General features: G+C 71.3%; 56 protein-coding genes and 1 pseudogene (1 of these 57 only partly in view). 30 read left to right on the top strand and 27 right to left on the bottom strand.

Annotated elements, in window-relative coordinates; all coding sequences use genetic code 11:
* The 3 genes from Apa02nite_RS37885 to Apa02nite_RS37875 form a co-directional block, all read right to left on the bottom strand.
* Nucleotides 1–626, bottom strand: partial view of a class I SAM-dependent methyltransferase gene (locus Apa02nite_RS37885; protein WP_203829345.1) — the 5' portion only. The gene continues 127 nt to the left of window position 1, outside the view; the window shows 626 of its 753 coding nt (coding positions 1–626); its start codon is at nt 624–626; its stop codon lies beyond the left edge, outside the window.
* 58 nt (nt 627–684) lie between these two features.
* Complete coding sequence (locus tag Apa02nite_RS37880; protein WP_239164822.1) at nt 685–1,938, bottom strand: DUF1996 domain-containing protein; 1,254 nt, start codon at nt 1,936–1,938, stop codon at nt 685–687.
* A 282-nt stretch (nt 1,939–2,220) separates the two neighbouring features.
* Nucleotides 2,221–2,925, bottom strand: coding sequence for a type 1 glutamine amidotransferase domain-containing protein (locus Apa02nite_RS37875; RefSeq protein WP_203829344.1), 705 nt, complete (start codon nt 2,923–2,925; stop codon nt 2,221–2,223).
* Between the two features lie 138 nt (nt 2,926–3,063).
* Between Apa02nite_RS37875 and Apa02nite_RS37870 the strand changes: the two genes are divergently transcribed.
* Nucleotides 3,064–3,615, top strand: coding sequence for a CGNR zinc finger domain-containing protein (locus Apa02nite_RS37870; RefSeq protein WP_203829343.1), 552 nt, complete (start codon nt 3,064–3,066; stop codon nt 3,613–3,615).
* 22 nt (nt 3,616–3,637) lie between these two features.
* Here the strand turns inward: Apa02nite_RS37870 and Apa02nite_RS37865 are convergent, their stop codons facing one another.
* From Apa02nite_RS37865 to Apa02nite_RS37855, 3 genes are all read right to left on the bottom strand, one after another.
* Complete coding sequence (locus tag Apa02nite_RS37865) at nt 3,638–4,975, bottom strand: hypothetical protein (protein ID WP_203829342.1); 1,338 nt, start codon at nt 4,973–4,975, stop codon at nt 3,638–3,640.
* A gap of 100 nt (nt 4,976–5,075) precedes the next feature.
* Nucleotides 5,076–6,584, bottom strand: coding sequence for a hypothetical protein (locus Apa02nite_RS37860; RefSeq protein WP_203829341.1), 1,509 nt, complete (start codon nt 6,582–6,584; stop codon nt 5,076–5,078).
* A 31-nt stretch (nt 6,585–6,615) separates the two neighbouring features.
* On the bottom strand, nt 6,616–7,194 hold the full coding sequence (locus Apa02nite_RS37855; protein ID WP_067698937.1) for a TetR/AcrR family transcriptional regulator: 579 nt from the start codon (nt 7,192–7,194) through the stop codon (nt 6,616–6,618).
* A gap of 111 nt (nt 7,195–7,305) precedes the next feature.
* Between Apa02nite_RS37855 and Apa02nite_RS37850 the strand changes: the two genes are divergently transcribed.
* The gene (locus Apa02nite_RS37850) at nt 7,306–8,253 is read left to right on the top strand and encodes a hypothetical protein (RefSeq protein ID WP_203829340.1); all 948 of its coding nucleotides are present in this window, start codon (nt 7,306–7,308) and stop codon (nt 8,251–8,253) included.
* Here the strand turns inward: Apa02nite_RS37850 and Apa02nite_RS37845 are convergent.
* From Apa02nite_RS37845 to Apa02nite_RS37830, 4 genes are all read right to left on the bottom strand, one after another.
* The gene (locus Apa02nite_RS37845) at nt 8,244–9,296 is read right to left on the bottom strand and encodes an alpha/beta hydrolase (protein WP_203829339.1); all 1,053 of its coding nucleotides are present in this window, start codon (nt 9,294–9,296) and stop codon (nt 8,244–8,246) included. The two genes, Apa02nite_RS37850 and Apa02nite_RS37845, sit on opposite strands and share 10 nt — an antisense overlap.
* A complete protein-coding gene (locus Apa02nite_RS37840) occupies nt 9,293–10,012 on the bottom strand; it encodes a hypothetical protein (protein ID WP_203829338.1) in 720 nt (239 codons plus the stop codon). The genes Apa02nite_RS37845 and Apa02nite_RS37840 overlap by 4 nt, the downstream gene beginning before the upstream one ends.
* Entirely contained in the window at nt 10,009–11,730 is a 1,722-nt protein-coding gene (locus tag Apa02nite_RS37835) for a phosphatidylglycerol lysyltransferase domain-containing protein (protein ID WP_203829337.1), read from the bottom strand. Before Apa02nite_RS37835 ends, Apa02nite_RS37840 begins: the two co-directional genes overlap by 4 nt.
* A 395-nt stretch (nt 11,731–12,125) precedes the next feature.
* On the bottom strand, nt 12,126–12,794 hold the full coding sequence (locus Apa02nite_RS37830; RefSeq protein ID WP_067698929.1) for an NUDIX hydrolase: 669 nt from the start codon (nt 12,792–12,794) through the stop codon (nt 12,126–12,128).
* A 70-nt stretch (nt 12,795–12,864) separates the two neighbouring features.
* On the opposite strand from Apa02nite_RS37830, the gene Apa02nite_RS37825 reads away from it, so the two are divergent.
* The 4 genes from Apa02nite_RS37825 to Apa02nite_RS37810 all read left to right on the top strand — a co-directional run bounded on the left by Apa02nite_RS37825 (nt 12,865) and on the right by Apa02nite_RS37810 (nt 16,354).
* Nucleotides 12,865–13,887: an SPFH domain-containing protein gene (locus Apa02nite_RS37825; protein ID WP_067698927.1), complete on the top strand. Its 1,023-nt coding sequence runs from the start codon at nt 12,865–12,867 to the stop codon at nt 13,885–13,887.
* A complete protein-coding gene (locus Apa02nite_RS37820; RefSeq protein WP_203829336.1) occupies nt 13,884–14,765 on the top strand; it encodes an NAD(+)/NADH kinase in 882 nt (293 codons plus the stop codon). Before Apa02nite_RS37825 ends, Apa02nite_RS37820 begins: the two co-directional genes overlap by 4 nt.
* A gap of 33 nt (nt 14,766–14,798) precedes the next feature.
* The gene (locus Apa02nite_RS37815; protein WP_067698923.1) at nt 14,799–15,176 is read left to right on the top strand and encodes a hypothetical protein; all 378 of its coding nucleotides are present in this window, start codon (nt 14,799–14,801) and stop codon (nt 15,174–15,176) included.
* A gap of 101 nt (nt 15,177–15,277) precedes the next feature.
* A complete protein-coding gene (locus tag Apa02nite_RS37810) occupies nt 15,278–16,354 on the top strand; it encodes a D-alanyl-D-alanine carboxypeptidase family protein (RefSeq protein WP_239164821.1) in 1,077 nt (358 codons plus the stop codon).
* A 50-nt stretch (nt 16,355–16,404) separates the two neighbouring features.
* Here Apa02nite_RS37810 and Apa02nite_RS37805 read toward each other — a convergent pair whose 3' ends face one another.
* Nucleotides 16,405–17,655, bottom strand: a complete 1,251-nt coding sequence (locus Apa02nite_RS37805) for a polyamine ABC transporter substrate-binding protein (protein ID WP_203829335.1) — start codon at nt 17,653–17,655, stop codon at nt 16,405–16,407.
* Nucleotides 17,656–17,977: 322 nt separating this feature from the next.
* On the opposite strand from Apa02nite_RS37805, the gene Apa02nite_RS37800 reads away from it, so the two are divergent.
* Together Apa02nite_RS37800 and Apa02nite_RS37795 are read left to right on the top strand one after the other, a co-directional pair.
* Complete coding sequence (locus Apa02nite_RS37800; protein ID WP_203829334.1) at nt 17,978–18,337, top strand: response regulator; 360 nt, start codon at nt 17,978–17,980, stop codon at nt 18,335–18,337.
* Nucleotides 18,338–18,342: 5 nt separating this feature from the next.
* Nucleotides 18,343–19,794 (top strand): DUF7125 family protein, encoded by a 1,452-nt coding sequence (locus Apa02nite_RS37795; RefSeq protein ID WP_239164820.1) that lies wholly within the window; start codon nt 18,343–18,345, stop codon nt 19,792–19,794.
* A 13-nt stretch (nt 19,795–19,807) separates the two neighbouring features.
* Here Apa02nite_RS37795 and Apa02nite_RS37790 read toward each other — a convergent pair whose 3' ends face one another.
* Nucleotides 19,808–20,206 (bottom strand): GNAT family N-acetyltransferase, encoded by a 399-nt coding sequence (locus Apa02nite_RS37790; protein WP_203829332.1) that lies wholly within the window; start codon nt 20,204–20,206, stop codon nt 19,808–19,810.
* Nucleotides 20,206–21,588: an alpha-amylase family protein gene (locus Apa02nite_RS37785; protein ID WP_239164819.1), complete on the bottom strand. Its 1,383-nt coding sequence runs from the start codon at nt 21,586–21,588 to the stop codon at nt 20,206–20,208. The genes Apa02nite_RS37790 and Apa02nite_RS37785 overlap by 1 nt, the downstream gene beginning before the upstream one ends.
* Nucleotides 21,589–21,674: 86 nt before the next feature.
* On the opposite strand from Apa02nite_RS37785, the gene Apa02nite_RS37780 reads away from it, so the two are divergent.
* Both Apa02nite_RS37780 and Apa02nite_RS37775 read left to right on the top strand, forming a co-directional pair.
* A complete protein-coding gene (locus Apa02nite_RS37780) occupies nt 21,675–22,178 on the top strand; it encodes a phospholipase (protein WP_239164818.1) in 504 nt (167 codons plus the stop codon).
* A 77-nt stretch (nt 22,179–22,255) separates the two neighbouring features.
* Nucleotides 22,256–23,737: a protein kinase domain-containing protein gene (locus Apa02nite_RS37775; protein WP_239164817.1), complete on the top strand. Its 1,482-nt coding sequence runs from the start codon at nt 22,256–22,258 to the stop codon at nt 23,735–23,737.
* Between the two features lie 17 nt (nt 23,738–23,754).
* Here Apa02nite_RS37775 and Apa02nite_RS37770 read toward each other — a convergent pair whose 3' ends face one another.
* Complete coding sequence (locus Apa02nite_RS37770) at nt 23,755–24,018, bottom strand: hypothetical protein (RefSeq protein ID WP_203829328.1); 264 nt, start codon at nt 24,016–24,018, stop codon at nt 23,755–23,757.
* A 134-nt stretch (nt 24,019–24,152) separates the two neighbouring features.
* Between Apa02nite_RS37770 and Apa02nite_RS37765 the strand changes: the two genes are divergently transcribed.
* Nucleotides 24,153–24,950, top strand: a complete 798-nt coding sequence (locus Apa02nite_RS37765; protein WP_203829327.1) for an AAC(3) family N-acetyltransferase — start codon at nt 24,153–24,155, stop codon at nt 24,948–24,950.
* A gap of 1 nt (nt 24,951) precedes the next feature.
* Here Apa02nite_RS37765 and Apa02nite_RS37760 read toward each other — a convergent pair whose 3' ends face one another.
* The gene (locus Apa02nite_RS37760) at nt 24,952–25,986 is read right to left on the bottom strand and encodes an iron-siderophore ABC transporter substrate-binding protein (protein ID WP_203829326.1); all 1,035 of its coding nucleotides are present in this window, start codon (nt 25,984–25,986) and stop codon (nt 24,952–24,954) included.
* A gap of 191 nt (nt 25,987–26,177) precedes the next feature.
* On the opposite strand from Apa02nite_RS37760, the gene Apa02nite_RS37755 reads away from it, so the two are divergent.
* The 5 genes from Apa02nite_RS37755 to Apa02nite_RS37735 all read left to right on the top strand — a co-directional run bounded on the left by Apa02nite_RS37755 (nt 26,178) and on the right by Apa02nite_RS37735 (nt 32,704).
* Nucleotides 26,178–27,218, top strand: coding sequence for a FecCD family ABC transporter permease (locus Apa02nite_RS37755; RefSeq protein ID WP_203829325.1), 1,041 nt, complete (start codon nt 26,178–26,180; stop codon nt 27,216–27,218).
* Nucleotides 27,215–28,234: a FecCD family ABC transporter permease gene (locus tag Apa02nite_RS37750; RefSeq protein ID WP_203829324.1), complete on the top strand. Its 1,020-nt coding sequence runs from the start codon at nt 27,215–27,217 to the stop codon at nt 28,232–28,234. Before Apa02nite_RS37755 ends, Apa02nite_RS37750 begins: the two co-directional genes overlap by 4 nt.
* The gene (locus tag Apa02nite_RS37745; protein WP_203829323.1) at nt 28,231–29,055 is read left to right on the top strand and encodes an ABC transporter ATP-binding protein; all 825 of its coding nucleotides are present in this window, start codon (nt 28,231–28,233) and stop codon (nt 29,053–29,055) included. The genes Apa02nite_RS37750 and Apa02nite_RS37745 overlap by 4 nt, the downstream gene beginning before the upstream one ends.
* Nucleotides 29,052–30,683, top strand: a complete 1,632-nt coding sequence (locus Apa02nite_RS37740; protein WP_203829322.1) for an ABC transporter ATP-binding protein — start codon at nt 29,052–29,054, stop codon at nt 30,681–30,683. Before Apa02nite_RS37745 ends, Apa02nite_RS37740 begins: the two co-directional genes overlap by 4 nt.
* Nucleotides 30,684–30,874: 191 nt before the next feature.
* Complete coding sequence (locus Apa02nite_RS37735; RefSeq protein ID WP_239164816.1) at nt 30,875–32,704, top strand: ABC transporter ATP-binding protein; 1,830 nt, start codon at nt 30,875–30,877, stop codon at nt 32,702–32,704.
* 772 nt (nt 32,705–33,476) lie between these two features.
* Here the strand turns inward: Apa02nite_RS37735 and Apa02nite_RS37730 are convergent.
* The 5 genes from Apa02nite_RS37730 to Apa02nite_RS37710 form a co-directional block, all read right to left on the bottom strand.
* Nucleotides 33,477–33,980, bottom strand: coding sequence for a hypothetical protein (locus Apa02nite_RS37730; protein WP_203829320.1), 504 nt, complete (start codon nt 33,978–33,980; stop codon nt 33,477–33,479).
* Between the two features lie 713 nt (nt 33,981–34,693).
* Nucleotides 34,694–35,248, bottom strand: a complete 555-nt coding sequence (locus Apa02nite_RS37725; protein WP_203829319.1) for a TerD family protein — start codon at nt 35,246–35,248, stop codon at nt 34,694–34,696.
* 11 nt (nt 35,249–35,259) lie between these two features.
* Nucleotides 35,260–35,727 carry a hypothetical protein gene (locus Apa02nite_RS37720; protein WP_203829318.1) on the bottom strand — a complete coding sequence of 156 codons (468 nt, stop codon included), beginning with the start codon at nt 35,725–35,727 and terminating at the stop codon, nt 35,260–35,262.
* A 4-nt stretch (nt 35,728–35,731) separates the two neighbouring features.
* Nucleotides 35,732–36,913: a toxic anion resistance protein gene (locus Apa02nite_RS37715; protein WP_067698886.1), complete on the bottom strand. Its 1,182-nt coding sequence runs from the start codon at nt 36,911–36,913 to the stop codon at nt 35,732–35,734.
* Between the two features lie 4 nt (nt 36,914–36,917).
* Entirely contained in the window at nt 36,918–37,496 is a 579-nt protein-coding gene (locus Apa02nite_RS37710) for a TerD family protein (protein WP_203829317.1), read from the bottom strand.
* A 122-nt stretch (nt 37,497–37,618) separates the two neighbouring features.
* Between Apa02nite_RS37710 and Apa02nite_RS37705 the strand changes: the two genes are divergently transcribed.
* Genes Apa02nite_RS37705 through Apa02nite_RS37670 form a run of 8 tightly spaced genes read left to right on the top strand, consistent with a single transcriptional unit; the run spans nt 37,619 to nt 44,962 of the window.
* A complete protein-coding gene (locus Apa02nite_RS37705) occupies nt 37,619–38,758 on the top strand; it encodes a DUF475 domain-containing protein (RefSeq protein ID WP_203829316.1) in 1,140 nt (379 codons plus the stop codon).
* A gap of 12 nt (nt 38,759–38,770) precedes the next feature.
* Nucleotides 38,771–39,352, top strand: a complete 582-nt coding sequence (locus Apa02nite_RS37700) for a TerD family protein (RefSeq protein WP_203829315.1) — start codon at nt 38,771–38,773, stop codon at nt 39,350–39,352.
* Between the two features lie 26 nt (nt 39,353–39,378).
* Entirely contained in the window at nt 39,379–39,963 is a 585-nt protein-coding gene (locus tag Apa02nite_RS37695) for a TerD family protein (protein WP_203829314.1), read from the top strand.
* A 5-nt stretch (nt 39,964–39,968) separates the two neighbouring features.
* A complete protein-coding gene (locus Apa02nite_RS37690; protein WP_203829313.1) occupies nt 39,969–40,640 on the top strand; it encodes a TerD family protein in 672 nt (223 codons plus the stop codon).
* 44 nt (nt 40,641–40,684) lie between these two features.
* The gene (locus tag Apa02nite_RS37685) at nt 40,685–41,839 is read left to right on the top strand and encodes an HpcH/HpaI aldolase/citrate lyase family protein (RefSeq protein ID WP_203829312.1); all 1,155 of its coding nucleotides are present in this window, start codon (nt 40,685–40,687) and stop codon (nt 41,837–41,839) included.
* A complete protein-coding gene (locus Apa02nite_RS37680; RefSeq protein ID WP_203829311.1) occupies nt 41,836–43,032 on the top strand; it encodes a phosphoribosyltransferase family protein in 1,197 nt (398 codons plus the stop codon). Before Apa02nite_RS37685 ends, Apa02nite_RS37680 begins: the two co-directional genes overlap by 4 nt.
* The gene (locus Apa02nite_RS37675) at nt 43,032–44,126 is read left to right on the top strand and encodes a cysteine protease StiP family protein (protein ID WP_203829310.1); all 1,095 of its coding nucleotides are present in this window, start codon (nt 43,032–43,034) and stop codon (nt 44,124–44,126) included. Before Apa02nite_RS37680 ends, Apa02nite_RS37675 begins: the two co-directional genes overlap by 1 nt.
* Nucleotides 44,123–44,962 carry an HAD family hydrolase gene (locus Apa02nite_RS37670; RefSeq protein WP_203829309.1) on the top strand — a complete coding sequence of 280 codons (840 nt, stop codon included), beginning with the start codon at nt 44,123–44,125 and terminating at the stop codon, nt 44,960–44,962. Before Apa02nite_RS37675 ends, Apa02nite_RS37670 begins: the two co-directional genes overlap by 4 nt.
* An 80-nt stretch (nt 44,963–45,042) precedes the next feature.
* Here the strand turns inward: Apa02nite_RS37670 and Apa02nite_RS37665 are convergent, their stop codons facing one another.
* Nucleotides 45,043–46,368 (bottom strand): gluzincin family metallopeptidase, encoded by a 1,326-nt coding sequence (locus Apa02nite_RS37665; protein ID WP_203829308.1) that lies wholly within the window; start codon nt 46,366–46,368, stop codon nt 45,043–45,045.
* Between the two features lie 153 nt (nt 46,369–46,521).
* Nucleotides 46,522–47,193, bottom strand: a complete 672-nt coding sequence (locus Apa02nite_RS37660; RefSeq protein WP_203829307.1) for a helix-turn-helix domain-containing protein — start codon at nt 47,191–47,193, stop codon at nt 46,522–46,524.
* Between the two features lie 79 nt (nt 47,194–47,272).
* Here Apa02nite_RS37660 and Apa02nite_RS37655 point away from each other — a divergent pair, with 79 nt between their 5' ends.
* On the top strand, nt 47,273–48,214 hold the full coding sequence (locus tag Apa02nite_RS37655; protein WP_203829306.1) for an LLM class F420-dependent oxidoreductase: 942 nt from the start codon (nt 47,273–47,275) through the stop codon (nt 48,212–48,214).
* Between the two features lie 86 nt (nt 48,215–48,300).
* A complete protein-coding gene (locus Apa02nite_RS37650; RefSeq protein ID WP_203829305.1) occupies nt 48,301–48,969 on the top strand; it encodes an NAD(P)H-binding protein in 669 nt (222 codons plus the stop codon).
* A 55-nt stretch (nt 48,970–49,024) separates the two neighbouring features.
* Here Apa02nite_RS37650 and Apa02nite_RS37645 read toward each other — a convergent pair whose 3' ends face one another.
* A complete protein-coding gene (locus tag Apa02nite_RS37645; RefSeq protein WP_203829304.1) occupies nt 49,025–49,507 on the bottom strand; it encodes a nucleoside deaminase in 483 nt (160 codons plus the stop codon).
* 297 nt (nt 49,508–49,804) lie between these two features.
* Here Apa02nite_RS37645 and Apa02nite_RS37640 point away from each other — a divergent pair, with 297 nt between their 5' ends.
* Nucleotides 49,805–51,136: an MFS transporter gene (locus tag Apa02nite_RS37640; protein ID WP_232344604.1), complete on the top strand. Its 1,332-nt coding sequence runs from the start codon at nt 49,805–49,807 to the stop codon at nt 51,134–51,136.
* A 24-nt stretch (nt 51,137–51,160) separates the two neighbouring features.
* On the opposite strand, the gene Apa02nite_RS37635 is transcribed toward Apa02nite_RS37640, so the two are convergent.
* Nucleotides 51,161–51,631 carry a hypothetical protein gene (locus tag Apa02nite_RS37635; protein WP_203829303.1) on the bottom strand — a complete coding sequence of 157 codons (471 nt, stop codon included), beginning with the start codon at nt 51,629–51,631 and terminating at the stop codon, nt 51,161–51,163.
* A 90-nt stretch (nt 51,632–51,721) separates the two neighbouring features.
* On the opposite strand from Apa02nite_RS37635, the gene Apa02nite_RS37630 reads away from it, so the two are divergent.
* Nucleotides 51,722–52,381, top strand: a complete 660-nt coding sequence (locus Apa02nite_RS37630) for a TetR/AcrR family transcriptional regulator C-terminal domain-containing protein (RefSeq protein WP_203829302.1) — start codon at nt 51,722–51,724, stop codon at nt 52,379–52,381.
* Here Apa02nite_RS37630 and Apa02nite_RS37625 read toward each other — a convergent pair.
* Genes Apa02nite_RS37625 through Apa02nite_RS37615 form a run of 3 tightly spaced genes read right to left on the bottom strand, consistent with a single transcriptional unit; the run spans nt 52,378 to nt 54,209 of the window.
* The gene (locus tag Apa02nite_RS37625; RefSeq protein ID WP_067698854.1) at nt 52,378–52,674 is read right to left on the bottom strand and encodes a protealysin inhibitor emfourin; all 297 of its coding nucleotides are present in this window, start codon (nt 52,672–52,674) and stop codon (nt 52,378–52,380) included. The genes Apa02nite_RS37630 and Apa02nite_RS37625 overlap by 4 nt on opposite strands.
* The gene (locus tag Apa02nite_RS37620; protein ID WP_203829301.1) at nt 52,675–53,751 is read right to left on the bottom strand and encodes a M4 family metallopeptidase; all 1,077 of its coding nucleotides are present in this window, start codon (nt 53,749–53,751) and stop codon (nt 52,675–52,677) included.
* 17 nt (nt 53,752–53,768) lie between these two features.
* Nucleotides 53,769–54,209, bottom strand: coding sequence for a SixA phosphatase family protein (locus tag Apa02nite_RS37615; protein ID WP_203829300.1), 441 nt, complete (start codon nt 54,207–54,209; stop codon nt 53,769–53,771).
* A 191-nt stretch (nt 54,210–54,400) separates the two neighbouring features.
* Between Apa02nite_RS37615 and Apa02nite_RS37610 the strand changes: the two genes are divergently transcribed.
* Complete coding sequence (locus Apa02nite_RS37610; protein WP_203829299.1) at nt 54,401–55,318, top strand: STM4015 family protein; 918 nt, start codon at nt 54,401–54,403, stop codon at nt 55,316–55,318.
* Nucleotides 55,318–55,689, top strand: a pseudogene (locus Apa02nite_RS51420) (STM4014 family protein); the annotation flags it as partial. The gene Apa02nite_RS37610 and the pseudogene Apa02nite_RS51420, both read left to right, overlap by 1 nt.

Raw genomic sequence — 55,689 nt, 5'->3', positions numbered from 1 at the left:
GGCAGCACGATCACGTAGCTGCGCGAGGCGACCATGTCCAGCAGCTCGGCTCGGGTCAGCGTGTGCCGCCAGCGGATCTCGGTACGTTCGAGCTGCTCGAACGGCCCGCCCAGCTCCGGCGCCGTGTCCATCTCCTCGCGGGTGTGCTCGTGCATCACGTCGTCCAGCTCGGCCACCCACGGCTCGGTCAGGTCGCGGATGTTCCACACCAGGCCGAGCGTGCCGCCGGGCCGGAGCACCCGGGCGATCTCCGGGATCGCGGTTTCCGGCTTCACCCAGTGCCACGCCTGCGCCATCACCGCCGCGTCGGCCGAGGCGTCCGGCAGCGGGATGTGCTCGGCCGTGCCGCCGTGCACCGCCACACCCGGCACCGCGGCCGCCAGCTGCTCGCGCATCCCGGCGGACGGCTCGACCGCGACCACCTCGAACCCGGCCGCGACCAGCTGCTCGGTGAACTTCCCGGTGCCGGCGCCGAGGTCCACGACGTCTCGGGCGGTTTCCGGCACGAGCCACTCGACGGCCGCCCGCGGGTACGGCGGCCGGCCTCGCCGGTACGCGTCGGCGGCCGCCCCGAACGAGGCGGCGTGCTGCTGACGCGTCTGGTCACTTATCGACGGAATCTCCACGGGGGCAACCTACGTCGCCCCCGCAGAGATGATCAAGGAAACTGATCAATCGAGGTCATCAGGGCCGGCCGTCGGCTCCGCACTTCACGATGATCCGGATGCAGTCGTTGACCCGGCGGGCCATCTCGTCCACCGGCCACGCGTTGAAGAAGTCGCCGTGCATGGTGTAGCCCGGTCCGGACGCCAGCCGCAGCTTGCTCGGGTCACCGGTGATCGGGTACCGCATGACCTGCCGCAGCTTCGGCACCACCACCGGGTGGCTGGCCGGGCAGGCGTTGCCGACCGGGTACGCCATGTGGCTCTTGTGATCGGCCGAGTCCAGGTTCCGCCCGTCCCAGCAGTGCGGGAAGTCCAGGTACGACTCCAGCATCGCCCCGGTCGGGCAGTTGACGAAGTCGTGCGACGGGTTCACCTCGCCGGCGGCCAGGCACGACCAGCGGGCGATGGTGTTGTCCTCCGGACCGGTGGCCTTGGCGTTGCCGGCCACGATCCGCAGGCCGAGCGGCAGCGGCTGGGTCTGCGCGATCAGCGCGTCGCTGACCCCTTCACCGAGGTAGTAGAAGATCCCGGTGACCGGCTCGACCGGCACGTTGTCGCGGTACAGAGTGGGGATCCAGTACGACGACTTGTCGATCGACGGGTTGCAGTTGCTGTTCGCGTTGAGCAGCTGGTCGACAGTGGTGGACGCGTTCGTCACGGTGCTGCCGAAGAAGCTGTGCATGTGCGAGGCGCCCGGCAGGTTCGGGAAGACGATCGGGTCGTCCGGCAGCCGGTGGGTGAACGGGCAGTCGGCGAGGAACTCGGCGACCCGCACCGCGCCCGGCGGGATGGTCGGCGTGGTGCCGCCGCCCCCGCCGCCGGTGCCGAACACCTGGAACTCGGTGAGCGAGACACCCCACTGGGTGGCCCGGACCGTGGTGTTCAGGCGCACGTACCGGCCGGTGCCGTTGACGGTCAGGGTCTGCCGCCCGCCGGCGCCGGTGGTGGTGCTGTAGAGCGTGGTCCAGGAGCTGCCGGTGGCCGAGGCCTGCACGGTGAAGGACTTCGCGTAGGCGGATTCCCAGTCCAGGACCACCGAGGTGATCGTGGCGCTGGCGCCGAGGTCGACCTGCAGCCACTGCGGGTCGCTGAACGCGCTGGACCAGCGGGTGCCGCCGTTGCCGTCGACGGCGTTGGCGGCCGGGAACGCGGCCGACTCGGAGGACGAGGCGGTCGCGGTCTTGCCCTGCGACAACAGGGTGTCCGCGGCGCTGGCCGCGGTGGCGGCGACCAGCAGGTAGGTGACGAGCGCGGCAGCTGCCGCGGCTGCCATGAGGGGACGTTTGCGCATGGTCGAGCAGCCTTCCGTCCGGGAGCGAGGGGAGCGGGGCCGGCGCCGGCCTTGTTTCGAGGCGGTTTCACGGCGGGGACGGCCGAGTGAAAGCGCTCTCTTGCCCGCCACTGTGAACGGGCCGTTAATTGCTGTCAATGCCCCGAAACCGGTACCGGAAGCAAACTCGCAGGTCAGAGCGGCACCCTGCGCACGGTTCCGGAACTTTGGATAGCAAAAAAGCCGGCCCGGAGTGATCCGGACCGGCCTTCGGTGGTGCCTGGTTCAGCGGGCGGCGAGCGCCTTGAGCAGCGCCTCGGCCGACGGAGCACCCGACGCCGGGTTCTGCCCGGTGATCAGGTTGCCGTCGACGACCACGTACGGCCCCCACGCCGGGCCGGACTCGAACGCGGCGCCGGCCGCGCGCAGTCGCGCCTCGAGCAGCCACGGCGCCTTCGCGGCGAGCCCGGCCTGCCGCTCCTCCTCGTCGGTGAAAGCGGTCAGCTTGCGGCCCTTGAACAGCCAGCCGTCACTGTCACCGGCGGCCAGGAACGCGGCCGGCCCGTGGCACAGCGAGACGACGACCTTGTTCTGGTCGGGCAGCAGCGTGCCGAGGATCCGCGCCACGTCCGGGTCGACGGCGAGGTCCTGCATCGGGCCGTGACCACCCGGGATCAGCACCGCGTCGAACTCGTCCGGGTCCACGTCCTCGAGCCGAGCCGGGCTCTCCAGCAGCCCCTTGACCTCCGCGAGGTACGACCGGAAGTCAGCTGCGGCCGCCTCGTCGACACCGGCCGCCGGGTCGAGGCTGCGCTCGTCGACCACCGGCACCCGGCCACCCGGGGTGGCGATGGTGACCTCCTGGCCGGCTCCGATCAGGATCCGGTGCGGGGCGACGAACTCCTCGGCCCAGAAACCGGTCGGGTGCTGCGTCCCGTCCAGCTGGCTCCACACTCGGGCACCGGAGAGTACCAATAGAACCTTGCTCATTTCATTTTCCTCTCGGTTGCCGCACTTACGGCTCCGACGTTAGCTGCGAACCAACTTTGCAGCAAACGCCAGACGACTTGATCACGAAGCTGCGCTAGAGTTGCCTCCGTCGTGCGGTAACAGGTAACGGAAGGTGACATGTCCAGCGAGTGCGTGACCTCCGATCTCCTGCTCACCCTGGTCAATACCCGGCCGAGCGAGAACGGACGCGTCGACCAGCTCGACGATGTCCCCGGCTTGACCGCGTGGCTGGCCGGCGCAGGCCTGACCGTGTCGGATCCGGTCACCGGCGCCGACGTGGCGGCCGCGCGAGAGCTGCGAGACGCGCTCACCGACATCCTCCGGGTGCACTGCGGCTGCGGGGACGCGTCAGCCGCCGAGGCCGAGGCGTACCTGCGCGCCGTCGCGGTGCGCTACCCGGCCGTCCTGCGGGTCACCGTGGACGGTGTCACCGCGGAGGCGTCGCAGACCGGCATCCCCGGCGTGTTCGGCACCGTGCTGGCCGCGGCCGCCGACCTGGCCGCGCGCGGCGCGTGGCCCCGGCTGAAGCTGTGCAAGAACCCGTCCTGCCACGCCGGCTTCTTCGACAAGACCCGCAACCAGTCCGGCCAGTTCTGCGGCGCCGCCTGCAACTCGCAGATGTCGATGCGCGCCTACCGCAGCCGCCGGCGCACCGCACCCACGGCGTAGGACCCGCGGCGCGCCGGACGGCTCAGAAGGTGGTCTGCGAGAAGATGTCGTTGACCACCTTCTGCGCCGAGGACTTCTTCAGCGGCAGCGCCTGCGCGTCCACCCCGACCTGGTACTTCTTCTTGGTGGCCGGGTCGGTGAAGAAGTGGCTGAACTCCAGCTGGTACTTGCCCTTGGCGTTCTTCGCGGTCTGCCGGAACTGGGTGACGGCGTTCACCCGCTTCAGCCCGGCGGTCTCCAGGAACCACTCCTTGTCCATCTTCTGCCGGGTCGCGACCGAGCAGGCGGCCGGGCACGGGCGCAGGATGATGCCGGTCCGCTCGCCGCCGCTGGAGTCCTGCTCGTTGACGCAGACCCAGGCCAGGGTGTCCGGCAGGTCGATCTTGCCGCCGATGCAGCCCCAGGTCGGCGGGGTCCGGAACGCGAACGGCCAGCCCTTGAACGCCATCGTGTAGGACTTCTCCCCCGCCGCGAACGTCGCGCCGGCCACCTTGCGGACCGTCGCACCGGGCCGCAGCACGGGCTCCCCGGCGGCGGGTGCGGCGGTGGTCGGCGTGGACTCGGGCTCCTGCCCCGGGAACGTCGGCACCGCCGGGAACGACGGGTCCACCGGGAAGCTCGGCACGCCGTTGTCGGGCAGGTGGCCGATCGCCGGGGTCTTGCCGGTCGGCAGCGAGAAGTCCGGCCCGCCGGCGCCGCCCCGTCCGTTGACCACGCCGAACACTCCGACGATCACGGCGACGAGCGCGATCACGTTGATCGCGACGGCGGCGGCCATGCCCGGGTACCGCTGTGGCGCGGGACCCAGGGCGCCGCGCAGGAACGCGATCAGTGGGGCGCGGTACTCCAGATCGGCGGTCTGGCCGGGGCCGATGTTCACCACCAGGTCGGCCTTGCCGATCCGGGTCGGGATCAGATACGGCACGTGGGCGTGCACGTGATATTGCCCCGGGGCGACCGGGAGGACGGCCGGGCGCTTCCAGGCGACCGGGACGGGCTGGCCGTTGACGGTGAGCACCGGGGTGAAGAGGCCGAGCAGGAACGCGATCGGGGCGTACCGCATGGTGATCGCGATGGCGGTGGCGCCCGTCGCCGGATATCCGGGCTGCTGCTGCTGGTAATAGCCCGGATGGGCGGGCGGCTGCTGGTCGTAGTAACCCTGGTAGCCGCCGGGCTGGGCCTGCGGAACATCCGGGTGCGCCGGCGGAAAACCGGCAGGGGCCTGCGGAAACGCGGGCGGGGCTTGCGGAAACGCGGGCTGGGCCGGCGGGATGCCCGGCGGGACCTGCGGGAATCCGGGCTGCGGCGCCGGGTTTCCGCTCGGCTGCGGCTCACCCCATGGCGGATACGCCTGAGTCATCTGAATCGCTCCCCCTGATGGCCTACATGCTCGCCGGAGAGAACACCACAACCGGCCCCTCCGGTTCGATCCCGCCCGGCGAAAGTCGTCTTATCGACACCTAATCGGGCGTATCCGACTCCGCCGTGCGCCGTTGGAGATCGGCGCTGGCGGACCGCAAATGATCACGCAGCTCGTCGTCGCGCCAGACATGGTCCGGCTGACCGCTCTGGATCACCCGCTCGTCTCGCTCGGCCAGCTCCCGGAGCGCCGGGACGGCCGCCACCGCCCCGATCTCGGCCAGCACGGTCACCGCCTCCGCCGGGCGCGGCGAATCGGTGATCATCGCCAGCAGCGGCGGGATCAGGTCACCGACCGGCACACCGGCGCGCCACAGCGCCCGGGCCGCATCCGGCCCCGCCCACCAGGCTCCTTCGCGAAGCACCCGCCACAGCCCGGCCACCAGCGCCGCACCGGCACCAGGCACCAGCGCTCCCCCAGCACCGGGCGCCAGCTCCGCACCGGCACCAGGCACCAGCGCTCCCCCAGCACCGGGCGCCGACTCCGCACCGGCGCCGGGCAACGCCGCGGCCCGCTCCGGCACGGTCGGCCGGGCGCCGGCCCCGGCCGGGGCCGGCGCCGCGCCGGCGCGCGGATCGCCGAGGCGGAGCAGGACGTCCAGCGCGGTGGTCGACTCCTCGGCGATCAGAGCCAGCTGGTCGGCGGCCGCGGCCGCTGCCCGGCCCGCCTCGAACGCCGCGCCGGCCGCGGCCTCCCGCACCGCGGGGTCCGGATCACCGAGCAGCCGGACCAGCCGGTCCATCAGCGCGGCCGGGGCGGACCGCCATCTCCGGAACCGGGCCGCCAGGCACCGGGCGGCGCGCACGCGCGCGGAGGCGGCGGGCCGGGCGACCAGCGCGTCGATCAGGGCAGCCGCGCCGGCGGCGTCGAGCAGGTCGATCAGGTCGCGCTCGCGCCACGGGCTGTCCCACGGCTCGTCGACGTCCAGCTGGGCCGCGGCGAACGCGATCTCCTCGGCACTCAGCGCGACACCGGCCCGGGCGAGGAGGCCGGCCGCCGCGAGGGGCACCGGGAACGGCTCGGCCATCGCGGCGCGCAGCAGACCGGCGGGCGGGACCGGCTCGTACAGCGCCATCGCACAGAGCAGGGCGGCCCGGATCTGCGGCACGGTCTCGGCGGCCCAGCGCTCCCGGAGCGCGAACCCGTGTGCCGGGCCGCTGCGGGCGAGGGCGGACACCGCGGCCTCACGGACCGCCACGTCCGGATCGTGCAGGGCCGGGCGCAGCCGGTCGCTCACCGCGGCGACCGCCGCCCGGGTCCCGGCCGACGAGGTGCCGGGCGCGCAGAGCAGCCCGAGGGAGTCGAGCAGCTCGTCGCGGCCGTGCACGCCGGGGCGCATCGCGAGGTCGGCCAGGAACGGGATGGCCGCCACCGTCGCCGGATAGACGCTGCCCTGGTGGTGCAGGCTCGAGTAGAACGCGAACCGGCCCTCGCCGGCGGCCTCCGGATCCGGTGAGGCGATGGCCCGCAGGATCGCCGGCGCCTCGGTCGCCGGGCCGTGGGCGCCGTCGAGCCGCGCCCAGTCGATCACGTCCCACTCATCGGTCACGGCGCCAAGATAGGCCGCCCCTACGACATTTTCAGTCCCGTGGGCGGTAGCGCAGACCATCGATCAGCAGGGCCACCATCCGGCGGGTGTGCGCCGGGTCGCCCTCGGCGGGCAGCGACAGGTTCGCCACCGCCGGCAGCAGGTCGCCGGGGTCGATGTCGTCGCGGATCTCGCCGGCCGCCACCGCCGCGTCGAGCAGGGCGCCGAGCGCCGGGCGCAGGTGCTTGTCGAAGTAGCCGGGCAGCGACTCGAACGCCGGATCGCCGGAGTGCAGGGCCGCGGCCAGGCCGAGCTTGGTCGCGATGAACTCGACGTACCGGTCCAGCCAGAGGGCCAGTGCCTCGACCGGCGGGTGCGTGGCGGCCAGCTCCTGGGCCGAGGCCGCGCAGTCGTCGACCTCGTGCCGGAAGACCGCGGTGATCAGGTCGGACCGTTGCGGGAAGTGGCGGTAGACGGTGCCCAGGCCGACCCCGGCACGCTCGGCGATCTCGCGGACCGGCGCGTGCACCCCGGAGGTCGCGAACACCTCCTTGGCCGCCGCCCGCAGCGCGTCCTGGCTGCGCTGCGCGTCGGCGCGCACCCGCCGCCCGCCGGTCGTGTCCCCGCTCAATCCGCTCCCCTGCCGATCCGGAACAAAGTTCCAGGCGAATGCTAGCCCAGCGGCGGCCGGCGGAGATCACCCGCGCTGCGGATCGACCGGTACGGGGTTAGGGTCGCCCGCATGGCTGTGCTCGACTGGCTGCTCGACTCCGACCCCGCGATCCGCTGGCAGGTGCTCCGCGACCTGGTGCGGGCGCCGGAGGCGGAGGTCGCGGCGGAACGCGCCCGGATCGCCCGGGCAGGCTGGGGCGCACGCCTGCTCGACTGCCAGGGCGACGACGGCCAGTGGGACGGCGGGGCGTGTTTCCCGGGCGGCTGGTTCGACCGGGACGACACCGGCAAGGACCTCGGTCAGCCCTGGACGTCCACGCTGCACACTCTGCAGCTGCTGACCGGCCTCGGCGTCGACCCGGCCGACGAGCGGGTCCAGCGTGCCGTGGAGCGGGCCCGGGACAACGCCCGGTGGGAGTACAACGGCGAGCTGTTCTTCCTCGGCGAGGTGGAGCCCTGCGTCAACGGGCGGGTCGTCGAGATCGGCGCCTACTTCGGCCACGACGTCGAGGACGTGCTGAAACGGCTGCTCGGGGCGCAGCTCGAGGACGGCGGGTGGAACTGCTACTCCGAGAACGGGTCGGTGGTCTCCTCGTTCGCGAGCACCCTCTGCGTGCTGGACGGGCTGCTGGCGCACCAGAACGCGACCGGCGGCACCCCGGCGACGATCGAGGCCCGTCGGCGCGGCGAGGAGTACCTGCTGAGCCGACGACTGTTCCGGCGACGCAGCACCGGCGCGGTGGTCGTACCGGAATGGCTTGAATTTTCGTTTCCGACGCGATGGCGATATGACGTTCTGCGCGCCCTGGACTATTTCCGGGCCACCGGGGCCGAGCCGGACGAGCGCCTGGGCGAGGCCCTCGACCTGGTCCGGGCCAAGCAGCGGCCGGACGGCACCTGGCCGCTGGAGAACACCCATCCCGGTCAGGTCTGGTTCGCCCTCGACGAGGAGGTGGACGGCGCGCCCAGCCGCTGGAACACCCTGCGTGCGCTGCGAGTGCTGGACCACTACGCCTGAGCGGGCCGGGCCAGCTGGGCGGAGAGCCAGTCGAAGGCCGGGCCCTCCATCTGCCGCCACACCGCGTGGCTGTGCCCGCCGCGCGGGACGATCGCGGTGACCACGGTCAGCGGCGCCTTCGCCAGCCGCGCGATCTGGCGGGACCCGACGCGTGCGTTGCGGTCGTCCTCGGCCCAGCCGATCCACAGGGCGAGGTCCGGCTGCGGGTGGTGTGTCAGCCGCCAGGCGATGTTGTTGGTGGTCTTCTCGCTGCCGTCGCCGACCTTGATGCCCGGGTCGGCGAAGCCGGACAGGCTCGCGGCCGCGGAGTATTGCTGGGGATGCTTCAGCGCGAGGTTCATCGCGCAGAAACCGCCGGCCGAATAGCCGGTCACACCCCAGGCCGCGCGATCGCTGCGGATCCGCAGGTGTTCCAGGGCCCATTTCGGTACGTCCTGGGTCAGGTACGTCTCGGTCTGTGGCCCACCGGTCATGTTCGTGCACTCGGTGTCGAGCAGCAGATCCGGTGTCTGGTACGGCAGCAGCACCACCGTCGGCGCCATCCGCCCGGCGATGATCTCCCGGTCCAGGTTCGCGGCGATCTCCAGCCGGCGGATCCACGACTCGGGGGTGCCCGGATAGCCGTGCAACGCCTCGATCACCGGGAACCGCAGGTCGGGGCGGGTGAAGTACTCCGACGGCAGGTACACGCTCATCGGCATGCTCATCCCGCCGGCCGCACCGGCCACCTGGTACGTCACGATCTTCCCCTTGCCGGGCGGGCCCGGCACGGGTGGCACGCTCGCCGACGGGCCGGCGCCGGGCAGCACCGGCAGCGCGAGCGGCGCGTCCGGGTCGCCGACCAGGTCGCCCCAGTGCGGATACGTCTCGGTGAGCCGGTTCAGCTCCAGTGCGGCCGTCCCGGTGACACTGAGGACGACCACGGCGACCAGCGCGATCCGGGCCGGCACCCGGGTCCGGTCCCAGAGCAGGGCCAGCCCGGCGGTGACCGCCAGCACGACGGCGATCGCCAGGAGCACCGTCGCCGGTGAGTCGATGGTCACGACGGACTCCCCTGGTCGGTGAGGGACGGCAGCCGCTGCGGTGCGGCCAGCGGCGACGGCAGGTCACGGACGGCGGTCGCGAACGCCGCGGCGGTGTGTCCGGGAGTGACCACCGGGTGGCCCGGCCAGGACGCGGCCAGGGCGGCCCAGGTCGGGTCGGCGAGCAGGGCCACGCTCGCGGTGCTGCGGACGTCCCGGCTGAGGCTGTCGCCCAACGTACCGAGAGTCGCGGCCGTGGTGGCCCGGGTCGGCACCAGCAGCACGGTCACGACGCCCGGTGTCGCGGCGGCGGTCCGCTCCACCTGCGCCGCGTCGGCCCGGGTGGTCAGCGCCACCAGCACCGGGAACGAGCGGCCGGCCGGTTCGGCGTAGTCCGGCGGGACGATCAGCACCGGCGGGACGGCCGTCTCCCAGCGGGCCGCCTCGGGCGGTGACCAGTCGATCGCGCCGGCCGCGTGCAGCGCCGCGTCGAGGCGGCCGGCCGTGGTCGGGGTGACCACGGCCGCGCCGGTGTCGCCGCCGAGCGCCTGCCAGGACGGGTAGAAGCTCTCCGACCGGTTGGCGATCAGGCCCACGCACGCCACCACGAGCACCTCGACCGCGATCAGCCCGACGATCCGTACCGGAAGAAGTCGCCAGCCGCGCACGGTCGCGACCACCGCGACCACCGCGAGCAGCGCGGTCAGAAGGATCAGCGGGATGCCTACCAGGCTCATGCGGCCGGAGTGCCGCGCGCGGGCAGGAACGACTCCGCGCTCAGCGCCGCGATCGCGATCCGCGGCAGGTCCCGGGCCGACGGGAAGCAGAGGAACCGCGGCTCCCAGTCCGGCAGGTACTTGGCGTTCGCCCGGTACAGCGACTCGATCTGCCACAGCTTGGAGGCGGCCCGCAGGATCCGGCACCACAGCCGGATGACCGGGCCGGCACCGAGCTCCTCGGCCCGGGCGAACACCGAGCGCAGCACCGCGAAGTTCAGCGAGATCCGCTCGACGCCGAACCCGGGCGCGGCCTCGATCGCCGAGACCACCATCAGCTCGGTGAGCCCGTTCGGCGCGGTCCGGTCGCCACGCATCAGGTCGAGCGACATGCCGCGCCGCCCCCACGGCACGAAGTGCAGCACCCCGCGCAGCACGCCGTCCTCGTCGCGGCAGAGCGCGAGCAGGCAGTCCCCGTCGGCCGGGTCGCCGAGCCGGGACAGCGCCATCGAGAAACCGCGCTCCACCTTGCCGTCGCGCAGCGCGTTCGCACAGCTCATCGCCTCGGCCAGGGTCTCCGCGGGCAGGTCGCGCTGCCGCAGGATCGTGCAGGTGTACCCGGCCCGGCGGATCCGGGCGACGGCCTGCCGGACGCCGCGCATCGGCCGCCCGTTCAGCGAGAACCCGGCCACGTCGACGATCGCCTCGTCACCCAGCTCGATCACGTCCAGCCCGGCCTTCTGGTACGCCCGGCCACCCGCCGTCCCGCAGGCCAGCACGGCCGGCGTCCACCCGTGCTCGGCGCAGTCGGCCAGCCACTGCCCGATCGCCCGCGGCCACTCCGACGGCAGCCCGAGCGGGTCACCGGAGGCCAGGCTCACCCCGTTGACCACCCGGTACGCCACCGCGGCCTTGCCGGACGGCGCCCAGACCAACTGCTTGTCACTGCGCAGCGCGAAATAGCCGAGCGAGTCGCCGTCGCCGTGCCGGTCGAGCACCTCGCGCAGCCGGGTCTGGTCGGCGACCGGGCAGGACTGCTCCCCGGTGCTCGGGCGCAGCAGCAGGAGTGCCCCGGAGCCGAACGCCAGGAGCCCGAACGCCCCGGTGGTGACCGAGACGGTGAGCGCGCCGACCGGCGACTGGAAGTGGACCGGCCCGGTGACCCCGATCAGGCCCAGGCCGGCGTGCTCGGCCCAGCTCAGCACGCCGGAGTGGCCGTCGAGGCGGTTGACCCGTACGGCGATCTCGGCGACACCGAGCGCGAAACCGGCGCCGAGGAACGTCAGGCAGGCCCGCACCGCCCGCCACCGGTTGCGCCGGTCGCCGGCCGCGGTGAACTCGTCGCGCTCGGCGACCAGCAGCGCCGCGATCGCCCCCGCGAAGATCGTCGGCACCAGGCCGCCCTTGACCACGTGCAGCGCGACGCTGAGCAGCGACAGCACCAGCGCGAGCTGCCAGGCCTGGCGCTTGCCGCGACGCAGGCCGGCGCCGAGGTAGACCAGCAGGACGCCGACCACCGCGGCGGCCACCCGGGCGGTGATCATCCCGGCGGTCGGGATCATGTCGGCGAGCAGGGTGACGTGGTGGTGCCGGGGCGGGAGCACGGAGAAGACGGCGCCGGTCGCGCCGACGAACTGCACCGCCCGGGCCACGACGCGGCGGGAGGACGGGGGCCGGACCCAGCGAGCCGGGGCGACCTCCTCCTGCGACTCCACCGGATGCTCCGCGACCACCGACATCTGTTCCTCCCCCGTTGCCGAACGCATGCTCGATGCAGCATGGCGTGTCGATGCAACCGATCCTTCTCGTCCGGGGGCCGCCGGGCATCGGCCGTCGGTCGGGGCTCCCGGCGCGGCTCTACGACTTTCGGCCGATGCGGACGGCTGCTACACCTCGCCATCCCCCACACCGGACCCCGCCGCGCGGTCGCGCGGCCACCCGGCCGTGGCGCGCGCTCGGTCCTTGGCTGGTTCTCAGGGGTGCCTCCGGGCCCGGAGGCACCCCTGAGAACCAGCCAGAAGCTGGGGGGCGCGCTCCGGCTCGGAGCAGCAGCGGTCTCGCGGTGGCCGCACGGGCGGGACTCGGCTCGTAGCCTACGGACGGGCGCTCCTCATCCGTACCGAAAAAATGCTGGTCAAGGCCGCAAAAGTGGGGGATGCAGGAGGGTGGCGGGGCCGCGGCGGAACAGCTGCGCCGGGCGGCCGCGGTCGCGGGTGACACTGTGGCCGGTCGGCTCGACGAAACCCTCGGCCGTGGTCACCTTGCGGTGGAAGTTGCGGGGGTCGAGGCGGGTTCGCCAGACCGTCTCGTAGACGCCGCGCAGCTCGGCGACGGTGAACTCGGGCGGGCAGAACGCCGTGGCGAGGGGTGAATACTCCAATTTGGCGCGGGCGCGCTCGACGCCGTCGGCCAGGATCCGGTCGTGGTCGAAGGCCAGGCCCGGGTCGTCGGCCGGGCGCCACTCGGCGTGTGCCGCGTCGCTGCCGGCCACCGGGGCCGGCAGGTCGGGCAGCAGGGCCAGGTAGGCCACGGTCACCACCCGTCCGCGCGGGTCCCGGCCCGGGGTGCCGTATGTCGCGAGCTGTTCGAAGTGCCCGGCGGTCGGGTCCACTCCGGTCTCCTCGCGCAGCTCACGGGCCGCCGCCACGTCGAGGTCCTCGTCGTCGTGGACGAAGCCGCCGGGCAGCGCCCACTGCCCGAGGAACGGCTCGATGCCCCGGCGGACCAGCAGCACCTGCAGCGCGCCCCGCCGGATGGTGAGCAACACGAGATCAACTGTGACGGCCGCCATGTATAGCGTCATGTTGACGATAATAACCACGACCCTTTATCGTCACCATGACGAAAACGATCCACCCCGGAAGGACTCCTCGATGGCTGACATCAAGCGCCGACTGCACCTGCGACACCTGCGGTCGGCTCCGACCAGCTGGGTCAGCCACACCGTCCAGGGCAAGGCGAAGCGCTCCGGCACCGGACTGGCGTTCTGGTACCGGCCGCTCACCGCGGTGCTCTCCGAGGTGCCGGTGGACGACCGGGAGCTGCCGCTGCTGTTCCACGCCCGTACCGAGGACTTCGCCGACGTGACCGTGCAGGCCACCGTGACCTACCGGGTCAGCGACCCGGCGGCGGCCGCGTCCCGGCTGGACTTCTCGATCGACCCGTACCGGGGACGCTGGACCGGTCAGCCGCTCGACCAGGTGGCCACCCTGCTCGCCGAGCTGGCCCAGCAGCCCGCGCTCGACCTGATCGCCCGGCTCCCCCTGGCCGAGGCGCTGACCACCGGGATCGCGCCGGTGCGGCAGTCGGTCGCGGACGCGCTGGCCACCGACCCGCGGCTGGCCGAGACCGGGGTGACCGTGGTCAGCGCCCGGGTGGTGGCGATCCGGCCGGAGCCCGACCTGGAGCGCGCGCTGCAGACCCCGACCCGGGAGAAAGTGCAGCAGGACGCGGACCGGGCCACCTACGCCCGGCGGGCGCACGCCGTCCAGCAGGAACGCTCGATCGCCGAGAACGAGCTGCAGAGCAAGATCGAGCTGGCCAAGCAGGAGCAGCACCTGGTCGAGCAGAACGGCGCGAACGCCCGGCGCAGCGCCGAGCTGGACGCCGAGTCGGAGCTGGTCGCGGTGCGGAGCGCGGCCGAGCAGTCCCGGCTGGCGGCGGGCGCCGAGGCGGACGCGGTGCGACTGCGCGACGAGGCCCGCGCGGCCGGCACCCGGGTGGTCGGGCTGGCCGAGGCGGAGGCCGAGGCGGCGCGGCTGGCGGCGTACCGGGACCTGCCGCCCGAGGTGCTGCAGGCGCTCGCGCTCAAGGAGCTGGCACAGCACCTGCCGGCGATCAAGGAGCTGACGGTCACGCCGGACCTGCTGACCAAGCTGATCGGCCGGATCGGATGAGCTCTCTCAATCCCCGCGTAGTGGTCGTGTCGCGGCGCAGCGAGCTCGACGAGCTGCTCGCCCGGCACGGCACCCGCGGCGCCGCGGCCTACTTCCTGAAGCAGCGCGGGCGCGACCTCGACGAGGTCACCGCCCGGCACGAGGCGCAGCGGTCCGCGTTGACCGAGGTGGGCGCGGCGGTCCCGGCCGACTGGCGGCGCGGCCACGTCGAGCGTACGGACCTGCCCCGCTTCCTGTTCGCCCCCGAGGACGTCATCGTCGCGGTCGGACAGGACGGGCTGGTCGCGAACGTGGCGAAGTACCTGGACGGCCAGCCGGTGATCGGCGTGAACCCGGAGCCCGGGCGCAACCCCGGTGTGCTGGTGCGGCACCCCGCCGCCGCGGTCGGCGCCCTGCTGCAGAGCCGGACCCGGACGCAGGACCGCACCATGGTGGTCGCCCGGCTCGACGACGGCCAGGAGCTGTCCGGTCTCAACGAGATCTATGTCGGACACGCCGGCCACCAGTCGGCCCGGTACGTGATCACCACGCCGGACGGTGCCCGGGAGCGCCAGTCGTCGTCCGGGCTGATCGTCGGGACCGGCACCGGGGCCACCGGCTGGTGCGCCTCGATCGCCCGGGACCGGGTGGCCGCTCCGGCGCTGCCCGGGCCGGGTGACCCGGCGCTGTGCTGGTTCGTACGAGAGGCCTGGCCCTCACCGGCCACCGGCGTCCTGGAGGTGTCCGGCCTCCTGGCGCCGGGCCGCGAACTCGAGCTGACCAGCGAGAGCGAGCGGCTCGTGGTCTTCGCGGACGGCCTGGAGTCGGACGCCCTGGAGCTCTCCTGGGGCCAGCGGATCCGGATCGGCGTCGCGGACCGGAGGTTAAGCCTGGTGTAGCGGGGTGGGAGCGCTCCCGTTACCCTCTCCGCCATGGCCCTTCTGCTCGACCTCGCCAACATACTCGGCGGCCTGCTGCTCGGCATCCCGCTGCTGCGCCGGATCCCGAACGTCGGCGGCGGCCTGGAGCGGTTCACCGAGCGGGTGGCCCGCTGGTCCTGGCTGATCGGCATCGTCGCGCTGGTCGCGGCCGGCTTCTGGCTGATCGTGCACCTGTTCGACGGGCGGATCTGGCACTTCGAGGTGGTCGGACTCGCCGTCGGACTGCTGCTGACCTGGGAGAAGCTGACCGGTCGCCGGGTGCTGAACTCGCCGGGGCCGGGTGAGCCGGGCGGCTGGCCACTGGTCATCGCGGTCTTCGGAGTGATCGCGATCCTGGTCGGGATCCAGGGGCTGTTCACGCCGAACTGACCGTCCGGGGTGCGTGCCACCGGGGAGGCGGTGGTCTGCCGCAACCTGATCGGACCCGGACAGGAACCGAGCACCCACCCGCCGGCACGGACAGTCGCCGGGTGACGACACGACAGCGAACTCGACGACAGTCCGCCGCCGCGATCATCGCGTTGACGGCGGTGGCCTCGGCGCTCGGCACGCCCGCACCGACGCAGGCGGCAACGGCCCCCTCCACCAAGGCGGCCACGGCGGCGGTCTCCTGGTCCGGACTGATGTACCGCAGCCTGACCCGGGAGGCGACGGCCGCGGCGATGCGCACCACCTACGCCGGGCAGAAGGCCGCGATCAGCACGTGGACCGCCGAGGCCGCGGCGGCCACGAAGGCCGGCACGGCCGCGCAGAGCACCCTGACCGCGGCGGTCACCGCCGAGACCAACGCCCGCCTCCGGCACGCCGCCGCCCGCAAGGCCCTGGTCGCGGCAAAAACCAATTTGAGTACGGCCGGCAAGCTCAAACCGCGCAGCGCGACCGCCGTCACCAAGGCCACCAACGCCGTCACCGCGGCGACGAAGACGGTCACCACACGCAAACTCCAGTACCAGCGGTACGCCGCCGCGCTCACCCTCGCCCGCGCCGAGGTGAAGACCGCCGCGGCCCGGCTCACCAAGGCGACCGCCGCGGTCAGCTTCACCACCGCGGCCGCCGCCAAGACCCGTGCGGCGTACGTCGCGCTGCCCGCCGCCGCGGCCCTGGCGACCCAGGCCGGCACGCTGAGCCGGGACGTGGTCGCGCAGATCCGGCCGGCGTTCAAGGCCGCCACCGACACCACGCAGGTCTACAGCGTGACGGTGAACAAGACCGTCGCGTTCGCGTTCAAGCGCATGGTCGATGACGCGCAGGCCGACGGCGTCCAGATCTCCGGCGGCGGTTTCCGGACCACGCAACGACAGATCGAACTGCGTACGATCAACGGCTGCCCGGACGTCTGGACCGCGCCCGCCTCGTCCTGCCGCGTCCCGACCGCGATCCCCGGCCGCTCCCTGCACGAGATCGGGCTGGCCGTGGACATCTCGTCGGCCGGCAGGACCATCTCCTCGAAGACACCGGCCTTCAAGTGGCTGACCGTGCACGCCAAGGAGTACGGCTTCGTCAACCTGCCCGCCGAGGCCTGGCACTGGTCCATCACCGGCGGCTGACCTGAGGGCGCCGGGCACCGCCGCCGCGCGACCACGGCGGCGGTGCCCGGTCAGCCCAGGATGATCGCGTCGAAGATCGAGGAGAAGGTCTGCTGCTGCTCGGCGGTGTTGAAGTCGACGTAGTAGTGCAGCTTGGCGTAGTCGGCCTCGCTCGGGAAGACCAGCGGGCTCGCCGCGACCTGTTGCATCTCGGTGCGGTCCGAGCCGGTCAGCGCCGCCGCGTCCTTCGTGATCTGCGCCTGGGCGGCCGGCACCGGGCAGACGTAGTTGATGTACTCGGCCAGCGCCGCCGCGTTCTCGACCTCGTAGAAGAAGTCGATCATCTTGAGGGCGTCGACCGGGTTGGCCGCGGTGATCGGGATGGCGAAGTTGTCGGTCCAGATCGTGCCGCCCTCCTCCGGGATCACGAACGTGAGGTTCGTGCCGTCCGAGAGGTTCTTCTGGAAGACGTCGCCGGACCAGGCCTGGGTGAGCCACACCTCGCCGCTGCCGAGCGCGTCGACGTAGTCCTGCTCGAAGTACTTACGGACGATGCCGGCGTCCCGCTGCTTCTTGAGCAGGGCGGCGGCCTTGCGCCAGCCGTCCTCGGTCGAGTCCTCCGGCTTGATCCCGGCGGCCAGCAGACCGAAGTTGCCCAGCTCGGTGACGTCCGACATCATGCCGACCTTGCCCTTGAACTTCGGGTCCCACAGGTCGGCCAGGCTGGTGATCTCCCGGCCGGTCTTCTCCGGGTCGTAGGCGATGCCGGTGATCCCCGAGGACCACGGCACGCTGAACACGTTGCCCTCGTCGAACGTCTCGCCGGTGTACTTCGCGCCCGCGTTCCTGGTGAAGTTCGGCAGCTGGGCGTGGTCCAGCGGCGCCAGGAACCCGGCCGCGCGGAACTGGCCGAACTGGATCCCGTTGGTGATCACCATGAGGTCGAAGCCGATCGACTGCTTCGCCGACAGCTGCGGCTGCACCTTGGCGAACCACGGGCCCATCTCCTGGATGACCTCCTGGTAGTTCACCTCGATGCCGGTCTGCTCGGTGAACTTCGCCAGCTCGGGCCGCTTCGGGTCCATGTAGAGCGGCCAGTTCGCGAAGTCGAGTTTGCCGTGCTGCGTCTTGCCCTGCCAGAACGTGGCCAGGGTGCCCGCGTCCACGCTCGCCGCCGGCACGCCGGTGCCCTGCACGCCGCACGCGGCCAGCGCCGCGCCGAACGCGGACAGACCGCCGAGCCGGAGCGCGTCGCGACGGCCGAGCCGTCGCTGCGTCGCGCCGCGCAGAAGGGACGGTCCGGGTGTGCTGCGGGGGAACATCGAACTCCGATCAGGTACGGGTGCGGGGCGCTCGGGCGCCCGGCCGGCCAAGATCAAATAATAGGGACCGGCCCCGCGGGCGCGAATCAGTGATCCGTGCACGAGCCTCGCCCATCACACCGGCGCGGACGGCCTTTCGGGCTGTTCTTGCTGCCTGTCCGGCCTTCGTCGGGTAAATTCCGCCGGGTTCGGCGGGTATCCCCGCGCCGGACGGACAGCCGTGCCAGTCTCGAGAGGGCCGACCAGGCGTGCCAGCCGGCCCCGTCGCCCCGGACCCCGGCGGCAGCAAAGCCGACTGCTGCCCGGAGGACGGACGAGCGCGATGAGCAAGGTCCTGGTCGTCGACGACGAACCCGACATACGGTTCATGCACCGGCGCATCCTCGCCAAGGCCGGTCACGAGGTGACCGAGGCCGGCGACGGAGCGATGGCCCTGGCCGCCGTCCGCGCCTGGGCGCCGGACCTGGTGATCACCGACATGATGATGCCGATCATGAGTGGCGTCGAGCTGATCCGCCGGCTGCGCGAGGACCCGGCCACCGCCATGATCCCGGTCCTGTCCGTGAGTGGTGACTCGCAGCTGGCCGGCCAGGCCGACATGGTGCTGAGCAAGCCCTGCCTTACCGCGTCGCTGCTGGCGGCCGTCGAGGAACTGCTACTGAAGGGACGTGGAACTCGGTGACCCGGATGTCGACAGGGCTGGCAGATCTCGACCTGGTGCTCGGCGGCGGGCTCGACCGCGGATCGATGATCGTCGTGGCGGGGCCGCCCGGCGCCGGCAAGACCATCATGGCGCAGCAGATCTGCTTCGCGAACGCCACCCCGGAACACAAGGCGATCTATTACACGACCCTGTCGGAGCCGCACAGCAAGCTCGTCGACCATCTGCGCGGGTTCAGCTTCTTCGAGCCGGAGCGCCTCGGCACCCAGGTGGAATACGTCCACCTCGGTGACATGCTGCGCGACAGCGTCAAGAACGACCTCACCCCGCTGGTCGACGAGGTGGTCCGCAAGTCCCTCGACGACCAACCGGCCGTGGTGGTCATCGACAGCGTGAAGATGCTGCGCGACTTCGTCAGCGAGCACGACCTGCGAATGGCGCTCTACGACATGAACAGCCGGGTCGCCCGGGCCGGCACGGTCCTGCTGCTGCTCGGCGAGTACACCGCCGAGGAGACGCTCACCGGCGTGGAGTTCGCCCTGGCCGACGGCATCCTGCAGCTGTCCTACGAACCCCGGGAGCCGATCGACCGGCGCGGGCTCCGCGTGATCAAGATGCGCGGCGCCGCCCACCTGGCCGGCGCGCACACGATCCACATCACCGACGCCGGGTTCGAGGTGCTCCCCCGGATCGAGTCGATGGTCTCGGCGGAGGTGATCCCCGAGAAGGGCCGGATCCCGACCGGCATCAACGGCCTCGACGCGCTGATGGGCGGCGGGATACCCCGCACCGACGCGACGCTCCTGCTCGGCCCGTCCGGCGTCGGCAAGACCATCGCCGGGCTCCGCTTCATCGCCGAGGGGATCGCCCAGGGCGAACGATGCCTCTACATCAGCTTCCAGGACACCGCCGACCAACTGCTCACCACTGCGGAGAAGTTCGGCTGGGACCTGCGGGCCGCCCGGGACGACGGCCGATTCGTGATCTCCCATGTGCCGATGGGCAACCTCGACCTCGACGGCCTGTCGTCGGTCACCCGCCACGGGCTGGCCGACGGCACGACCCGCCGGATCGTGATCGACAGCCTGGCCGAGATGGCCAACGCCGCCCGCGAGACCGAACGGTTCCCCGCCTACCTGCGCAATCTGCTCGGCCTGATCCGCACCTCGGGCGCCTCATTGTGGGTGACCAGCGAGACCCGGACCTTCGGCCCGATCACCGAGCCGCTGGTCGGGCTGATGTTCCTGTTCCAGAACGTCATCCAGATCCGCTACATCGAGCTCTGCGACGGGGTGGGACGGGCGCTGAACGTCGTGAAGATGCGCAACAGCCGGCACGACCAGGGCATTCACGCCTGCGACCTGACCGACGACGGCCTGCAGATCCAGGACAGGTACGACGCGGTCACCGGCGTCCTCGGCTGGAGTGCTCTGCGCGCCTGCGACAAGACCGTCGACGGGTGCGGCCACGAGAGCTGACAGCACCCGCCGGTCAGAGCGCGATCAGCCCGGCCGGCGTGCTCCGGAAGCCGCCCTGCTCCAGGTAGAAGTGTTCGAGGTGCGGCTCGAAATCGACGTGCAGCCACTCGCAGCCGGCCGCGCGGGCCTCGTCGACCGCCGCCGTCACCAGCATGATCCCGATCCCCCGACGCTGCTGGTCCGGGTCGACGGCGGTGTCCAGCAGGAACGCGTGGGCACCACCGTCCCAGCAGACCTGGATGAACCCGACCAGCCGGTTGCCGTCGAAGGCACCGATCCAGGTGAGCGCATGCCGTTCCAGCCGCGCGGCCCACGGCCGCACCGCGGCCGGGTCACTGCCGAACGCCCGGGCGTGCAGCCCGCTCAGCTCCCGATCGTCCACCGGAAACCGCGGAATCAGCTGAACCGTCATCAGGCCGGTTCCAGGACGGACCAGCCGGGGCCGGGGACTGACGTTCCGTGGTCGGTGCCGTCGTGGGAGGACACCACGTGCAGCGGGCCGCTCGTGGCCACGTCGAAGTCGTAGGGTTCGGTCGCCGCGTTGAGCAGGACGATCAGGCGGTGGGCGCCGTCCGGCGCGACCGATTCGTACGCAAACTGCTTGTTGGTGACCACCAACTTCCTGGTCGTGGCGCGGTGCAGCCACGGGTGCCGCCGGCGCAGGCCGATCAGCTGCTGGTGCAGGTGGTAGGTCGGCCAGCCGTAGGCGGCGAGGTCGGCCGGCGCGGGCGGGAACGGCGGGCGGACCTCGTCGTCGCCGAACTCACGGTCCCGCTTGACGCCCTGGAACGCCTGCTCGTCGCCGGCGTAGACGCTCGGCACGCCGCCGACGGTGAACAGCACGGCCAGCGCCAGGCCCAGATGCCGCGGCTCGGTCAGCGCACTGGCCAGCCGGGTCACGTCGTGGTTGCCGACGAAGGTCATCGGGGCGAACGTCGCGGAGAACGTGTCGTGGCGTTCCAGCGCCCAGGCCAGCTCGAAGAAGTTCAGGTCGTTCAGGCTGCTCCAGATCGCCTTCCAGAGCTCGTACTGGGTGACCGAGTCGAGGCCGCCGTCGCTCACCCAGGCGGGGTAGTCGCCGTGCAGCACCTCACCGACGAACCAGGCGTCCGGGTGCTTCTCCCGGGCCCGGCCGACCGCGGCGTGCCAGAACGGCAACGGGACCGCATAGGCGGCGTCCAGTCGCCAGCCGTCGATGCCGAAGTCCAGCCAGTGCCGCAGCACCTCGGCGACGTAGTCGACCACCGCAGGCTCGTCGTGGTTGAGCGCGACCAGGTGGCGGTGCCCCTCGAAGTCGGCGTAGCCGAAGCCGTCCGGGCCATCACCATCAAAATCAAGGCGAAACCAATTTTTGTACGACGATGAGCGCCCGTTCGCCAGCACATCGCGGAACGGCCCGAAGTCCCGGCCGACATGGTTGAACACGCCGTCGAACAGCACCCGGATCCCGCGTCGGTGGCACTCGTCGAGCAGCCGCCGCAGGTCGTCCTCTGTGCCCAGCCGCGGGTCGACGCGGAGGTGGTCGACGGTGTCGTAGCCGTGCGTGGCGGAGGCGAAAACCGGGCCCAGGGCGAGGCCGTTGCACCCGAGTTCGACCAGGTAGTCCAGCCACGGCTCGAACCCGCGCAACCGTGGTACGGCGGGTGCGCCGGGTGGCAGCGCGTCACGTTCGGCACCCAGGAACGTCAATGGGTGGGCGTGCCACCACACCACGTGCTCGACCCAGCCGGTCATCGAGATCAACACCTCCGGCGCCCACGGTACGCGCCGCCGCACGTACGGGTCGGATTCCACGCCGGCGGCAAACAGTGACGGCAACCGATGCCTGCGATCGCCGGGCACGGCGAGACTGGGTGGCCCTTCGTCACCGGGAGGTCCGGTTGTCCGTACGCCGCAGTCTCGCCGCCCTGACCACCGTCGCCGCCGTCACCCTCGGCCTCACCGGTCCCGCGTACGCGGCGACCGCCCCCGACCGGCTCGCCGTCCTCGCCTCGTTCACCCAGACCGGCGCCGGCAGTTACCAGGACTGGAACGCGGCCCGGCAGAACCGCGACAAGTGGGCGGACTACCACTTCGACTGGGGCACCGACTACTGCTCGGCCAGCCCCGACCGGCCGCTCGGCTACGACTTCCACCTGGCCTGCTGGCGGCACGACTTCGGCTACCGCAACTACAAGGACGCGGGCGCGTTCACCCCGGCCGCCAAGGACCGGATCGACGTGGCGCTCTACGCCGACCTCAAGCGCAAGTGCGCGACCTACGCCATCGCGGCCCGGCCACCCTGTTACACCCTGGCCTGGGTCTACTACCGCGCCGTGGTGATCTTCGGCTTCCTCGGCCCGATCGACCCGGACGAGGTGGTGAACGCGGGCGGCGCCCGATAGTAAACAGCACCCATCCACGGCCGTCGCGGCTCCGAATGCCCGAAGAGCGAGGGATTCGGAGAGTGGTGATGGCCGGCGTGGACAGGACCGACGATCGGGTGGGCGGACGGTACCGGCTCCTCGAAGTGATCGGCACGGGCGGGATGGGCCGGGTCTGGCGGGGCGAGGACGACCTGCTGCTGCGTACCGTCGCGGTCAAAGAGATCCGGGTGCCGTCCGAGGCCCGGCTCGTCGCGCAGGTGATGCGCGAGGCCCGGGCGGCGGCCCGGCTCGACCACCCCGGCGTGGTGAAGGTCTTCGACGTGGTGTGGCGTCAGGGCCACTGCTGGATCGTGATGGAGTACGTCGAGTCCCGGTCGCTGCACCGGGTCGTGCAGGACGACGGGCTGCTGTCGTACGCCAAAGCCGCTCAGATCGGCCTGCAGATGCTCGCGGCCTTGCGGGCCGCACACGACGCCGGGGTGCTGCACCGTGACGTCAAACCGGACAACGTGCTTCTCACGAACGACGGCCGGGTGGTACTCACCGACTTCGGGCTGGCCACCCTGGGCGACACGGACACCGGGCCGGATCCGCGGCTGGGCTCGCCCAGCTACATCGCGCCGGAGCGGCTGGAGACCGGCGACGCCGGTGTCCCCTCCGACCTGTGGTCGTTCGGCGCGACGCTCTACGCGGCCGTCGAGGGCCGGGCGCCGCACGGCCGGGGCGACGCCGCGGCCACCATCCGCGCGCTGCTCACCGAGCCACCGGACCCGCCGGAGCTGGCCGGGCCGCTCGCCCCGCTGCTGCTCGACCTGCTCCGCCGCGATCCGGAGCAGCGCCCCTCGTCCGCCGAGGTGGAGTCGCGCCTCCGCGCGATCGTCGACGGCCCGCCCGCGGTCCGGCGCGCCCGCAAGCCGTACCGGGGCCGGCTCGTGCTGGCCGGCAGCGCCCTGCTGGTGCTCGCCGGCGGCGGCGCCGCGCTGGCCGCCAGCCGCCAGGGCCCGGACCAGCAGGTACGGGTCGTCGCGCCGCCCGCGGCACCGGCCGCCCTGGTGGCGTCGCCCCTCGACGCGTGCGGTTTCGGCGCCGACCCGCGGCCGGTCGTCGCGGCCACCACGTTCGCGCCGGCCGGGCTGCCGAAGGGCTGGATCTGGTTCCGTGACCCGTCCGGGTTCGCGCTCGGGCTGCCGGCCGGGTGGCAGCGCTCGACCAGCGGCAACGAGGTCTGTTTCAGCGATGCGCCGGGGCGCCGGGCGTTCAGCGTGAACGTCTCGCCGGTGGTCACCCAGCGGCCGCTGGCGTACTGGCAGGGCCGGGAGAAGGCCGCGCGGACCGCCGGGACGCTGCCCGGGTACGAGCGGATCAGCATGGGCGTGCTGCTGCTCAAGCGTGGCGCCGCGGACTGGGAGTACACCTGGCGGCCCGACTCGGACACCGTCCGGCACGAGCGCCGGGTGCTGGTGGCGGTCACCGATCAGCGCTCCTACCTGCTGCGCTGGACGGCCGCCGACGCCGACTGGACCGCGTCGCTCCCCCAGCAACGACAGATGCTCGACCTGTTCGCCTCAGCCCGCTGAGCCGTCGGCACCGAGCGTCAGCCCGCCGAGTCGTCCGGAACCGACATCGGGTGGCGCTCGTCGTCGCGGATCGCGAGACGTTCCAGAGCCCGCCGGTACTGCCCACACGTGATCTCCCGGCGGATCACCTGACCGGCCAGCACACCCTCGAGGCTGGCCGGAGCCGGCAGCGGCTCCGGCGGCGCGTCGGGAGCCGGCGACGAGGACGACGCGGCGACCGGCCAGATCGCCCACACGCCGGTGGCGACCGCGGCCAGCCACAACAGCACCACGATGACCATCGCCACCTCCTTCCATCGATATCATCCTGATCCCGCGGGGTCTTGGCCAGCAGGGTCGTTGGTCCTTTCCCGATCTCCCGGTACGTGCCGAAAGTAGCGAGCGGGGACCAGCCGGTCATCGACATACTTGCCCGGTGACTCAGGATCAACCCCATACCGCCGCCTCGCTCGCCGACGATCTGCGCACCCTCGGGCTCGCGGTCGGCGACACCGTCCTGGTGCACACCTCGGTGCGGGCGATCGGGTTCGTGGCCGGCGGGGTGCAGGCGGTGGTGCAGGCCCTGCTCGACGTGCTCGGGCGCAAGGGCACCCTGGTCGTACCGACCCACACACCGTCCAACACCGACCCGGTGGACTGGAGCAAACCGCCGGTGCCGGCCGACTGGTGGCCGATCATCCGGGCGCAGAGTCCCGGGTTCGATCCGCTGCGCACCCCGAGTCAGTGGGTGGGGATCCTGCCGGAGACGGTGCGCTGCTGGCCTGGGGCCCGGCGCAGCGAGCATCCGCAGGTGTCGTTCGCCGCGCTCGGGGCGCGGGCCGTGGCGATGACCGACGACCATCCGCTGGACGAGCCGTTCGGCGAACGGTCGCCGGTGGGGGCGGTCTACCGTTCGTACGGAAAAGTCTTGTTGCTCGGATGCGGGCACCACCGCAACTCGTCGCTGCATCTGGCGGAGAGCCGGCAGGAGCTGGCGCCGATGGCCGACTACGGCTCGTCGGTGCGGGGGCGCGACGGCACGGCGTACTGGGCGACCTGGGTCGCGGCGGATCAAGACGTGACCGATTTCGATGAGATAGGCGCGGCCTTCGAGGCGACCGGCGCGGTCACGGTCGGTACGGTCGGCGAGGCCGAGGCCCGGCTGATGCCGCAACGCGACCTGGTCGACTTCGCCACCGGGTGGATGGGAAGCCGACCAGGGAGGACGCTCTGACTCAGCTCGCGCGCTGCACCGCGGTGGCCGGGTCGCCGTCGACCGCGGCGGACAGCTGCGGGACCAGCTTTTCCAGCAGGAACGGCAGGCTCAGCACGGTGATGAACGAGGTGGCCCCGCCGACCAGCTCACCGTTCTCCAGGTAGATGTCCCGGCCCTCGGTCGTGACACCGAGCTTGGCGTAGAGCGGGTCGGCCTGGACCTTCGCCTTGTCCTTGGCGTACGCGTCGACCAGCCAGATCAGCAGGTCGGTGTCGAGCATGTCGGTGCGTTCCTTGGACAGGTTCGCGCCGAACTCCTTGCCGGTCACCTCGGCCAGGCCGGCCGGGAGCGTGAAGCCCAGGTCGGTCAGGAACCGGGCGCGCGGATCCTGCGGGCCGTAGACGTAGTAGCCCTCCCAGGTCATCGCCATCATGCCGGTCTTGCCGGCGAACTCCGGGTGCGCCTGGCGGACCGCGGCGAACGTCGCCTCGGTGTCGGTGACCAGTTTCTCCGCCTGGTCCTTGCGCCCGACGGCGGCGCCGACCGTACGGGTCAGGTCCTGCCAGCCGACGCCGTAGTCGACGGTGTCCTTGGGCTGCGCGACGGTCGGCGCGATCTTCGACAAGGTGGCGTAGTCCTCGGCGGTCAGTCCGGAATAGATCGCCAGGATCAGGTCCGGGCGCAGCGCCGCGACCTTCTCGAACTGGACGCCGTCGGTGCTGGTCAGCACCTGCGGCTTGGGCGCCGAGCCGAGCGCGGCCTCGGCCCACGGCCAGATCGCGCCGGGCTTCTCGCCGAACCACTCGGTGGTCGCGGTCGGCACGACGCCGAGCGCGAGCAGGGCGTCCTGCTCGACCAGGCCGACCGTGACGATCCGCTTCGGCTCGGCCGCGACGGTGGTGGTGCCGAACTTGTGCTCCAGCGAGACCGGGAACCCGGTGGCGCCGGCCGCCGACGAGGACGAGGGTTCGGCCGTGTCGTTGGCGGAGTTGGGACCGCAACCGGCCACGAGAAGGATGACCCCGGCCGTGGCCAGGGAGAGGAGTCGCCGCACGGCAGATCCCTTTCTGAACTGAGAGGACTGCAGTGTAGGTTAGGCTTACCTTCCTAACTCACTCCGGTGTGCCGGATGCGCCATCATGGCCGGATGACCGCGACTCCTGGCTGCGGCTGTTGCGGACCGCCGGCGTGCCGCCGACGACCGGACCTGTAGGTTAGCCTCACCTTACTGACGGGGCGGGGTGCATGGAGTCCACGTTGACGCAGGTCACCGACGTACCATCGGTGGCCTCGACCCGCGCGGCCAGACGTTGGATCAGTCTCGGCATCGGGGCGGCCGTGCTCGCCACGGCAATCGTGCTGAGCGTCGCGGTCGGCAGCCGCACCCTCGGCCCGGGCATCGTCTGGCAGGTGCTGTGGCACCCGGACGACAGCGCGGCCTCCGACATCGTCCACCAGCTGCGGCTGCCCCGAACCCTGCTCGGCATCGGGGTCGGCGCCGCGCTCGGGCTGGCCGGCACGGTCATGCAGGCACTCACCCGCAACCCGCTCGCCGAACCCGGCCTGCTCGGTGTCAGCCTCGGCGCGTCGACCGGCGTGGTGGTCGCGGTCGCGTTCCTCGGGATCGGCTCGGCCACCGGCTACGTCTGGTTCGCGTTCATCGGCGCGGCGCTCGTCTCGGCGGCGGTGTTCGGGCTCGGCGGTTCCGGCCGGGTCACCCCGGAACGCCTGGTGCTCGCCGGGGTCAGCCTCACCTCGGTGCTCGGCGCGATCATCTGGGCGGTGCTGGTCACCAACCGGGCGGCGTTCGACAGGTACCGGCACTGGGACGTCGGTTCGCTGGCCGACCGGGAACGCGACACCCTGGTGCAGCTCGCGCCGTTCCTGATCCTCGGGGTGCTGGTCGCGCTGGCACTGGGCCGGCAGCTGAACGCGCTGAGCCTCGGCGACGAGTCGGCGGCCGCGTTGGGCGCGCACCCGGGACGGATCCGCGCGCTCGGTATCCTCGCGGTCACCCTGCTCTGCGGGGCGGCCACCGCGGCGTGCGGCCCGATCTGGTTCCTCGGGCTGGCCGTGCCGTACGCGGCCCGGTTGCTCGCCGGCGCCGACCTGCGCTGGATCCTGGCCTACTCGCTGATCCTCGGGCCGGCCCTGCTGCTCGCCTCGGACGTGCTGGGCCGGGTGCTCGTCGCGCCGGCCGAGCTGCCGGTCGGTGTGGTCACCGCGTTCCTCGGCGCTCCCCTGTTCATCGCGCTGTGCCGCCGGCGGAAACTGAGCGAACTGTGATCACTCTCCGGGCCGGCGGCCTCTCGATCCGGGTGCACCCGCGCTCGCTGGCCGTCGGCGCCGTCCTGCTGCTGATCGCGCTCGCCGTCGCCCTGGTCAACCTGACCACCGGCGACTTCCCGGTGCCGGTCGCCGACGTGCTGCGCAGCCTGGGCGGCCGGGGTGACGCCGGCACCGACTTCATCGTCTACCAGCTGCGCCTGCCCCGGGTGCTGACCACGCTGCTGGTCGGTGCGGCCCTGGGCGCCAGCGGCACGGTCTTCCAGGGACTGACCCGCAACCCGCTGGGCAGCCCGGACTTCGTCGGCCTGACCGTCGGCGCGGCGTCCGGAGCGCTGATCGTGATGCTGGTCCTGGGCGGCGGCGGGGTCCAGGTGGCGGCCGGCGCGATCATCGGCTGCGTGGTCACCTCGGTGGTGATCTACCTGCTCGCGTTCCGGCGCGGCACCCAGCCGTTCCGCCTGGTGCTGATGGGCATCGGGGTGTCCGCGCTGCTGGACGCGGCGAACTCGTACCTGATCTATCGCAGTCACCTGGACGAGGCGATCGCCGCGCAGGTCTGGCTGATCGGCAGCGTGAACGGGCGCACCTGGACCGAGGTGACCATCGTGGCCGTCACGGTCGTGGTGCTGCTGCCGCTGGTCCTCTACTACGGCCGGCACCTGACCATGCTGACGCTCGGCGACGAGATCGCGGTGCTGCACGGGGTGCCGGTGCAGCGCAGCCGCGCCGTGCTGGCCCTCGCCGCCGTCGGGCTGGCAGCCGGTGCGACCGCGGCGGCCGGTCCGATCGCGTTCGTCGCGCTGGCCGCGCCGCCGATCGCCGCCCGGCTGAGCCGTTCACCGCGGGCCGGGGTGCTGCCCGCAGCGGCGATGGGTGCGGCGCTGCTGACCGCGGGCGACTGGGTCGCGCAGCACGCGCTGCCCGCCAACGACGTACCGGTGGGTATCGTCACGGCCGCCCTCGGCGGCGTCTATCTGTCCTGGTTGCTGTTCTTCCAACGGAGAAACCGATGATCGGCTCACGGCTACGGGCAGAAGATCTCACCCTGGGGTACGACGGACGGGTCGTCGCCGAGCACCTCGGCGTGCAGATCACCGACGGCTCGTTCACGGTGATCGTCGGCCCGAACGCGTGCGGCAAGTCCACCCTGCTCAAGGCCCTCGCCCGGATCCTGAAACCGCAGGCCGGCGCGGTCCACCTGGACGGGAAGGAGATCATGTCCTACCCGTCGAAGCACGTCGCCCGCCAGCTCGGCATGCTCCCGCAGTCACCGAGCGTGCCCGGCGGGATCGTGGTCGAGGAGCTCGTCGCCCGGGGCCGCTTCGCCCACCAGCGGATGCTCAAGCAGTGGTCCGCCGAGGACGAGGCCGCGGTCGCCGACGCGATGCGGCTGACCGAGGTGGCCGACCTGGCCGACCGGTTCGTCGACGAGCTCTCCGGCGGGCAGCGGCAGCGGGTCTGGCTGGCCATGGCCCTCGCCCAGCAGACCCCGATCCTGCTGCTCGACGAGCCGACCACGTTCCTCGATCTGTCCCACCAGTTCGAGGTGCTCGACCTCTGCGCGGAGCTGCACGAGGACGGCCGGACCGTGGTCGCGGTGCTGCACGACCTCAACCACGCCTGCCGCTACGCCACCGAGCTGATCGTGATGAAGGCCGGGACGGTGCTCGCGCAGGGCCCGCCCGCCGAGGTGATGACCGCGGAGCTGGTCGAGGAGGTCTTCGCGATGCCGTGCCGGGTGATCGACGACCCGGAGACCGGGACCCCGATGGTGGTTCCGGCCGACCGCCGGCGCCGGCGCCTCTCCCGTACGCGTCAAGCGGCCACCGCGTGATCCGCAGCGCGCTCGCCCCGCAGCGCCGCGCCATCGCGCTGGGCACCCTGCTCGCCACGTCGTGGCAGGCCGGCGAGGCGGCCGTACCGTTCCTGATCGGCGTGATCATCGACCGCGCGGTGGCCGGCGGCGTCGGTGACCTGGCGCTCTGGCTGGGTGTGCTCGGCGCGGTCTACCTGGGACTCAGCTATAGCTTCCGGTATGCGGCCCGGAGCAGTGAACGCGCCTCCGAGCAGGCCGCGCACGACCTGCGGATGCGGGTCACCCAGCGGGTGCTGCACGACCGCGGCGGGGCCGAAACTGATCGGCTGCCCGGTGCGCTGGTGTCGGTCGCGACGGGTGACGCGGCCCGGGTCGGCGCGGTCGCCGTCGCCGTCATCTTCGGCATCGCCGCGGTGGGCGCGGTGCTGGTCGGGGCGGTGCTGCTGCTCTCGGTGTCGCTGCCGCTGGGCCTGCTCGTGCTGCTCGGGACGCCACCGCTGATGGTGCTCACCCGGCTGATCGGCAAACCCCTCGAGGCGCGCAGCGAGACCGAACAGGAACATGCCGCACAGGCGTCCGGGGTGGCCGCCGACCTGGTCGCCGGGCTCCGCGTGGTGAAGGGGTTGCGCGCCGAGCAGGCCGCGGTCGCCCGCTATCGGGAGCGCAGCCGGTCGGCGTTGGCCGCCACGGTGCACGCGGCCCGCGCTGAATCGGCGTACCAAAGTCTGGTTCTCAGTCTGAGCGGTCTGTTCCTCGCGGTGATCGCGGTGACCGGCGGCCTCCTCGCGGTCCGTGGCGACCTGACCGTCGGTCAGCTGATCTCGTCGGTCGGCCTGGCGCAGTTCCTGGTCGGGCCGATGTCGACGTTCGGCTGGGTGGGCGCGGACCTCGCGCAGGGCCGCGCGTCGGCCCGCCGGATCGCGGCGGTTCTCGCGGCGCCCGAGGCGGTGCCGGGAGGCGAGGCCGTCCCGGTGATCCCGGCGTCAGGAGCTTTGCGGGTACGGGTGAGCACGCTCGACCTGACCGTCGCGCCCGGCGAGATGCTCGGCGTGGTGACCACCGATCCGGCCCTCGCCATGGAACTGGTCCGGCTGCTCGGCCGTTCCCACGATCCCGCCGAGGGCGAGGTCACGCTGGACGGGGTGGCGCTGTCGTCGCTGGCACCGGCCGACCTGCGCTCGGTGCTGCTGGCCACCGACCACCACACCGACCTGTTCGACGGGACGCTGCGCGGGGCGATCTCGCTAGCCGGGCGCGCCTCCGCGGAGGTGGTGGACGCGGCGATGATCGCGGCCGACGCGGACGAGGTGGCCCGGTCGTTGCCGGACTCGACTTTTGAGGCACGCACGCTTTCCGGCGGGCAGCGGCAGCGGGTGGCGTTGGCCCGATCCCTCGCCGCGGAGCCTGCGGTGCTGGTGGTGCACGACCCGACGACCGCGGTGGACGCGGTGACCGAGGCGCGGATCGCGGGCCGGCTGCGCGGGATGCGGGCCGGGCGGACGACGGTGCTGGTGACGACGAGCCCGGCCCTGCTGGCCGTCGCTGATCGGGTGGTGCTGGTGGACGACGGGGCGGTGTGCGCTTCGGGCACACATCTGGAGCTGGTCACCCGCGACGAGACCTACCGAGGAACGGTGCTGGCGTGACAACTCCTACTCCCCTACCGTCGGCCTCCTCCCCGGCAGGCTCTTCACCGTCGGCGTCCGCGTTGGTGAGCCCCTCGCCGTCGAGCGCAGCCTCTTTGTCGGATTTATCAGGACAAGTCTTGCTGCCGGTGGCTACCGGACGGCGGACTTTGGCGGAGCTTCGCCGCCTGCTGCGGCCGCAGCGTGGGCGGATGACCGTGGCGCTGGCGCTGCTGGTCGCCGGGACCGTCGCCGGCCTCGTCACCCCGCCGCTGCTCGGCCGGATCGTCGACCTGGCGTCCAGCGGCGCGAGCACCGGCGCGATCGTGCTGATCGGCGCCGGGCTGGTGGCCGGCGCGCTCGGCGAGGCGATCCTGGCCGGCTGGGGTGTGGCACTGCTCGCCCAGGGCGCCGAGAGCATGCTGGCCTCGCTGCGGGAACGCTTCGTGGACTCGGCGCTGCGCCTCCCCCTCGAACAGGTCGAACGCGCCGGCGCCGGCGACCTCACCTCCCGCGTCACCAACGACGTGGCGGCCATCGCCGAGGCGGCCCGCAGTGCCCTGCCCGAGTTCAGCCGCGCGATGCTGACCATCGGGCTGACCCTCGCCGGGATGGCCGTCCTGGACTGGCGGTTTTTGATCGCCGCCCTGATCGCCGTGCCGGTGCAGGTGTACACGGTCCGCTGGTACGCCCGCCGCGCCGGCCCGCTCTACGCCTCACAGCGGGTGGCGGTCGCGGCGCAGCAGCACCACCTGCTGGCGACGATCGACGGGGCGCGGACCATCCGGGCGTTCCGGATCGCCGACGAGCACCGCGCCCGGGTCGCGGCCAAGTCCCAGGAGGCCGTCGACCTGCTGCTGCGCGGGGTGGCGTTGCAGACCCGGTTCTACGCGCGGCTGCACGTGGCCGAGTTCGCCGGCTTGACGGCGGTGCTGAGCACCGGCTTCTTCCTGGTACGCGCCGATGCCGTCTCGATCGGCACCGCCACCGCGGCGGCCCTGTATTTCCACGGCCTGTTCAACCCGATCAACGTAGCCCTGGCCCTGGTCGACGACGCCCAGGTAGCCGCGTCCGGCCTGAACCGCCTGGTCGGCGTCGCCGACCTGGCCGACTCTGCCGCCGCACCGCAGGCCATCTCCGCCGGCGCACCGCAGACCGGACCCGCAGCCGCACCGCAGACCGGACCCGCAGCCGCATCATCGGGCGGGCCTTCCGCCGAGCCATCGGGCGGGCCCTCTGCCGGACCGCCCGGCGAGGGGGCGGCCGGGCCATCGGTAGTGCCTGCCTCGTCGTCCGGTGGTGGGGCCACAGCGATCCCGCAGCCTCTGCCTGCCGCTTCGCCGGCCGTGCGGGTCTCGGGTCTCGGATTCTCCTATCGGGAGGATCGACCAGTGCTGTCCGATATCGATCTCACCATTGCACCGGGTGAGCGGGTCGCGGTGGTCGGCTCCACCGGCGCCGGCAAGACCACCCTGGCCAAGCTGATCGCCGGCGTGCACCAGCCGACGGCGGGCTCGGTCCACGTGCCGGCCGGCGAGGTCGTGCTGATCACCCAGGAAGTGCACGTCTTCGCCGGACCGCTCGCCGACGACCTGCGCCTGGCCCGCCCGGCCGCGACCGACGACGAGGTCCGCGCCGCACTCACCGCGGTCGACGCCCTGACCTGGGTGGACCAGCTCCCCGAGGGGATGTCGACCGAGGTCGGCTCGGGCGGGCACACCGTGACCGCCGCGCAGGCGCAACAGCTGGCCTTCGCCCGGCTGATCCTGGCCGATCCCCCGGTCGCGATCCTCGACGAGGCCACCGCCGAGGCCGGCAGCGCCGGCGCCCGCCTGCTGGAACGAGTAGCCGCCACAGCCCTCTCCGGCCGAACCGCGGTGATCGTCGCCCACCGCCTCACCCAGGCAGCCACCGCCGACCGCATCGTCGTCCTGGACGCCGGCCGCATCGTCGAACAGGGCACCCACCAGGAGCTGACCGCCCGCCCAGGCCCCTACGCCACCCTCTGGCAGGTCTGGTCCGACCAACGCCCACAACCCTGACCCCCGCCGAAACCACGAACAACGCCCGCCCCGGCGAGCACCCATCGGCGCAACAAGGACCGCGAGACCACCATGAACGCTCGCCGAGTCCGTGCGGCTGGCGCTCACGGTCACCAGCAGAGTGCCGATTCCAGCCGATATCCGATTTATCCAGGCGCGGCGACGATCGGCAGGCGTCACGCCAGAAGCGATACCGCCGTCAGGACCAGCTGAACCCCGCCACCGACTCAGCCCTGACCCATAACGGCCACCACAACCAGCCCAGCCCGACGAGCTGGACCTGACAGCCCATAACCCGGCCCCATAACGGCTACCACAACCAGCCCGGCCCGCCGGGCTGGACCTGGCGGCCCTTAAACCGGACCCATAACGGCCACCACGGCCAGCTCGGCCTGGCGAGCTGGTTGTGGCGGCCGGTATGGGGGTGTTCAACGACCACGGCGGTTGCGCAACCTCGTCGGGCGCTTGGTGCGTGCTTTCGCTGCCTCTTGGCGCGGACTATTGCGTGGGCCGGGCCGTGGATGGGGATGGGGATGGGGATTTCCTTGGGAACCCGGCAGCTGACCACCTGCCAGGACCTGCGACCCACCTTGTGGGACGGCCGCGGGCAGCGACTGGCGCGGCGGGCCGTGACGCACGGCCGCCTCGCCTGGCAGCCAACCCCGGCCACCAGCGGTCGGCAGCCGGCCAGCGAGCCCCGGCCACCGGCGGTCGGCAGCCGGCAGCGCGACGTGGCGGAGCAAAGGCATTGCCCGGAGCTGATCTCTGCTGGTCAGCGCAGTGGGGTGTGCTGGTCCAGCCAGGTGATCCGGTCGTAGCCGTAGGCGAGGCAGGCCGCTTGCAGGCTGGTGCCGATCGGGTCGTGTTCGGCGCGGAGGACCAGTTCGCCGGCCACGTTGTAGATCGTCATCAGGACCGCGATGCCGGTGGCGGTGCCGGTGATCGGCAGGTCGATCCGGGCGCCGCCGAACGTGGTCAGGGCTAGGGCGCCGGTGAACGGGCGGGGCGGACCGTTCGGGGCGGTGGCCAGCAGGATCCGGTCGACGGTGCGAATCTGGCGCAGATCGATCCGCAGTTCCGGGGTGTCGCCGCGGTGGTCGAGCTGGAGACATTCGTCGTGGGCGAACGGGGCGTCGGCCGGGGTGATCAGCCGCTGCTCGCCGGAGTTCTTCTGCCAGGCCAGGATCAGCCAGCCGGCGGCCGGTTCGGACCAGTGCGCGGTGACCGTCAGCGCGCCGACTCCGGACTGGATCCGGGTCAGCACGGCGGTCGGCATCTGCGGGGTCAGCGGTAGCGGACCTCCCGGGGTGACCCTGCGGACCGGCGCGATCCGGCACCGGGACGGATTACCGGCCTGATGTCCCCCGGCCGGCACCGGGGCCGGTGTCCCTCCCGAAAGCGGGGCCTGCCTCCCCGCGGGGGCCTGCCCTCCCCCGGCCGGCGGGGCGGACCTCCCTCCCGAGGCATGCCCACTCCCTGATGACGGGCTTGGCCTTCCCCCCGGTGGCGACCCGGCCGGGGCCACTTCCGGCGAGGTCGGCCTCGACTCTGACGACGTCGACCCGAGGTCCAGCGACGCCGATCCCCGCTCGGGCACCGCCGATCCCCGCCTCGCCGAGGTAGACCCCAGATCCAGCGTGGTGGGTTCCGGACGAGGGGACCGGTCCGGCACGGTCGGAGCCAGGCCGGGGGGACCGGCCGGCCCGGGCGCACCCAGATCAAGAGACGAGCCCGGTGAGGTCGGAGGCAGCTCAAGAGAGCCGGCCGGCGATCCCAGCTCAAGAGAGCGGTCCGCTAAGGGCGATCCCAGCTCAAGAGAGCGGTCCGCTGAAGGCTCGGCCAGGCCAAGGGAGCGGGCCGCTGGGGCTGCGGGATGGGCGAGGGGGTGTGCTGGTGAAGCGGGGCGGGTGGTTGCGCGCGGGCGCCTGCCTCGGTGCCGCAAGAAGGGCAGATCCGTCCGGGGTGCCGCGTCCTCCGGGGACCCGATGGTCACAGCCCTACCCCGTAATCCCTGGCCAGCCCCACGATCCCGTCGGCATAGCCGTCGCCGAGGACCCGGAACTTCCACTCCTTCTGGTAGCGGTAGACCTCCCCCAGCGCCAGCCCGGTCTCCACCCCGAGGCCCTCCGCCAGGTTCTCCGACCGGACCAGCTCCAGCCCACCGGCCAGATTCAGCACCCGGATCTCACAGCGCCGCAGCCGCCCCAGCGTCCGATTCCGCCCACTGCCCTCGTTGACGTAGAGCACCACCACGATCCGCGCGACCGGCTCCGGCACACCGCCCAGGTCGATCTCGATCTGGTCCAGGTCCGGCCCGAGCGCCTGCTCCAGCTGGTGCACCGACAGGTCCGGCGTGGCCAGCTGGTTGAAGAAGACGAAGTGGTCGTCGGAGAGCGCCTTCTTGCCGGCGTCACACAGGATCGCGGCGACCACCAGGTTGTCTATCAGCACGGTTTCCGAGCCGGCGTCGACGCGGACGCCCAGCACCACCCCGGTAAGGTCCGGGATTTCCCTGGTCAGCGACGCGTTCGCGCCGCGCTTCATGGGCGCCATGGTCAGGACAGATCAAGATCAGAGCGACTGAATTTCGTACGCAAGAAGTTGCTCTGTGTCGTCATCGCGTCGACATCCCGGTCCCGGACAGCGGACAGTGCGGTTGTCGCCGCCGTGTGCAGGTCGTCGAGCTGGTCGCGGAGGTGCTGCTCGGGGGTGCGACCGTCCCGCCGCGGCCGGGTCCGCAGGCTCTCGTCGACGGCGAGATAAGCCGTCAGCGTGGTCGGCAGGTAGTCGCCGGCCGTCCCGTTCACCAGGATCACGGTGGTGACCTCCAGCTCGGTCGTGTCCAGGATGGCCCGGAGCGTGTCCGTTATCCATCGCGCCTGCACCACCGCCCACCCGGGCAGCCGGCCGGCGCTGCGATTGATGAAGCGGTCCAACTCGTCGACCCCCGCCCCGGGTGGTGGTGGCGGCTCGGCGGCCGGGGTCGGCGCGGCGGGGTCGGCGGGCCGGCGGAACCAGCGCACCCGGTCAGGAGCCGAGCTCGTGCCGCCGGACCCGTTCCAGGTACGGCTGGGCCCGCTGGACCTGACCCTCGAGGGCCTGAATGGTCTGCACCATCGAGTCGGCGGCCTGCGCCCGGAACGTGTCGATCGCATCCATGGTGGCAAACACGTTGTCGAACGCGGCCTGGAGTTTCTCCACGTCGACGGTGGCCGACGCGGCCTGCTGGTTGATCTCCGCGCCTTGGGTGCGCAGCTGCTGCGAGGTGGCCTCGATCAGGTTCGAGGTGACCGTGTTCAGCGCGTTGATCTGGTCGAGTACCAGCTTCTGCCGGGACAGCGCCTGCGAGACGATCACCGCGATCCGCAGGGCGGCCACCGTGGTGGTCTGCGACCGGTCGACGCCGCGGATCAGCTCCAGGTTGTTCTTGCGGATCAGGTCGAGGGCCATGTAGCCCTGCACGCTGACCGCCATCTGGGTCATCAGGTCCTGCCGTCGCTGCCGGATGGCGAACAGCGCGTCCGAGGTGAGGGCGCTGGCGTCCTCGGTCCGGCCGGCCACCTCGAGCGCGGCGACCTTCTGCGCGATCGCCTCGTCGAGTGCGGCGGCGAGTTCGTTGTACTCGCTGATCCGGCCCATCGACGCCCACAGGTTGGCCTTCTCGGTCTCGATCGCGGCGTTGTCCTTGCGCAGCTCGTCCTGGCCGGAGGCGAGCGCCCGGATGATCGCGTCGAGGTGGCTCTGCGCCGAGCGGTAGTTGTTGAAGTACCGGTCGATCTTGTCGCCGCCGGGCAGCCACTTGAGGGCCTTCTTGATCCCGGTCAGGTCGGCGCGTTTCGGATCCAGGTCGGTGACGGTGATCCGCAGGTCGGCGAGGGTCTTGGCGACCCGGGTCTGCGCGTCGCCGCCGCCCTTGCCGATCGCCGCGGCCGGGCGTTCCAGCATCCGGTTCGCGGACGAGGCCGCCGCCTGCATGTCCTGCTGGCCCATGCTGGTGATCGAGCCGACCTTCTGGGTGAACTCCGGCGAGCGCGGGTCGAGGGCGGCGAGCTCGTCGGCGAACGCCGTGGCCCGCTGCTGCAGCTCGGTCTGTTTGGCCTGGGGCACCACGACCGCGCCGACCGCCTGCTCCGGGGTGACCTCGACGACCGCGGCCGGCGGGGCGAGGACCAGCGGAGCGGGAGACGGCCCTAGATCAAGACTGGACATGGGCTCAACCGACATTCACGCCGAAGTCGCGGGCGATGCCGGACAGCCCGGAGGCGTATCCCTGCCCGACCGCACGGAATTTCCATTCACCGCTGTGCCGATACAATTCACCGAAGACCATTGCCGTTTCGGTGGAGAAATCCTCGCCGAGGTCGTATCTGGTCAGCTCGACACCATTGGCGGAGTTGACGATTCTAATGAAGGCGTTGCGCACCTGACCGAACGACTGGCGGCGCGTTTCGGCATCGTAGATGGAGACCGGGAAAACCACTTTCTGGCATTCCGGCGGCACGTCACCGAGCCGCACGTTGATCGTCTCGTCGTCACCGTCGCCGTCGCCGGTCAGGTTGTCCCCGGTGTGCTCCACTGACCCGTCTGGGCTGGTCAGGTTGTTGAAGAAGACGAAGTGCGCATCTGAGAGGATTTTGCCCTGGTCGTTCACCATGAGCGCGCTGGCATCCAGGTCGAACTCCGCCCCGGTTGTTGCCCGTTCGTCCCATCCGAGGCCGACCGAGACAGTTTTCAGGTCCGGTGCCTGTTTGGTGAGTGACACGTTGCCACCCTTGGTGAGACTGACCGACATTTTCCCCCCACATTCTCCCAGGTCGTCCAGCGATCAACTCCATGGTTCTATACGGCCCCGGAACCCGGGCGGGATTGCCGAATCCGAACCGGGAGGCGCAGACCGCCACTAGCGTTCGGTACGTGATTATCCGAGTATTCGGCTGGTCCTTCGCGATAACCGTCGTCGCGCTCGTCGGCGCGCTGATTCTGGGCGGCCCGTCAGCACTGGCCCTGGTCGCCATTCTCTGTGTGCTGGAGATCTCGGTCTCCTTCGACAACGCGGTGGTCAACGCGACCGTGCTGGAACGGATGAACGCGTACTGGCAGAAACAGTTCCTCACCGTCGGCATCATCGTGGCCGTGTTCGGCATGCGCCTGGTCTTCCCGCTGCTGCTGGTCGGGATCACCGCCGGGATCGGGCCGATCGAGGTGATCCGGCTGGCGCTGGACGGCGGCCCGGCCGACGAGCCGGGCACCTATGCGGCACACCTGCACGAGGCGCATCCGAGCATCGCCGCGTACGGGGGAATGTTCTTGCTGATGCTCTTCCTGGACTTCGTCTTCGAGGACCGGGCGGTGACCTGGCTGGGCTGGCTGGAACGGCCGCTGGCCCGGATCGGCAAGCTGAACCAGGTGTCGGTGGTGGTCGCGATGGTCTGCCTGGTGGTGACCGCGGAGGTGCTGGCGGACGAGCCGGGCACCGTGATGATCGCCGGCGGTCTCGGGATCACCACGTATCTGCTGGTCAACGGGCTCGGCGAGATGTTCGAGAACGAGGGTTCGGAGGGTGACGAGCAGCGCAGCGCCGGGATCCATGGCGACGCGCTGACCGTGCAGACGTCGTTGCAGTCGTCCGGGCCGAGCGAGACCGCCAAGCTGGCCGGGCGGGCCGCCTTCTTCCTCTTCCTCTACCTCGAGGTGCTCGACGCCTCGTTCTCGTTCGACGGGGTGATCGGCGCATTCGCGATCAGCCAGGACATCTTCATCATCGCGACCGGCCTGGGCGTCGGCGCCATGTACATCCGGTCACTGACCATCTACCTGGTCCGCAAGGGTTCCCTCGACGAGTACGCGTACCTGGAGCACGGCGCGCACTGGGCGATCGGGGCGCTCGCGGTGATCCTGCTGATCAGCATCAAGCAGGAGGTGCCCGAGGTGGTCACCGGGCTGATCGGGGTCGCGTTCATCACGGCCGCGATGGTGTCGTCGGTGATCAGGAACCGGCGGGGCGGGCTCGCCGCGGCCGCCGAGGAACGCCGCAAGACCCTCATCGACGCGTAGGAGCACGCAACCATGGCTGTCAGTCTTCGTAAGGGCGAGAGCGTCTCGCTGACCAAGGCCGCCGGTGACAACGGGTTGTCCCGGGTCCGGATGGGCCTCGGCTGGGACGTGATCAAGAAGCGTGGGCTGTTCGGCGGCAGCAAGGAGCAGAGCGTCGACCTGGACGCGTCGTGTCTGCTCTTCGACGCCGGCGGCACCCTGCTCGACCAGGTCTGGTTCCGGCAGTTGCGCAGCAAGGACGGCGCGGTCCAGCACACCGGCGACAACCTGACCGGTGCGGGGGACGGCGACGACGAGAGCATCGTCGTGGACCTGACCGCGCTGCCCCCGGTCGTACAATCGCTGGTTTTTGTGGTGAATTCGTTCACCGGGCAGAACTTCAGCCAGATCCAGAACGCGGTGTGCCGGCTGGTCGATGAGCGTGGCGGCCGCGAGCTCGCCCGGTACGAACTCTCCGGCAGTGGATCACACACGGCTCAGGTCATGACGAAGGTGACCCGGGGCGGCGACGGCTGGGAGATGACGGCGATCGGCACGCCCGCGTCCGGCCGGACCTTCAACGACCTGCTCCCCACGATCGCCCAGCACCTCTAGATCGGTATCTCTCGATAGGAGACATCATGTCTGTCAGCCTCACCAAGGGTGGGAACGTCTCGCTCACCAAGCAGGCCGGCGCCGCCGGACTCTCCGCGGTGACCGTCGGGCTCGGCTGGGACGCGCGGACCACCACCGGCACCGACTTCGACCTGGACGCCAGCGCGATCCTGGCCGACCCGAACGGCAAGGTCCTCTCGGATCAGCACTTCGTCTTCTTCGGCAACCTGAAGACCCCGGACGGCCTGGTGGAACACACCGGTGACAACCTGACCGGCGCCGGCGACGGTGACGACGAACAGATCAATCTACGACTGGCGGAGCTGCCGGCGGAGTGCGACAAGGCCGTGTTCAGCGTTGCCATCTATGAGGCTGAGCAGCGCAAACAGTCGTTCGGGCAGGTGCGCAACGCGTTCATCCGGGTGATCAATCAGGGTGACGGCAAGGAGCTGGCCCGGTATGACCTGTCCGAGGACGCATCGACCGAGACCGCGATGGTGTTCGGCGAGGTGTACCGCAACGGCGCGGAGTGGAAGTTCCGGGCGGTCGGTCAGGGATATGCGTCGGGGTTGCGGGGCATTGCGCAGGACTACGGTGTGAACGTGGCCTGATCGTCGTGGCGATCGACTACACGAAGCGACCCAAGGCGCCGGCCTCTTCGCCCGCGGTTTCGCCGGGCGCGGTCTCGCTCTCGAAGGTCAGCTTGACCAAGGCCGCGCCGACGGTCTCGCTGACGAAGCAGGCCGGGCTGTTGCGGGTCAACCTGAACTGGAACGCCCGCCCCGCCCCCGGCAGCATCTTCCGTAAGTCCGATCCGCCCGTCGACCTGGACCTCGGTTGTCTCTACGAGTACACCGACGGTTCCAAGGGCGTGGTCCAGGCGAACGGCAAGGCGTTCACCGACGCACACTCGTTCGGCGGCGGTCCGATCTGCCGCCTCGACGGTGACGACCGCTCCGGGACCAACACCCAGGGCGAGAATTTGTACGTCGACCTGCAGCAGGTCAGTTCCATCCGGCGCATCCTGATCTTCACGATCATCTATGCCGGAGTGCCCAACTGGGCCGCTGCTCAGGGCGTCGTCACGGTCTTCCCGGCCACCGGCCCGCAGATCGAAGTGCTCCTGGACGAGTCCGACGACCGGGCACAGACCTGCGCGATCGTGATGCTCGAGAACGCCGACGGAGCGCTGTCGATCCGCCGGGAGGTGAAATACATCAGGGGTTCCCAGAGCGTGCTGGACGCCATGTACAACTGGGGCATGCGCTGGACGGCCGGCCGCAAGTGACGAATCCGGTCCCGGCCTCGCGGCCGCTGTGCGCTAATGGCCGTATGCGGCACTTCGCCCACGTCGCCCAGCAGGTCCGCGAGCGGATCTTCTCGGTGGAGCCGGGCCCTTTCCACCGCTCCGCGGAGCCGGAGGTGCTGGCCCTGGCGCTGGGCGCCACCCTCTACATGCCGGCCACCCGGCCACGCCTCGCCGATGACCTGCGTCGCGTCGCCGCCCGCGGGGTGACGAGCGTGGTCCTCTGCCTGGAGGACGCGATCGGCGACGACCAGGTGGCCGAGGCCGAGCAGAACGTGATCACGCAGCTCCGGGCGCTGGGTGGCGAGCCGGCGCCGCTCACCTTCGTCCGGGTCCGGCAGCCCGACCAGATCACCGCCATCGCCCGGCAACTCGGGACCCGCCCGACCGCGCTGACCGGTTTTGTTCTGCCGAAGTTCACCGAGCTCAACGGCGCCGAGTACCTGGACGCGCTGGTCGCCGCGGAGGTCCGGCTCGGCGTCCGGCTGTTCGGCATGCCGGTGCTCGAGTCGCCCGACGTGATCCATCGGGAGACCCGGGACAACGCGCTGCGCTCGATCCAGCGCCTGATCGACAAGTATCCCGGCTCGGTGCTGGCGTTGCGGGTCGGCGCCACCGACCTGTCCAGCGCGTACGGGCTGCGCCGGACCCGCGGGCTGACCGTCTACGACGTCCGGGTGATCGCCGACGCGATCGGCGACATCGTCAACGTCTTCGCCCGCGCCGACGGCACCGGACACGTGATCACCGGGCCGGTGTGGGAGCACTTCGGGGACACCGGCCGGCTGTTCAAGCCCCAGTTGCGGGAGTCGCCGTTCCACCTGCACAACGCGAACGACCTGCGCCGCGAGCTGATCTCGTCGAACCTGGACGGCCTGCTGCGCGAGGTGGTGCTGGACAAGGCGAACGGGCTGACCGGCAAGACCGTCATCCACCCGACGCACGTGCCGGTGGTGCACGCGCTGATGGTGGTGACCGCCGAGGAGTACGCCGACGCCGGTGACGTGCTGGCGACCCGGGCACGGGGCGGGGTGCGGGCGTCCGCGTACCGCAACAAGATGAACGAGTCCAAGCCGCACCGGGCCTGGGCGGAGCGGACGTTGCGGCGCGCGGAGCTGTTCGGGGTGGCTGCCGAGGGCGTGGACACTGTCGAGCTGCTGGTCGCCGGCGCACAGGCATGACCGCCACGGTTCTGGACCCGGCGCCGGCCGCCTGGGTCACCGCGCACCTGCCGGCCGGATTGACCGGCTCTCCGGACGTACCGGACATGATCGGTCTGGCGTTGCGGCGCAACCCGCGGCGGGCCCACCTCCTGGTCTCCCGGGTCCTCGGGAAACACGTGCCCGCCGAACCGCGGCGGATTCTCGCCGCCGGGCGGCGGCTCGGCGAGCTGGTCCGCACGCGTCTGACCGATAGTGCTCCGGCTTTGGTTATCGGGTACGCGGAGACAGCCACGGCGCTGGGGCACTGCGTCGCCGACGCGCTCGGGAACGCGATGTGCCTGCAGTCCACCCGTCGTGCGGTACCGGGACATGCGCCGGCGGCCGGTTTCGCCGAGGAACACTCGCACGCCACCGGGCATCTGCTGCTGCCCGCCGATACCGGGCTGCTGACCGGGGACGGCCCGGTGGTGCTCGTGGACGACGAACTGACCACGGGAAACACGGCGGCGAACACGATCCGGGCACTGCACCGGCTGCACCCGCGCGATCGGTACGTGGTCGCCGTCCTGGTCGACACCGGCGGGGGTGCCCGGCTGGCCGAGCTGGCCGTGGAACTCCGGGTGCGGATCTCGGTGGTGGCGGCGGCTTCTGCCCGGCTGACGCTGCCGCCCGATGCGGTGGCGAAGGGGCAGGAGCTAGCTGCCCGGTTCGGCGTGACTGTTCCTGATCCTGGATCGTGGCCGTCTCCCGAGATCACTCGGGTGCGGCTGCCCTGGCCCGACGGGCTGCCGGAGTCGGCGCGGCACGGGTTCGGGCCCGATGATCGCGCGCGCCTCGATCGTGCCCTGCCCGCGCTGGCCGCCGCCGTGCCGCCGGTCGGTGACCTGCTCGTGCTGGGCACCGAGGAACTGATGTACGTCCCGTTGCGGCTGGCCGCGGAGCTCGCCACGTCAACCAGGGTGCGGTTCGCCAGCACCACTCGCTCACCGGTCGTGGTCATCGACGAACCGGGATACGCCATCCGGAGCGCGCTGACTTTCCCGGCTCTGGAGTCCTCGGGTAGCCGGTACGCCTACAACCTGGCCGGGCTCGGGGTGGATGCCGTGCTGGTGGTGGTCGACCCTCCGGCGGACACCGGGCGGCTGGACGGGTTGCTGCATGCCTTGGGCTCGGTCAGCCGCCGGGTGCTGGTCGCCACGGCCGGCGTCTGATGATTGCTCCGCTGCGCGGGCCCGCGTTCGGGTCGTATGCCTGCGACGAGGTCGGGTGGCTGCTCACCGACCTGTCCGCCGTACCGTTGGAGGCTTCGCCGGACCACCGTGAGCGGGCCATCCAAGCCGGCACCGCGCACTACGCCGAGTCGCTGCCGGTCGAGTACCGGCCCACCGACGAGTACGTCGCGCTCTTCCGCCGCGCGCTCGCGGACACCGCCGACCGGCTGGCGCATGACGTCGGCGTGCTCACCGAACTGGTCCGGCACCTGGTCAGCCCGCGCCCGGTGCTGCTCTCGCTGGCCCGGGCCGGCACCCCGATCGCGGTGCTGATGCGCCGCTGGGCGCTCGCCACCACCGGCATCGATCTGCCGCACTACGCGGTCAGCATCGTCCGCGGCCGTGGCATCGACACCGCGGCGCTGCGCTGGGTGCTGGACCGGCACGACGCCGCCGACCTGGTCTTCGTCGACGGCTGGACCGGCAAGGGCGCGATCGCCCGGGAACTGACCGCGGCCTTGGCCGATTTTCCGGTCCGCCCGACGCTCGCGGTTCTCACGGACCCAGGCAGCTGCACCGATGTGTACGGCAGTCGCGACGACTACCTGGTGCCCTCGGCCTGCCTCAACTCGACGGTGTCCGGGCTGGTGTCGCGGACCGTCCTCAACCGGCTGCTGCTCCGGCCGGGCGAGTTCCACGGGGCCAAGTTCTACGCCGACCTGACCGATGCCGATCTCTCCACGGTCTTCTTGGACACGGTGAGTGCCCGGTTCGCGTCGGTGATGGCCGCCGTGGCCCGGGACTGGCCGGAGTTGGCGGCGGCGGACCGGACACCCCGGTGGACCGGCTGGCCGGCCGTGCAGCGGATCGGCGCGGAGTACCACATCAGCGACCTCAACCTGGTCAAACCGGGCGTCGGCGAGACGACCCGGGTGCTGCTGCGCCGGGTGCCCTGGCGGGTACTGATCCGGGCGGGGGCAGGGCGCGACGTGGAACACGTGCGACTGCTCGCGGCGGATCGCGGGGTGCCGGTGGAGGAACACTCAGATCTCCCTTATCAGTGCGTGGGCCTGATCCGGCCGCTCAACAGGTGAGCGGCGGTCCGCTGGTCGCGTGTGATCTGGATCGGACGCTGATCTACTCCGCTGCCGCGCTCGGGCTGACCGGTCCGGACGCCACGGCACCTCGCCTCGAGGTGGCCGAGATCAGCGATGGGCAGCCGCTCAGTTACTGCACCCGGCGCGCCGGCCGCCTGATCGAGGAACTGGCTCGGGCAGCCACGCTGGTCCCGGCCACCACCCGCACACTCGCCCAGTTCCAGCGGGTCCGGCTCACCGAGGAGCCCGCCCGCTACGCGGTGATCGCGAACGGCGGGCAGATCCTGATCGACGGCCGGCCGGACCCCACGTGGGGCCGGTCGATCGGCGACCGGGTGCGCCGGGAGTGCGCGCCGCTGGAGTCCGTCCGCGATCACGTGCGGGACACCGGCGACCCGGCCTGGTTGCTCCGGTTGCGCGACGCCGACGGGCTGTTCTGCTACGCGATCGTGGAACGGTCCCGGTTGCCCGGCGACCAGCTCGCCGAGCTGACCGCGTGGTGCGCCGCCCACCGCTGGACGGTGTCGATGCAGGGCCGGAAGCTCTACTTCGTACCCGGACCGATCACCAAGTGGGCCGCGACCGCGGAGATCGCCCAGCGGCTGGACCTCGGCTCGGTCGTCGCCGCCGGTGACTCGCTCCTCGACCAGGAGATGCTGGCCCGCGCGGACGCCGGGATCCGGCCGGCGCACGGCGAGCTGCACGAGCGCGGCTGGCGCACGGACAGCGTCACGGTGACCGGCTCCGCGGGCGTACTGGCCGGCGAGCAGATCGCCGAGCACCTGCTCCGGCTCGTCCGCCGCTCACCCACCGGGATTCATGAACAGTATTGACTGTTACCGGGGCTCGACGACTCTCACACTGGTGACCGTGAGCGCCGGCCACACCACCCCGGCGGGCGCCGCGGTCCCGGTCAGAGCTTGCGGACGTATGCCGCGCACTCCCGGTCGACCTTGGCCCACGGTGTGCCAAACGCGGACTGGGAGGCGCCGTCCAGGCCGATCCCGTACTGCACGGCGCCGCGGAAGAACGCCAGCGTCTTCGCCTTGCCGTAGTGCTTGAACAGGTATTCCAGGGCGTAATAGCCGACGGCGTACCGGGCCTGGGCGTCGACCAGGTCGGCGTCGACAGCAGGCGGCTGGACCATCACCGAGCGCAGCGGCCGTTGCTGGGTGAGGTGGCGCACGACCGTCCCGCGGCGATACTCCTTGCCGCCGACGCCCTGCTGCATCACGTATTCGGCCATCCCCTCGACCAGGAACCAGACGTCGTCCTGGCCGTAGGTGGTGTCGTTGCGCAGCGTCGACACGTGGGCCAGCTCGTGGGTGAGCAGTTCGTCGGCGTAACCCGGCGTCAGTGCGGACTCGGCCGCCTCGACCTCGATGCGGTTCGGGCCGGTCGGCGCGGCCAGGCCGGCTGCCCAGGCGCCCGGATATCCGTAGTACCACTGGGACCAGGACACTGGGTCGGCGATGAAGAGCCGGTACCGGTCGACCTTGCCGTCACCGACCTGGTACCGGTCGGCGATCACGGCGGCGCTCTCGGCCCGGGCGGCGAGTTCGGCGAGCCGGGCCCGGTATTTCAAGGGGACAGCGACCAGCGTGCGTTTGCCGACCTTGGCCACCAGCTCGGTGGTCTCCCACGGCCGGGCGACGATCGCGGACCGGGACGAGCTGCAGCTGAAGCACGGGTGGGTGCGGTCGTGGACCCGGAATCCGGTCAGCTTCAGCCCGTCCGGCGTGACCTTCCACCGGGAGTCGAAGACCGCCTCGTCGGTGGCGCAGTCCGTCTCGACGAAACAGTGGTCGGCGATCACTACGACCCGCCAGGAGTCCCGGCCCGGCAGGACGTAGGGCTGACCGTCGATCCGCTGATCGAAGCGGGTCACCTTCAGCTCCCGCAGAGTCCGGAAGCGACTCTTCAGGCTCTCCCGCACGAGCGAGTCATCCGGCATCGCGCCGAGGGCGTAGGTGGTGAAGTCCCCGCTGAGCAGACCTTCGGTCTCCACCTTGAGGACGGCGTTCGCCTCCTGGGCGATCCACGCCTGAAACTCGGAGACCGGCGCGTCCTCGGCCGGCCGGGGCAGCGGCCCGCTCTCCAGCATCGGCCGGGTCAACCGGGCGGTGACGTCCGCCCACGCCGAGCTGTTCGTCACGTCGCTGGCGGCCACGGCGACCGAGGTCAGCAGCACGGCGACCGGGAGAAGGACGATCCGCTGCCAACGGACCAAGTTGATCACGGTGGGCAGCATAGACATCAGTGACTTCCGCCCACCGGCGGGCCCACAGACGGCCTTCCAGCGAAACGAAGGGCCTGGCACACGGAAGGAGCCACGACCCCGGAGGGCTGGCCCGCGGAGGCGGAGACGCGAGACGCCCGGGAGGAAGGGGGGTCAGGGGCGGGGTTCGGCGCGGATCAGGGCTCGGGCGGCCTCGGTAGCGCGGGCGGCCACGGTCTCGACCGCCTGCGGGCCGCCGCGGGCGAAGAAGCCGTCGGCGAACAGCGACGTATACCCGTGCGCCACCGCGATGATCGCCTCCACCAGCGGGACGGCCTGGCGGTAGGACGGGACGTCGGTCGCGGTCGCGAGGTCGAGCAGGGTGTCCATCAGAGCCCGGGTCTGCTCCCGGCGGTTCTCGTCGGCGACGGCATACAACTCGGGGGCGTAGATGACGTGGAACCCGGCACCAGTCGCCACGACATACCGAAAATAGGCACCCGCAACCGCCGCCAGCCTGTCGGCAGCGGCAGCCGGGCCAGCCGGTGCGCTGCCGGCGGCAGCCGGATCCGTCGCTCCCAGGTCGTCCGGGGCGGGCGGACCGGCTGCGACGGCGGCCTTGAGGATTGCGGCGCGCAGGTCGTGGGCCGCGGCGCCGGACACCGCGGAGAGGAGGTGGTCACGGTCGGGGAAGTGCCGATAGGGCGCGGCCGAGCTCACTCCCAGCCGGCGCGCCACCGCGGCCACCGAGAAACGCCGCAGCCCGCCCTCCGCGAGCAGCTCGAAGCTGGCGGTGATCAGAGCGGCCCGCAGGTCGCCGTGATGATAGGCCCGATCCCGCGACACGCTCACCTCCCGGCTTGCCCCCGTGTAAGTTGGCTCTTACATTAACAAGTGATAGCCCTCTTACATAGTTGGAGGCACTGTGAGCATCCGTCTCGGTTACCAGATCCCGAACTTCACCTATCCGGGTGTGCCGGTCGAGAACCTCTTCGACACGGTCGCCGCGCAGGCCAAGGAGGCGGAGGCGGCCGGGTTCGACACCGTGTTGGTGATGGACCATTTCTACCAACTGCCGGGCATCGGCGCGCCGGAAGCGAACATGCTCGAGGCCTACACGACGCTCGGGGCCCTCGCCTCGGCCACCTCGACGATCCAGTTGTCGACGCTGGTCACCGGGAACACGTACCGTAATCCTGCTCTTCTGGCGAAGACCGTGACCACCCTCGATGTGGTCTCCAAGGGCCGGGCCATCCTCGGGATCGGGGCCGGCTGGTTCGAGCGCGAGCACAACGACCTCGGGTTCGAGTTCGGCACGTTCGGGCAGCGGTTCGAGCGGCTCGAGGAGGCGCTGACGATCATCGCGCCGATGCTCAAGGGCGAGACGTCGACGCACGAGGGCAAGTGGTACGTGACCCGTGGCGCGATGAACAATCCGCGACTGCGGCCGAGCATCCCGATCATGCTGGGTGGCTCCGGCGAGCAGAAGACGTTCCGGCTGGCGGCCCGCTTCGCCGACCACATGAACATCATCTGCGACGTGGACGACCTGGCCCGCAAGGTCGGCGTGCTCCGTGAGCGGTGCGCGGAGATCGGCCGGGACCCGGCGACTCTTGCCACGAGTTACCTGGTCATGGGCATGATCGGGGAGAACGAGCAGGAGGTGAAGGAGCTCAGCGAGTCGATCCCGGAGGATCGCCGCAACCGGGCCTTCCTCGGCACCGCGGAGCAGGTCGCCGAGCAGCTGCACGAGAAGGTGATCGGCGCCGGAATCGACGGGATCACCATCAACCTGATCCGTAACGGTCACCGGCCCGGCATGGTCACCACGGTCGCCGAGGCCCTGAAGCCGATCGTCAAGGCCTGACCGACAGGTTCACGGCCGGGCTCGATGAGCCCGGCCGGACCTGCCGACCGGAAGGGATCGCCGCAGGTAGGCGTAACCTCCCGGGAATGGACGAATCGCGTGTTCTTGTCATGGGTGGTCACGGAAAGGTGGCGCTGCTGGCGCTGCCGCTGCTGGTCGAGGCCGGGCACGAGGTGACCGCGGTGCTCCGCAATCCGGAGCACGCCGCCGACGTCGCGGAGACCGGCGCGAAACCGCTGGTCGCCGACGTCGAGCAGCTCGGTGTCGAGGAGCTGGCCACGCTGTTCGCCGGCCACGACGCGATCGTCTGGTCGGCCGGGGCCGGCGGCGGGAGCCCGTCCCGCACCTACGCGGTCGACCGCGACGCGGCGATCCGCTCGATGGACGCGGCGGCGCGGGCCGGCGTCCGCCGCTACGTGATGGTTTCCTACTTCGGTTCGCAGATCGATCACGGCGTCCCGGCCGAGAGCAGCTTCTTCCCGTACGCCGAGGCGAAGGCCGCGGCCGACGCCCACCTCGCGACGACCGATCTGGATTGGACGGTCCTCGCGCCGAGCCGCCTCCTCGACGAGCCGCCGACCGGCCGGATCGAGACCGCGAGCCAGGGTGCCACGGCCGGTTCGGTGAGCCGCGCCGACGTCGCCGCCGTCGTGGTGCACGTCCTGGCCGAGCCCGCGACGATCGGCCGCACGATCCGCTTCAACACCGGCGCCACCCCGATCCCCGACGCGCTGACCGAATCCGACCTGGCCTGAGCAAGCAGCTGGCCGTACCCCGGATGTGCCGCAAGCCGCGCGGTCGGCGACCCGGTCAATCCCAGAAACCGACGTGGACCTCGGTCGCCGACGGCATGTCGAACGGCCCCGCCACCTCGATCGACCGCCCACCTCGCGCGAACACCTCCCGGCACGGCAGGCGCAGCGGCGGGATCCCCTCTTCCTCCACGACCATCGCGTTCAGTCCCTCCGCGGAGAGCGCGAAGACCACCCGCCCGATCCCGGACCAGTAGATCGCGCCCGCACACATCGCGCACGGCTCGGTGCTGGTGTAGAGCGTGCTCCCGGTCAGCGCCTCCCGGTCGACGCCGCCGGCCAGGCGGACCAGGTTGGTCTCCGCGTGGCCGGTCGGATCGGCGCCGGTGACCACCGTGTTCGCCGCCTCGAGGATGCCGCCGTCCGGGGTGACCAGCAGCGAGCCGAACGGATGGTCGCCACGGTTCCGGGCGGTCCAGGCGAGCTCGACCGCTCGCTCCAGGTGGGTCACGTCGGCTTCAATGAATGGCAGCGAGCTCACCGCAAGAGCATACGACGGACTCACTGTGCGACTTCGGGAACATCAATTCCGCGCGACGAGTAGCCGATAAGCGCGGACCGGGAAAGTTGACCTTCGACGGTGTGACCTGCGGGTATTGGTCAACAACCGGAGCCGCCCGACTGTCGGGAAGTACTGATTCCGGCTATCTCGTAATCGACGGCCGACTACCTGCGGTGGCCATCGACATCTACGGTGCGAAGAAACCGCCCCGCCTTTTGCCGAAGGATGCTCGGATGGCGATATCGATCAACCACGTCCGGTGCCGGTGATGGCCGGGTGAGATGGCGTGGACTCACCGGGGTGCTGGGCGCGCAGGCCTGCACCCTGTCGGCGAACCGGCTGCTCACCGTGGCCGTGCCGTGGCTGGTGCTGGACCGGACCGGCAGCGCCGCGCAGACCGGCCTGGTGGTGGCCTGCCAGGTGCTGCCGTACGCGTTCACGCAGTGGCTGGCCGGCCCGCTGCTGGACCGGATCGGGCCGCGCCGGATCAGCGCCGCCGGTGACGTGACGTCGGCGGTCGTACTGATCATTCCGGCGATCTTCGGGACGCCGCCACTGTGGCTGCTGACTGCCATGCTGGTGCTGGTCGGGTGTGCCGACGGGCCGGCCAGCGCAGCGAAACGGCTGCTGGTGCCGTTCGCCGCTGCCGACGCCGGGCAGTCGACCGCCCGCGGGGTGGGGCTGGCGACCGCCGTCGAACGTACCGCGACTGCGGTCGGCACCGCGCTGGCCGGGTGGCTGGTCGCCACGCTGGGCGGGGATCGGGCGTTGTGGGCGGCGGCCGCCATGCTCGGCGTCGCCACGCTGATCGTCACGCTCACGGTGACCGATCCGGTGCGCGACCACGGGCGCGACGACGAGACGTATGTCGATCGGCTGCGCACCGGCGCCGCGTTCCTGCGGGGCAACTCGCCGCTGCGCGCGCTGACCGCGATGTTCGTCGTCACCAACCTGCTCGACCAGGCGCTGATGGCGGTGCTGCTGCCGATCTGGGCGCGGGCCGGCGGTCACGACGCGACAGTTGTCGGGTTGGCGCTGAGCACGGTCGGGCTGGCCTCGATCGCGTCCGCGCTGGCCTCGGCCGGTTTCGGGGCCCGCCTGCCGCGCCGGGCGACGTACCTGATCGGGGTCCTCAGCAGCGGGCCGACCCGGATCATCGTGCTCGCGCTGGGACTGCCGCCGGAGGCGGTGATCGCGGTCTATGCTCTGGCCGGCATCGGTTCCGGCCTGTTCAACCCGCTGCTCGAGACGATCCAGGTGGAGCTGATCCCGGCGCCGCTGCGGGGACGGGTGCAGACTTTGATCAGTGCATGGGCGTGGGCCGGGATCCCGGTCGGCGGTCTGCTCGGCGCGGTGTTGCTGAGCGCGGGCGGGCTGAACCTGGCGCTGTGGGTGTGCGGGATCGCCTACCTCGCGGCGGTGTTGCGCCCGGCATGGCGAATGGACTGGTCACTGCCGTCCCTCCCGCCGCTGCCGGAGCCATCCCTGCCGCGGGTTCCGGCGCCGCGCCGCCCGACCGGTCGCCGCAGCCCCCGGCTGAGGATCAAGGTCGTCCGTGCCGATGTCGCGGCGCCGGTTTCGGTCCGCGAGCACATTTCAAGATCATGACCGATTTCGTACGATGGAAGCCGCTCACATCGCCGCACTGGCCGCGAACGTGGTCACCGCCGCGCCCAGCATCAGCGCGTGCAGGATCATGTGCTCCAGATTCGGCCGGGGCCGGTCCCCGATCCGCGGCAGCACGGTGACCGTCCGCGCGTAGGTCCGCGCGTGCAGCTGCGCCCAGCTCACCCCGGTGCCGGCGGTGGCCCACGGCATGACGACACCGAGCAGGTACGGCGACCACCACAGCAGCAGGCCACCGAGCACGGCCAGGGACTCCAGCACCGCGCCGGCATACCCGAAAGCGGGCAGTGACGTGGCTGCGGCGACACCGAGCAGCACCGCGGGCAGCGCCATCACCGGCGCGTTCACGGCCACCTCGGTCAGTTGCTCGGAGCGCGTGGCGTCGCGCACGTTGTTCAGCGGGAACAGGTCGACGAGCGTCATCACCAGGAAGTAGCCGACCGCGGCCAGGATCAGGACGATGGCGAGCGCATACACGAGCTACCTCCGGAGATCATGCTTACGGTGTAAGCATCGTCGTCTCCGGTATCGTGGCTTACACCGTAAGCATCGTCAAGGGGGTAGCTCGTGCCGGACCGTCGCGCCGGGGCCAAAGCCGGCCTGACCCGGGAGCGGGTGCTCGACGCCGCGCTGGACTACGTGGACGCGCACGGCCTGCCCGCGCTGTCGATGCGCAAGCTCGGCGCGCAGCTGGGCGTCGAGGCGATGTCGCTCTACCGCCACGTGCCGAACAAGGACGCGCTGCTGGACGGCCTGGTCGACCGGGTGATGGAGACCGCCTTCACCGGCCTCGGCGCCCCGTCCGGCGACGACTGGCCGGCCTGGCTGCGGGCGTTCGCGCACGGGCTGCGGTCCGCGCTGATCGCCCACCCGGGTGTGCTGCCGCTGGCCGCCACCCGCCCGGTGAACTCCCCCGACGCGCTGCGCATGTCGGAGGGCTGGCTGGCCGCGATGCGAACCGCCGGGCTGCCGCTGGGCCGCGCTCTGGACATGGTGAACGTGCTGGCCACGTTCACGATCGGGCACACCCTGGCCGAAGTCGGACAGACGCCCGGCCACGAGGGCTCCGAGCCGGATCTCGACCAGCACGCCGCCGAGCTGGACCCGGCCGAGTTCCCGAACCTGCTGGAGGTCATCGCGACCCGGGCCGGGCTGGACTTCGACTCCCGTTTCACCCAGGCCGTCGACATCCTGATCGCCGGTTACGCGGCGCTCCCCCGGCCCTAGGCGGCGTTGCGCTCGACCCAGTCCAGCAGGTCGGCGAAGGACTTCGTCATCGCGGTGTCGGAGGCGGTGAGCGTGGTCGGCTCCGGACCGTGCTCGACCACGATCGTGTAGGTCATGGCGTCCCTGGCGGCGGGATCGGGCCGACCGGGAGGATCACCACGCACCGCGTCGATCAGGCCGCGCAGTTCGGCGGCGACCTCGGGTGAGAGCTGATCCGTATCGGCCACGCGGGGTGGCAGCTGCCGAGTGATCGCAGCCGCCAGCCCGCCATGGGTCGTCAGGGACACTCGCATCTACTGGCGCCTGAGCGTCGGGGTCGTGCTCACCTGGATGCCCACTCCGGACCACGCCTCCTTGACAGCCTGCTGCTCGCGACTCTCCGTACCGTAAAGCTCTTCCGCCTTGCGGAGCGTGATGTCGGCGAAGCCCTGGAACTCGGTGGTCGCGGTCGACGCCTTCATCGATTCATACCAGATGCGCCCCGGAGCATCCCAGGAGTAACCGCCGATCCCGGTGGCCAGCAGGTAGAACGCCTTGTTCGGGATGCCGGAGTTGATGTGCACGCCCCCGTTGTCGCCCTGATCGGTGTCGGGCAGCTCGACGAACCGGTCCATGTGGTCGGGCTGCGGGTCCTTGCCGAACAGCTTGTTGTCGAACGCGGTGCCGGGCGCCTTCATCGACCGCAGCGCGTCCGCGTCGATGTTCGGGGTGAAGACCTCGGCGCCGATCAGCCAGTCCGCCTGGTCCGCGGTCTGCTGCAGGAACCACTGGGTCACCATCGCGCCGGCCACGTCGGACAGCGACTCGTTGAGCGCGCCGGACTGGTTGTGGTACTCCAGGCCCGCGGTGTGCTCCGTGACGCCGTGGGCCAGCTCGTGGGCGATCACGCCGAGCGAGCCGGTGAAGTCGCTGAAGACCTCCCCGTCGCCGTCCCCGAAGACCATCTCCTGGCCGTCCCAGAACGCGTTGTTGTAGTGCCGGCCACGGTGCACGTAGCCCAGCAGCCGCATGCCCCGGCCGTCGATCGAGTCGCGCTGGAACACGGTGCGGAAGAAGTCGCGGGTGGTGCCCAGCCCGTTGAAGGCCTGGTTGACCGACACGTCGGCGACGTCCGCCTCACCCTCCGAGCGGACCAGGGTGGCGGACGGCAGGAACGTGCTGTGCCGGCAGTCGAAGATGCTCCGGCGCCCGTCACCGGGCGTGACCAGGGCTCCGGCGATCAGCGAGCGGACACCGCGCTCGCCGCGCAGCTGGGCGGAGGTGAGCAGGGTGGACAGGGCCGCGTCGCGGATGGCGTGGTTGTCGCTGTCCAGCAGCCTGGTCAGGATGAACGGCGGGGTGATGCAGCTGAGTGTGCGGTGGGCGGACATGGCAAGGACACCTCGGATCAGAAAGAAGGATTTCCGTACGTCAGAGCCAGCAGGCCGGTCTGACCCGCATCGGTCAGGCTCACCACGAACAGGTGGTCGAAGCGGGTCTCGTGGACGGCCGGCGGGGACGCGACGCCCAGCGCGGCGATCACGTCCGGAACGGTGTTGCTGTGCCCGACGATCAGCACGACCGGGCCGTACTCCCCGGCGTGCGCCTGCCGGGCGACGGTGGCGGCGTCCGGCATCTCCCGGGCGACGAGGCCGAGCCGCTTCAGGATCGGTTCGGCGGTTTCTTTCGTACGCCGGAAAGGCGAGGTGAACACGGTCGTCACCCCGGCCGAGCCGGCGACGTGCGCGAGCGCCTCGGCACGTGCCCGCCCCGCGTCGTTCAGGGACGGATCGGCCGAGACCCGTGGAAGAGCGATGTCCGCGTGACGGACCAGAAGAATGGCGATCATGCCGCACCTCGTTGTCGCCATCGGGTGAGGCTCTCGATACTCTCAGTGATCAACTTCGTGGTCGAGATGGCAGTCTCGATCCGGACAGTAGGTATCAACTGTTCGGGTTAACCGGGTCCGGAAAGTGTCGGTGGGGCCTGCTAACTTCTCGGCACTGTTCCGGACGGTGTCAGCGCGGCTGAGGGGGATGTGTGAGCGTCAACGACAACCTGGCGACCTTTGCGGGGCTGCCGGTCGTGCCACTGGAGCGGGAGACCGTCGACGATCCGGCCGCGGTGGCCTGGCGGATCGAGATGGAGGACTTCGAGGCCCCGCCGGAGGAGTTCGAGGCCGCTCTCGACCAGTTGCTGGAGCGCTGCGGTCCGGCCGGCCCGACCGCGCTGATCGTCGGCGAGTGGGGCACGGCATACGAGACGCCGTTCCCGATGGAGCTGCTGGTCAACCGGGCCGACCGGCTCAGCGGGCTGCGCGGGTTGTTCATCGGCGAGATCAGCCCGGAGCAGTGCGAGATCTCCTGGATCAACCAGGGCGACCTGACGCCGCTGCTCGAGGCGTTCCCGGCGCTGGAGCACCTGTGGGTGCGTGGCGCGGAAGACCTCCAGTTGACCCCGTTGCGGCACGAGGGCCTGCGGGAGCTGGTCTTCGAGGCCGGCGGCCTGCCGGCCGGGGTGGTCCGCGCGATCGGTGCGTCCGAGCTGCCGAACCTGACGTTCCTGGAGCTGTGGCTCGGCGTCTCGAACTACGGCGGCGACGCCCGCGCCGAGGACCTGGCGCCGATCCTGGCCGGCCGTTCCCTGCCCGCACTCACCCACCTCGGCCTGCGCAACGCCGAGATCGCCGACGAGGTCGCCGCGGCCCTCGCCGCCGCACCGGTGGTCGCCCGGCTCGCCGAGCTCGACCTGTCACTGGGCGTGATGGGTGACACCGGCGCCGAGGCACTCCTGGCCGGGCAGCCGCTCACCCACCTGAAGTCACTCGACCTGAGCCACCACTTCATGACGACGGAGATGGCGCAGCGGTTCGTCGAGGAGCTGCCGGGCGTCGCGGTCGACGTGTCGCACCAGCAGAGCGAGCGGGAGTGGGGCCGCTTCACTGCGGTGTCGGAGTAGTGCGCCTGGCCGTCGTCGGCAACCCGGAGAACCGCCGGGTCACCCTGTTCACCGCAGCGGTGGCCCGGGCCGGCCTGCCCGCCCCGGAGGTCTTTCCGTGGCGGGACGTGCTGCTCACCGGCCACGTCCCGGGCCCGGACACCCTGGTCCGCATCGACTCACCGGGCGAAAACCCGGAGGTGGACCGCCTGCTGCGCACCCTCGGTTCCGCGCACCGCGCCCCCTCCACAACCGCCCCGGAGAGAGGCGGCGCGGCCCGGCCCGCGGCCGCTGCTGGCCTTCGGGCCGATGGCGGCCATCGGGCCGATCGCGGCCATCGGGCCGATCGCGGCCATCGGGCCGATCGCGGGCCTCGGGCCGATCGCGGGCCT

The organism is Actinoplanes palleronii (assembly GCF_016862315.1).
GTDB lineage: Bacteria > Actinomycetota > Actinomycetes > Mycobacteriales > Micromonosporaceae > Actinoplanes > Actinoplanes palleronii.
The sequence above is the reverse complement of the archived record's forward strand: the minus strand, read 5'-3'. Positions and strand labels throughout refer to the sequence as shown.

Excerpts from the sequence above, each read along its gene's own strand:
- Apa02nite_RS37880 (WP_239164822.1), bottom strand. The coding sequence starts at position 1,938 with ATGGCAGCCGCGGCAGCTGCCGCGCTCGTCACCTACCTGCTGGTCGCC.
- Apa02nite_RS37875 (WP_203829344.1), bottom strand. The coding sequence starts at position 2,925 with ATGAGCAAGGTTCTATTGGTACTCTCCGGTGCCCGAGTGTGGAGCCAG.
- Apa02nite_RS37870 (WP_203829343.1), top strand. The coding sequence starts at position 3,064 with ATGTCCAGCGAGTGCGTGACCTCCGATCTCCTGCTCACCCTGGTCAAT.
- Apa02nite_RS37865 (WP_203829342.1), bottom strand. The coding sequence starts at position 4,975 with ATGACTCAGGCGTATCCGCCATGGGGTGAGCCGCAGCCGAGCGGAAAC.
- Apa02nite_RS37850 (WP_203829340.1), top strand. The coding sequence starts at position 7,306 with ATGGCTGTGCTCGACTGGCTGCTCGACTCCGACCCCGCGATCCGCTGG.
- Apa02nite_RS37840 (WP_203829338.1), bottom strand. The coding sequence starts at position 10,012 with ATGAGCCTGGTAGGCATCCCGCTGATCCTTCTGACCGCGCTGCTCGCG.
- Apa02nite_RS37835 (WP_203829337.1), bottom strand. The coding sequence starts at position 11,730 with ATGTCGGTGGTCGCGGAGCATCCGGTGGAGTCGCAGGAGGAGGTCGCC.
- Apa02nite_RS37830 (WP_067698929.1), bottom strand. The coding sequence starts at position 12,794 with ATGACGCTATACATGGCGGCCGTCACAGTTGATCTCGTGTTGCTCACC.
- Apa02nite_RS37825 (WP_067698927.1), top strand. The coding sequence starts at position 12,865 with ATGGCTGACATCAAGCGCCGACTGCACCTGCGACACCTGCGGTCGGCT.
- Apa02nite_RS37820 (WP_203829336.1), top strand. The coding sequence starts at position 13,884 with ATGAGCTCTCTCAATCCCCGCGTAGTGGTCGTGTCGCGGCGCAGCGAG.
- Apa02nite_RS37815 (WP_067698923.1), top strand. The coding sequence starts at position 14,799 with ATGGCCCTTCTGCTCGACCTCGCCAACATACTCGGCGGCCTGCTGCTC.
- Apa02nite_RS37805 (WP_203829335.1), bottom strand. The coding sequence starts at position 17,655 with ATGTTCCCCCGCAGCACACCCGGACCGTCCCTTCTGCGCGGCGCGACG.
- Apa02nite_RS37800 (WP_203829334.1), top strand. The coding sequence starts at position 17,978 with ATGAGCAAGGTCCTGGTCGTCGACGACGAACCCGACATACGGTTCATG.
- Apa02nite_RS37795 (WP_239164820.1), top strand. The coding sequence starts at position 18,343 with ATGTCGACAGGGCTGGCAGATCTCGACCTGGTGCTCGGCGGCGGGCTC.
- Apa02nite_RS37790 (WP_203829332.1), bottom strand. The coding sequence starts at position 20,206 with ATGACGGTTCAGCTGATTCCGCGGTTTCCGGTGGACGATCGGGAGCTG.
- Apa02nite_RS37770 (WP_203829328.1), bottom strand. The coding sequence starts at position 24,018 with ATGGTCATCGTGGTGCTGTTGTGGCTGGCCGCGGTCGCCACCGGCGTG.
- Apa02nite_RS37755 (WP_203829325.1), top strand. The coding sequence starts at position 26,178 with ATGGAGTCCACGTTGACGCAGGTCACCGACGTACCATCGGTGGCCTCG.
- Apa02nite_RS37745 (WP_203829323.1), top strand. The coding sequence starts at position 28,231 with ATGATCGGCTCACGGCTACGGGCAGAAGATCTCACCCTGGGGTACGAC.
- Apa02nite_RS37735 (WP_239164816.1), top strand. The coding sequence starts at position 30,875 with ATGACCGTGGCGCTGGCGCTGCTGGTCGCCGGGACCGTCGCCGGCCTC.
- Apa02nite_RS37730 (WP_203829320.1), bottom strand. The coding sequence starts at position 33,980 with ATGCCGACCGCCGTGCTGACCCGGATCCAGTCCGGAGTCGGCGCGCTG.
- Apa02nite_RS37725 (WP_203829319.1), bottom strand. The coding sequence starts at position 35,248 with ATGAAGCGCGGCGCGAACGCGTCGCTGACCAGGGAAATCCCGGACCTT.
- Apa02nite_RS37715 (WP_067698886.1), bottom strand. The coding sequence starts at position 36,913 with ATGTCCAGTCTTGATCTAGGGCCGTCTCCCGCTCCGCTGGTCCTCGCC.
- Apa02nite_RS37710 (WP_203829317.1), bottom strand. The coding sequence starts at position 37,496 with ATGTCGGTCAGTCTCACCAAGGGTGGCAACGTGTCACTCACCAAACAG.
- Apa02nite_RS37700 (WP_203829315.1), top strand. The coding sequence starts at position 38,771 with ATGGCTGTCAGTCTTCGTAAGGGCGAGAGCGTCTCGCTGACCAAGGCC.
- Apa02nite_RS37695 (WP_203829314.1), top strand. The coding sequence starts at position 39,379 with ATGTCTGTCAGCCTCACCAAGGGTGGGAACGTCTCGCTCACCAAGCAG.
- Apa02nite_RS37685 (WP_203829312.1), top strand. The coding sequence starts at position 40,685 with ATGCGGCACTTCGCCCACGTCGCCCAGCAGGTCCGCGAGCGGATCTTC.
- Apa02nite_RS37680 (WP_203829311.1), top strand. The coding sequence starts at position 41,836 with ATGACCGCCACGGTTCTGGACCCGGCGCCGGCCGCCTGGGTCACCGCG.
- Apa02nite_RS37675 (WP_203829310.1), top strand. The coding sequence starts at position 43,032 with ATGATTGCTCCGCTGCGCGGGCCCGCGTTCGGGTCGTATGCCTGCGAC.
- Apa02nite_RS37650 (WP_203829305.1), top strand. The coding sequence starts at position 48,301 with ATGGACGAATCGCGTGTTCTTGTCATGGGTGGTCACGGAAAGGTGGCG.
- Apa02nite_RS37625 (WP_067698854.1), bottom strand. The coding sequence starts at position 52,674 with ATGCGAGTGTCCCTGACGACCCATGGCGGGCTGGCGGCTGCGATCACT.
- Apa02nite_RS37620 (WP_203829301.1), bottom strand. The coding sequence starts at position 53,751 with ATGTCCGCCCACCGCACACTCAGCTGCATCACCCCGCCGTTCATCCTG.
- Apa02nite_RS37615 (WP_203829300.1), bottom strand. The coding sequence starts at position 54,209 with ATGATCGCCATTCTTCTGGTCCGTCACGCGGACATCGCTCTTCCACGG.